This is a genomic window from Mesorhizobium sp. M0408 (assembly GCF_040321495.1).
Lineage (GTDB): Bacteria > Pseudomonadota > Alphaproteobacteria > Rhizobiales > Rhizobiaceae > Mesorhizobium.
Genome location: NZ_JAMYRO010000014.1, coordinates 113,178 through 170,848 on the forward strand (window position 1 = coordinate 113,178; position 57,671 = coordinate 170,848).

The 57,671-nt window shown below is 60.9% G+C and carries 48 protein-coding genes and 8 pseudogenes (2 of these 56 cut by a window edge); 34 read left to right on the forward strand and 22 right to left on the reverse strand.

Translation table 11 applies throughout. From position 1 onward, the window contains the following. The 11 genes in view from tssG to NKI67_RS18195 are tightly spaced (at most 39 nt apart) and all read left to right on the forward strand, a layout consistent with a single transcriptional unit that may run on beyond the window. Positions 1-200: the 3' portion of a type VI secretion system baseplate subunit TssG gene (gene tssG / locus NKI67_RS18145; RefSeq protein WP_352646287.1), read on the forward strand. The gene continues 862 nt to the left of window position 1, outside the view; 200 of the gene's 1,062 nt are visible here — the last part of the coding sequence; the start codon falls outside the window, past its left edge; its stop codon occupies positions 198-200. Beyond that, complete coding sequence (tagH, locus tag NKI67_RS18150) at positions 197-1,672, forward strand: type VI secretion system-associated FHA domain protein TagH (RefSeq protein ID WP_352646289.1); 1,476 nt, start codon at positions 197-199, stop codon at positions 1,670-1,672. Before tssG ends, tagH (NKI67_RS18150) begins: the two co-directional genes overlap by 4 nt. A 3-nt stretch (positions 1,673-1,675) precedes the next feature. Next, complete coding sequence (gene tssJ / locus NKI67_RS18155) at positions 1,676-2,131, forward strand: type VI secretion system lipoprotein TssJ (RefSeq protein ID WP_352646293.1); 456 nt, start codon at positions 1,676-1,678, stop codon at positions 2,129-2,131. 39 nt (positions 2,132-2,170) lie between these two features. Next, complete coding sequence (tssK, locus tag NKI67_RS18160) at positions 2,171-3,505, forward strand: type VI secretion system baseplate subunit TssK (protein ID WP_352646296.1); 1,335 nt, start codon at positions 2,171-2,173, stop codon at positions 3,503-3,505. Positions 3,506-3,509: 4 nt separating this feature from the next. Next, positions 3,510-4,832 (forward strand): type IVB secretion system protein IcmH/DotU, encoded by a 1,323-nt coding sequence (gene icmH, locus NKI67_RS18165; RefSeq protein WP_352646298.1) that lies wholly within the window; start codon positions 3,510-3,512, stop codon positions 4,830-4,832. A gap of 1 nt (position 4,833) precedes the next feature. Further along, a complete protein-coding gene (tssM, locus tag NKI67_RS18170) occupies positions 4,834-8,370 on the forward strand; it encodes a type VI secretion system membrane subunit TssM (protein WP_352646300.1) in 3,537 nt (1,178 codons plus the stop codon). Next, positions 8,352-8,897 carry a type VI secretion system-associated protein TagF gene (gene tagF / locus NKI67_RS18175; RefSeq protein ID WP_352646302.1) on the forward strand — a complete coding sequence of 182 codons (546 nt, stop codon included), beginning with the start codon at positions 8,352-8,354 and terminating at the stop codon, positions 8,895-8,897. Before tssM (NKI67_RS18170) ends, tagF begins: the two co-directional genes overlap by 19 nt. Next, positions 8,897-9,982, forward strand: coding sequence for a DUF2169 family type VI secretion system accessory protein (locus NKI67_RS18180; RefSeq protein ID WP_352646304.1), 1,086 nt, complete (start codon positions 8,897-8,899; stop codon positions 9,980-9,982). The genes tagF and NKI67_RS18180 overlap by 1 nt, the downstream gene beginning before the upstream one ends. Beyond that, positions 9,979-10,989 (forward strand): hypothetical protein, encoded by a 1,011-nt coding sequence (locus NKI67_RS18185; RefSeq protein WP_352646306.1) that lies wholly within the window; start codon positions 9,979-9,981, stop codon positions 10,987-10,989. Before NKI67_RS18180 ends, NKI67_RS18185 begins: the two co-directional genes overlap by 4 nt. A gap of 10 nt (positions 10,990-10,999) precedes the next feature. Beyond that, positions 11,000-12,073, forward strand: a complete 1,074-nt coding sequence (locus tag NKI67_RS18190; RefSeq protein WP_023678588.1) for a PAAR-like domain-containing protein — start codon at positions 11,000-11,002, stop codon at positions 12,071-12,073. Continuing rightward, positions 12,073-12,948 (forward strand): hypothetical protein, encoded by an 876-nt coding sequence (locus tag NKI67_RS18195; RefSeq protein ID WP_352619635.1) that lies wholly within the window; start codon positions 12,073-12,075, stop codon positions 12,946-12,948. The genes NKI67_RS18190 and NKI67_RS18195 overlap by 1 nt, the downstream gene beginning before the upstream one ends. A 7-nt stretch (positions 12,949-12,955) precedes the next feature. On the opposite strand, the gene NKI67_RS18200 is transcribed toward NKI67_RS18195, so the two are convergent. From NKI67_RS18200 to NKI67_RS18210, 3 genes are read right to left on the reverse strand one after another with little or no spacing between them, the layout of a single operon-like run. Continuing rightward, positions 12,956-14,002: a HEAT repeat domain-containing protein gene (locus NKI67_RS18200; RefSeq protein WP_352646309.1), complete on the reverse strand. Its 1,047-nt coding sequence runs from the start codon at positions 14,000-14,002 to the stop codon at positions 12,956-12,958. 56 nt (positions 14,003-14,058) lie between these two features. Continuing rightward, positions 14,059-14,484, reverse strand: coding sequence for a DUF6484 domain-containing protein (locus NKI67_RS18205; RefSeq protein ID WP_352646311.1), 426 nt, complete (start codon positions 14,482-14,484; stop codon positions 14,059-14,061). Positions 14,485-14,491: 7 nt separating this feature from the next. Next, complete coding sequence (locus tag NKI67_RS18210) at positions 14,492-16,822, reverse strand: type VI secretion system Vgr family protein (protein WP_352646381.1); 2,331 nt, start codon at positions 16,820-16,822, stop codon at positions 14,492-14,494. Between the two features lie 281 nt (positions 16,823-17,103). Here NKI67_RS18210 and tagH (NKI67_RS18215) point away from each other — a divergent pair, with 281 nt between their 5' ends. The 3 genes from tagH (NKI67_RS18215) (at position 17,104) to tssM (NKI67_RS18225) (ending at position 23,543) form a co-directional block, all read left to right on the forward strand. Beyond that, positions 17,104-18,159 (forward strand): type VI secretion system-associated FHA domain protein TagH, encoded by a 1,056-nt coding sequence (tagH, locus tag NKI67_RS18215; protein WP_352646313.1) that lies wholly within the window; start codon positions 17,104-17,106, stop codon positions 18,157-18,159. A gap of 457 nt (positions 18,160-18,616) precedes the next feature. Next, a complete protein-coding gene (tssL, locus tag NKI67_RS18220) occupies positions 18,617-19,957 on the forward strand; it encodes a type VI secretion system protein TssL, long form (protein WP_352646383.1) in 1,341 nt (446 codons plus the stop codon). A 22-nt stretch (positions 19,958-19,979) separates the two neighbouring features. Beyond that, positions 19,980-23,543 (forward strand): type VI secretion system membrane subunit TssM, encoded by a 3,564-nt coding sequence (gene tssM, locus NKI67_RS18225; protein ID WP_352646315.1) that lies wholly within the window; start codon positions 19,980-19,982, stop codon positions 23,541-23,543. Between the two features lie 395 nt (positions 23,544-23,938). On the opposite strand, the gene NKI67_RS18230 is transcribed toward tssM (NKI67_RS18225), so the two are convergent. The 3 genes and pseudogenes from NKI67_RS18230 to NKI67_RS18240 all read right to left on the reverse strand — a co-directional run. Beyond that, positions 23,939-24,181 carry a hypothetical protein gene (locus tag NKI67_RS18230; RefSeq protein ID WP_352646317.1) on the reverse strand — a complete coding sequence of 81 codons (243 nt, stop codon included), beginning with the start codon at positions 24,179-24,181 and terminating at the stop codon, positions 23,939-23,941. A gap of 56 nt (positions 24,182-24,237) precedes the next feature. Then, positions 24,238-24,601: pseudogene (locus NKI67_RS18235) on the reverse strand (IS1 family transposase); the annotation flags it as partial. Positions 24,602-24,606: 5 nt separating this feature from the next. Continuing rightward, positions 24,607-24,898 (reverse strand): annotated as a pseudogene (locus NKI67_RS18240) (RES family NAD+ phosphorylase); the annotation flags it as partial. Between the two features lie 1,149 nt (positions 24,899-26,047). On the opposite strand from NKI67_RS18240, the gene NKI67_RS18250 reads away from it, so the two are divergent. From NKI67_RS18250 to NKI67_RS18265, 4 genes are all read left to right on the forward strand, one after another. Continuing rightward, entirely contained in the window at positions 26,048-26,821 is a 774-nt protein-coding gene (locus NKI67_RS18250) for a PP2C family protein-serine/threonine phosphatase (RefSeq protein ID WP_023678600.1), read from the forward strand. 5 nt (positions 26,822-26,826) lie between these two features. Beyond that, a complete protein-coding gene (locus NKI67_RS18255) occupies positions 26,827-29,409 on the forward strand; it encodes a protein kinase domain-containing protein (protein ID WP_352646319.1) in 2,583 nt (860 codons plus the stop codon). Between the two features lie 108 nt (positions 29,410-29,517). Continuing rightward, positions 29,518-29,928 carry a DUF1036 domain-containing protein gene (locus NKI67_RS18260; RefSeq protein ID WP_352646321.1) on the forward strand — a complete coding sequence of 137 codons (411 nt, stop codon included), beginning with the start codon at positions 29,518-29,520 and terminating at the stop codon, positions 29,926-29,928. After that, entirely contained in the window at positions 29,925-32,258 is a 2,334-nt protein-coding gene (locus tag NKI67_RS18265; protein WP_352646323.1) for a M23 family metallopeptidase, read from the forward strand. The genes NKI67_RS18260 and NKI67_RS18265 overlap by 4 nt, the downstream gene beginning before the upstream one ends. A 355-nt stretch (positions 32,259-32,613) precedes the next feature. Here NKI67_RS18265 and NKI67_RS18270 read toward each other — a convergent pair whose 3' ends face one another. The 5 genes and pseudogenes from NKI67_RS18270 to NKI67_RS18290 form a co-directional block, all read right to left on the reverse strand. Then, positions 32,614-33,174 carry a nucleotidyl transferase AbiEii/AbiGii toxin family protein gene (locus NKI67_RS18270; protein ID WP_502909351.1) on the reverse strand — a complete coding sequence of 187 codons (561 nt, stop codon included), beginning with the start codon at positions 33,172-33,174 and terminating at the stop codon, positions 32,614-32,616. Positions 33,175-33,305: 131 nt separating this feature from the next. Then, positions 33,306-33,557, reverse strand: coding sequence for a hypothetical protein (locus tag NKI67_RS18275; RefSeq protein ID WP_352646327.1), 252 nt, complete (start codon positions 33,555-33,557; stop codon positions 33,306-33,308). A gap of 430 nt (positions 33,558-33,987) precedes the next feature. Continuing rightward, positions 33,988-34,425 (reverse strand): TA system VapC family ribonuclease toxin, encoded by a 438-nt coding sequence (locus NKI67_RS18280; RefSeq protein WP_352646328.1) that lies wholly within the window; start codon positions 34,423-34,425, stop codon positions 33,988-33,990. Then, a pseudogene (locus NKI67_RS18285) lies at positions 34,422-34,648 on the reverse strand (CopG family transcriptional regulator). The gene NKI67_RS18280 and the pseudogene NKI67_RS18285 overlap by 4 nt, the downstream one beginning before the upstream one ends. Before the next feature lie 60 nt (positions 34,649-34,708). Continuing rightward, on the reverse strand, positions 34,709-35,146 hold the full coding sequence (locus NKI67_RS18290; RefSeq protein ID WP_352646395.1) for a hypothetical protein: 438 nt from the start codon (positions 35,144-35,146) through the stop codon (positions 34,709-34,711). Here NKI67_RS18290 and NKI67_RS18295 point away from each other — a divergent pair. Next, a complete protein-coding gene (locus NKI67_RS18295; RefSeq protein ID WP_352646385.1) occupies positions 35,030-35,380 on the forward strand; it encodes a peptidoglycan-binding domain-containing protein in 351 nt (116 codons plus the stop codon). The two genes, NKI67_RS18290 and NKI67_RS18295, sit on opposite strands and share 117 nt — an antisense overlap. 150 nt (positions 35,381-35,530) lie before the next feature. Here the strand turns inward: NKI67_RS18295 and NKI67_RS18300 are convergent, their stop codons facing one another. Then, positions 35,531-36,067, reverse strand: coding sequence for an OmpA family protein (locus tag NKI67_RS18300; protein ID WP_031212166.1), 537 nt, complete (start codon positions 36,065-36,067; stop codon positions 35,531-35,533). Positions 36,068-36,255: 188 nt separating this feature from the next. Between NKI67_RS18300 and NKI67_RS18305 the strand changes: the two genes are divergently transcribed. Next, on the forward strand, positions 36,256-36,849 hold the full coding sequence (locus NKI67_RS18305) for a DUF6931 family protein (protein WP_031212167.1): 594 nt from the start codon (positions 36,256-36,258) through the stop codon (positions 36,847-36,849). Between the two features lie 74 nt (positions 36,850-36,923). Here the strand turns inward: NKI67_RS18305 and NKI67_RS18310 are convergent, their stop codons facing one another. From NKI67_RS18310 to NKI67_RS18325, 4 genes and pseudogenes are all read right to left on the reverse strand, one after another. Beyond that, positions 36,924-38,177, reverse strand: a complete 1,254-nt coding sequence (locus NKI67_RS18310) for a caspase family protein (protein WP_352646330.1) — start codon at positions 38,175-38,177, stop codon at positions 36,924-36,926. 10 nt (positions 38,178-38,187) lie between these two features. Then, positions 38,188-39,297 carry an OmpA family protein gene (locus tag NKI67_RS18315; RefSeq protein ID WP_352646332.1) on the reverse strand — a complete coding sequence of 370 codons (1,110 nt, stop codon included), beginning with the start codon at positions 39,295-39,297 and terminating at the stop codon, positions 38,188-38,190. A gap of 333 nt (positions 39,298-39,630) precedes the next feature. Beyond that, positions 39,631-39,837: a hypothetical protein gene (locus NKI67_RS18320; RefSeq protein ID WP_352646334.1), complete on the reverse strand. Its 207-nt coding sequence runs from the start codon at positions 39,835-39,837 to the stop codon at positions 39,631-39,633. 701 nt (positions 39,838-40,538) lie between these two features. Continuing rightward, positions 40,539-41,410: pseudogene (locus NKI67_RS18325) on the reverse strand (hypothetical protein). Between the two features lie 172 nt (positions 41,411-41,582). Between NKI67_RS18325 and NKI67_RS18330 the strand changes: the two are divergent. Further along, entirely contained in the window at positions 41,583-41,786 is a 204-nt protein-coding gene (locus NKI67_RS18330; protein ID WP_352646336.1) for a hypothetical protein, read from the forward strand. Positions 41,787-41,871: 85 nt separating this feature from the next. Then, positions 41,872-42,660: an exodeoxyribonuclease III gene (gene xth, locus NKI67_RS18335; protein ID WP_352646339.1), complete on the forward strand. Its 789-nt coding sequence runs from the start codon at positions 41,872-41,874 to the stop codon at positions 42,658-42,660. 70 nt (positions 42,661-42,730) lie between these two features. Here xth and ligD read toward each other — a convergent pair whose 3' ends face one another. Beyond that, on the reverse strand, positions 42,731-44,509 hold the full coding sequence (gene ligD / locus NKI67_RS18340; RefSeq protein WP_352646341.1) for a DNA ligase D: 1,779 nt from the start codon (positions 44,507-44,509) through the stop codon (positions 42,731-42,733). Positions 44,510-44,665: 156 nt separating this feature from the next. Between ligD and NKI67_RS18345 the strand changes: the two genes are divergently transcribed. The 3 genes from NKI67_RS18345 (at position 44,666) to NKI67_RS18355 (ending at position 45,883) form a co-directional block, all read left to right on the forward strand. Next, positions 44,666-44,908, forward strand: coding sequence for a DUF982 domain-containing protein (locus tag NKI67_RS18345; RefSeq protein WP_031212172.1), 243 nt, complete (start codon positions 44,666-44,668; stop codon positions 44,906-44,908). Positions 44,909-45,281: 373 nt separating this feature from the next. After that, positions 45,282-45,509, forward strand: a complete 228-nt coding sequence (locus NKI67_RS18350; RefSeq protein WP_352646387.1) for a type II toxin-antitoxin system Phd/YefM family antitoxin — start codon at positions 45,282-45,284, stop codon at positions 45,507-45,509. Between the two features lie 212 nt (positions 45,510-45,721). Continuing rightward, a complete protein-coding gene (locus NKI67_RS18355) occupies positions 45,722-45,883 on the forward strand; it encodes a hypothetical protein (protein ID WP_352646343.1) in 162 nt (53 codons plus the stop codon). 54 nt (positions 45,884-45,937) lie between these two features. Here NKI67_RS18355 and NKI67_RS18360 read toward each other — a convergent pair whose 3' ends face one another. Then, complete coding sequence (locus NKI67_RS18360) at positions 45,938-46,231, reverse strand: type II toxin-antitoxin system Phd/YefM family antitoxin (RefSeq protein ID WP_023678626.1); 294 nt, start codon at positions 46,229-46,231, stop codon at positions 45,938-45,940. 95 nt (positions 46,232-46,326) lie between these two features. Here NKI67_RS18360 and NKI67_RS18365 point away from each other — a divergent pair. Next, a pseudogene (locus tag NKI67_RS18365) lies at positions 46,327-46,517 on the forward strand (integrase); the annotation flags it as partial. Between the two features lie 69 nt (positions 46,518-46,586). Here the strand turns inward: NKI67_RS18365 and NKI67_RS18370 are convergent. Beyond that, a pseudogene (locus NKI67_RS18370) lies at positions 46,587-46,808 on the reverse strand (RES domain-containing protein); the annotation flags it as partial. Further along, positions 46,805-47,139, reverse strand: a pseudogene (locus NKI67_RS18375) (MbcA/ParS/Xre antitoxin family protein). The pseudogenes NKI67_RS18375 and NKI67_RS18370, both read right to left, overlap by 4 nt. A 603-nt stretch (positions 47,140-47,742) precedes the next feature. On the opposite strand from NKI67_RS18375, the gene NKI67_RS18385 reads away from it, so the two are divergent. Further along, complete coding sequence (locus tag NKI67_RS18385) at positions 47,743-48,417, forward strand: protein-L-isoaspartate(D-aspartate) O-methyltransferase (protein ID WP_031212174.1); 675 nt, start codon at positions 47,743-47,745, stop codon at positions 48,415-48,417. A 252-nt stretch (positions 48,418-48,669) separates the two neighbouring features. Here NKI67_RS18385 and NKI67_RS18390 read toward each other — a convergent pair. Then, positions 48,670-48,915 (reverse strand): annotated as a pseudogene (locus NKI67_RS18390) (group II intron maturase-specific domain-containing protein); the annotation flags it as partial. A 604-nt stretch (positions 48,916-49,519) separates the two neighbouring features. On the opposite strand from NKI67_RS18390, the gene NKI67_RS18395 reads away from it, so the two are divergent. The 7 genes from NKI67_RS18395 to NKI67_RS18425 all read left to right on the forward strand — a co-directional run bounded on the left by NKI67_RS18395 (position 49,520) and on the right by NKI67_RS18425 (position 55,711). After that, positions 49,520-50,722: an ABC transporter substrate-binding protein gene (locus NKI67_RS18395; RefSeq protein ID WP_352646348.1), complete on the forward strand. Its 1,203-nt coding sequence runs from the start codon at positions 49,520-49,522 to the stop codon at positions 50,720-50,722. A 77-nt stretch (positions 50,723-50,799) separates the two neighbouring features. After that, complete coding sequence (locus NKI67_RS18400; RefSeq protein WP_091600116.1) at positions 50,800-51,666, forward strand: branched-chain amino acid ABC transporter permease; 867 nt, start codon at positions 50,800-50,802, stop codon at positions 51,664-51,666. A 5-nt stretch (positions 51,667-51,671) separates the two neighbouring features. Then, on the forward strand, positions 51,672-52,646 hold the full coding sequence (locus NKI67_RS18405) for a branched-chain amino acid ABC transporter permease (RefSeq protein ID WP_031212176.1): 975 nt from the start codon (positions 51,672-51,674) through the stop codon (positions 52,644-52,646). A 4-nt stretch (positions 52,647-52,650) separates the two neighbouring features. Further along, positions 52,651-53,430 (forward strand): ABC transporter ATP-binding protein, encoded by a 780-nt coding sequence (locus tag NKI67_RS18410; protein WP_023678634.1) that lies wholly within the window; start codon positions 52,651-52,653, stop codon positions 53,428-53,430. Positions 53,431-53,432: 2 nt separating this feature from the next. Next, positions 53,433-54,155 (forward strand): ABC transporter ATP-binding protein, encoded by a 723-nt coding sequence (locus NKI67_RS18415; RefSeq protein WP_023678635.1) that lies wholly within the window; start codon positions 53,433-53,435, stop codon positions 54,153-54,155. 8 nt (positions 54,156-54,163) lie between these two features. Beyond that, positions 54,164-54,904 (forward strand): aspartate/glutamate racemase family protein, encoded by a 741-nt coding sequence (locus NKI67_RS18420; RefSeq protein ID WP_031212178.1) that lies wholly within the window; start codon positions 54,164-54,166, stop codon positions 54,902-54,904. A 102-nt stretch (positions 54,905-55,006) separates the two neighbouring features. Then, positions 55,007-55,711 (forward strand): GntR family transcriptional regulator, encoded by a 705-nt coding sequence (locus NKI67_RS18425; RefSeq protein ID WP_352646390.1) that lies wholly within the window; start codon positions 55,007-55,009, stop codon positions 55,709-55,711. 1,037 nt (positions 55,712-56,748) lie between these two features. On the opposite strand, the gene NKI67_RS18430 is transcribed toward NKI67_RS18425, so the two are convergent. Further along, a protein-coding gene (locus NKI67_RS18430; RefSeq protein WP_352646352.1) for a caspase family protein crosses the window boundary here: on the reverse strand, positions 56,749-57,671 show its final stretch. Its footprint extends 1,627 nt past the window's final position; 923 of the gene's 2,550 nt are visible here — the last part of the coding sequence; its start codon lies off the right edge, out of view; its stop codon occupies positions 56,749-56,751.

Below are 57,671 nucleotides of genomic sequence, written 5' to 3' on the forward strand. Positions count from 1 at the left end.
GCGACATGGTCGGCGCATCGCTCGACGTCGATCTGCGCATCGTGCTGGCGCGCGATGCCGTTCCGCCGCCGCGTATTGGAACCGTGCAACTCGCCCGGACCGCGTGGCTTGCGCGGCCCGCTGAAAGGGGCGATGCTGACGACATGCGGCTGCGGACATTAGTCGGCTGGCGGCAGGAAGGGGCGGAGGTCGCGGCATGAGTCTGCTGCTGACGCTGGAGCAAGGGCCACGCACCCAGGCGGTACGGCAGACCCGGCTTGACGAGGGGGAACTGGTGATCGGCCGCAGCGCGGACGCCGGCTGGCAGATCGACGATCCCGACATGTTCGTTTCACGCGCCCATTGCAGGATCACTGGTGGGCGCGACGGATATTTCGTCACCGATACGTCGAGCAGCGGATTGTTCATAGACGACTCCGACAGCCCGCTCGGCGCAGGCAAGTCGACGCGTCTTCGCAATGGCATGCGGCTGAGATTGGGCGATTACATCGTGCATGTCGATCTGCAGACGTCGAGTGCCCAAGCCACAACAGCAGCCGCAGCGCCGGTTCCGGAGCGCTCACCGCCGGCGTCGCGGGCGCCGGTCAGCATCGGCCGTGACGATTTCTTTTCAGCCGCCGTGGAAGAAGAGCCGCAGCGGCCACGTCCAGCCGAGCTGCCGAACCCGTTCGAGCAGCCGATCCCGGGTGCGTTCGAACGCGCCAATTCCAGACAGCGCAGCTCGCCTGCTTTCGACGACCCGTTCAGCCTCGATCCGATCGCAACACCAGTATCCAAAGGCACCGCAAACTATCCAGAACCAGCCAGCGCACCCAAACAGACAGACCCATTTGGCCTCGAGTCGGTGTCGTTCCCCAACGGCGCTACGGAGCCTGCGACGGCAAAGCTGCCGGAATTCAACGACGACTTCGGTTTTGGTCCAGCCGCAGCGCCCAACCCGGGAAGCGGCGCCAGCTCAACCGGGCAGCGCGAGCGCGACGCCCAGCCACTGCAAGCGGCCAATCCCTGGGACGTGCCCGTGCGAGGGGCAGATGCCCCTCCCCCAATACGGGCAGGCGCAGCCGCCAGCCCCGCCCGCCAGCCGCCTGCGAGGCAGCACGCCGACATGGCGCTTCGCACCGCATTCCTGCGCGGTATGGGTGTCGCGGAAGCCGATTTTCCCGGGCGCGACGCCGTCGCCGAGATGGAAAAGTTCGGCCGCGAATACCGGCTTATGATGGAAGGATTGATGCAGCTGCTGCGCAAGCGTGCCGAAGAAAAGGGAAATGCCCGCGTTGCCCAGACAATGGTCGGAGCCTCCGAGGTCAATCCACTCAAGTTTCTGCCGACGGTCGACGACGCAATCGTGACGCTCATCGCCGAACGCAGCCCCGGATTTCTCGCCGGCGAAGCGGCTATCGCGGATGCGGTTCGCGATCTGGCACAGCATCACGTGCGCGCCTGGCGCGGCGTGCAGGCTGCCTTGCGGCGGATGGTCGACCGTTTTGAGCCGGCAGCCATCGAAGAAGAGCTGAAATCGAGTTCCGCGATCGGCACGCTGTTGTCGGGCGGGCGCGGCGCCAAGCTGTGGGAGCTCTACCAGAAACGCCATCGTGAAATCGCCGAGAGCGCGGAAAAGAGCTTTCTCGGCGAAATCGGCGCCGATTTTCGGGATGCATATGAGGAGGAGTAAGACATGATCGATCGACGCGAATTTATCGTTGCCTTGGGTGCGACCGGGCTGCTTACGGCCTGTCAAAGCGCCGGGCCGCCAAAACCGTCGGTCATCACCGTGAAGCTGACAGGAGCGGCCGGCATGAACCCTGGACCAGGCGGCGGCGACCGGCCAGTGACGGTGCTTGTCACGCGGCTGCGCAGCACCGGTAAGTTCAACTCCGCCGACTACTTTGCCTTGCAGGGGGATGCCGGCTCGGCACTGGCAGGCGATCTCATCGGGTCCGACCAGATTGCCGTCGGGCCTGGAAAAACCGCGACCAAGACCATTACAGTTGAACCGGATGCGACGGCCCTGGGCTTCGTTGCACTCATCCGTGAGCCTGGCGGGCGAAACTGGCGGACGACCAAATCGGTTTCGCCCGGATCAGACTTTACGATCAATGTCACACTCGGCAGCGGCGGCATTTCCGCCTGACGGCCAAGGCAAGGGGAGCTCGATTGAGAGAGTAGCCGGATGAGCGATGCAAACAGGGTGCTGTGGTCCGAGGGCCTTTTTCTGCGGACCCAGCATTTCCAGCAGCAGGATCGTTTCTTCGAGGCGACTGTGCGCGGCGCGTTGCAGGCCGGCCAGCTGCATACGTTCGGCTTTCAGCAATTGACCCTGGATAAGGCATTGCTCGATGCCGGCCAGATCTCGATCCTGTCTGCACGAGGCATTTTCCCGGACGGAACTCCCTTCTCCATTCCGGATCTGATGGACGCGCCGCGTCCGCTGCCGGTCACCCCGGATACAGGCGCCGGCCCGGTGCTGGTCGCCTTGCCGCTCGAGCCGGCCGGCGGCGTCGGCTTCGATCCGGCGCATGCGCCGCAAAGCGGTGCGCGCTATCATGGACGGATCGTTTCGGTGCGCGATGCCGTCCAGGGCGGTTCAGACCCCGAAGAAATCGAAATCGCCCGGCCGCAATCGCTGTTGCTTGCACCCGGCAAATCGGTCGGCGGCTATACCGCCCTGCCGATAGCCGACATCAAGGGGGTTCGTGCCGATGGCGGCGTTTCGCTGGACGAGACGTTCCTGCCACCGGCATTGGTTACCGGTGCAGTGGCCTGGTACCGGCAACTGCTTCTGGAAGTCGTCACAGGCCTCGACCAGATCGCCGAGGCGCATGGCAAGATGGTCATGGGCGGGCCAGGGCGCAGCGTCGAAGACCTGTTGATGCTCAACCTCGCCAACGCGGCGCGTCCGCGACTGGCCCATATGCTGGCGCAGGATGTCTTCCATCCGGCCGAACTTTACCTGGAACTGGCCGGGCTTGCCGGCTCGATGGCGACCTACGGCTCGAGCGCGCGGCGACTGGGCGAGCTGCCGGCTTACGATCACATAGCGCCCGGCCCACCGTTTTCGGCGCTGGCGGATGCATTGCGCTCACTGATCCTGAGCCTGCGCTACATCGAGCCGAAATCGCGCGCGCTGCCCGTCATGCGCCATTCGACCAATGTTTGGAAAATCCGCATCGACAATCCGAAGCTGCTGGTGGCCAGCCGGATCGTCATCCGGGTCGGTTCGGAACTCTCGGAGGACGCGCTGCGCAAGATATTCGTCAACCAGGCGACCGTGGGCTCGGCCGATGAGTTCGAGGGCCTATGGAAGTCCCGCCTGCCCGGCATCCCGCTGAAACCGCTTCATTCGCAACCGCGCGAGATTCCTTACGACGGCGATCGGCTGTGCCTTGAGCTCGACCAGAAAAGCGAGCACTGGGCATCGCTGCTCGGTGCCCCAGGCTTCGTCATTGGCGTTTCGGGTGTGCTGCCGAGCGAACCGCAGGTGGACTGCTATTCGGTGAACAGGTGAAACCATGAGCCGGGATGATCCTTTCGGACTGTCGGAGGATCGCGAACGCACTCGCATCAGGCTGACCGGCACGCCGATGCCGCGACCCATGGCGGCATCCTTGCCGGGCGGGCCGGTAAAACGCTCGCGCACCCACCCGAACGGCCTTGTCAACGCCTTCGCGCCCCTGCTCGAGTTTGCGCCTGAGCTTGAAAGCGCGCTGCCACCGGAGAATCCGGAAGTGTTACGCACCCGGCTGCTCGAAGAACTGGTTCGGGCACGCGACACGGCAATGGCGGCGGGGTCGTCGATGGAGCGGGCCGATCAGGCAGCCTGGGTGGTGGCGGCCTTGCTCGACGATCTCGCCCTGAACACGCCCTGGGGCGGGGCCAGCGCATGGCCGCGTCAGCCGCTTGTGGTCATGTTGCGCGGCGACGTCGACGCCGGCACGCAGTTCTTCACACGGCTCGACGAACTGGAACGCCATCCGAACCGCGATCGCGAATTGCTGGAACTCCAGTATGACTGCCTGGCACTGGGTTTTCGCGGCAAGTATCGCGTGCCCGGCCGGTCGGGCGATCGCTCGCTCAATGCCGTTCGTGTGGCCGCGGCACGTTTCCTGCGCGATGCCGACGCCGAGAATGCACCGCTGTCGCCGAACTGGAAAGGCGTCATCGCATCCGACGAGCCACAGCGCTTCATCGTTCCGATCTGGGTGATGGCCCTGGCCGCGGCGGTCGTCGCCACCGCGACCTATGTCGGGCTCTCGATGGGACTAAGCAGCCAGGCGGTTGAGCTTTCAGCGCTGGTCCGCGCCTTGCCGCCGCCGACCCGTGGCGACATCAGCCGCGTGTCGCCGACGGTCGATGTCCCGCCGCCGGAGACTGTGGATTTTGCACTACTGCCCGAATTTGAGGCCGGGGCGCCGGGCAATCTCAGATCGGCTCTCAGCGGCACGGAGAGCGTTTCGCTGGCCAAGCTGGTCATCCAGGCCTCCAACCCCGAACTGTTCCAGTCGTCGCGGCCAACACTGACGGAAGGATTCGAGCCGCTGATCGACTCGATCGCCAAGGTGATCCTCGCCAATCGTGACCTGATCGGCAACATCACTGTGGTCGGACATACGGACGGGGTGCCTCTGCAAAGAACCAATCCGCTGTCGACCAACCAGCGACTGTCAGAGGCTCGCGCCCAGACCATTGCCGACATGCTGGTACAAAACGGAGTGCCGCAGGAACGCGTCCGTTCCGAGGGCCGGGCAGCCACGGATCCAGTGGCCGATGACGGCACGCGCGAGGGCCGGGCCCTGAACCGGCGCGTTGAGGTGCTGGTCGAAAAGAGGCTGTGAGATGTTCATCCTGCGCTTCCTCTGGGCCGTCCTGACATCGCGCTGGCTGTGGACACTGATTGGCATCGCGCTGCTTTGCTTTGTGATCTGGGTATTCGGGCCGATCGTCAGGGTCGGACCCTACGACCCTTTCGCCTCCGACAATGTGCGCATCGTCATCATCGCGCTGCTGGTCATCTTCTGGCTGATCTGGCTGATCGCCGCCCAGCGTCGGGCGATCCGTGCCAACCGTATGTTCGTCGCCGAAATCGCCGCGCCGGCGGTAGAGAAGCCACTCAGCCCCGGCGAAGAGAATGTCGCTGCCGTCGGAGCCAAGTTCGGCGAGGTCATGGCCGAGTTGAAGCGCCGCAAACTGGGCGGTCGCAAGTTCCTGCGCGAGATGCCCTGGTACGTGATCGTCGGACCGCCGGCCACCGGCAAGACCACGGCCTTGCGCCAGTCGGGGTTGAATTTTCCGATCGACCTGACCGACGACCTGCAAGGGGTCGGCGGCACGCGCAATTGCGACTGGTTCTTTTCGGAGAGTGCGGTTCTGATCGACACTGCAGGCCGCTATGTCCAACAGGAGAGCCAACCCGACGTCGACGCAGTGGAGTGGCTGGGCTTCCTCGACCTTTTGAAGAAGCACCGGGGCCGTCGCGCGCTCAACGGTGTGATCGTCGCGCTTTCGATCGATGTGCTTTCGGAGGGCGACGACGCCATCAAGGCGCATGGCCGCAAGATCCGCCGTCGGCTGGCCGAGCTCAACGACCGCCTCGAAATCCGCCTTCCGGTCTATCTGATGCTGACCAAAGCCGACCTGATCAAGGGGTTCGAGGCTTTCTTCGGCGGTTTGTCGACGGCTGCGCGCGAGCAGGTCTGGGGGACTACGTTCGCACTCGACGCGCATGTCGATGCAAAGACCATCGAGCGGGAAATCGCGACGTTAGCAACCGAGCTCGAGCGGCGGCTGGTGCCCCGGCTGGAGGACGAAGACAAGCTTGCTGCCCGCGCCGAAATCTTCAGGTTTCCCGCCCAACTCGCCAGCCTGTCCGAGCCGATCCAGGTACTGATCGAGGCGATGTTCGGCGAAAGCCGGTATGAGGAGGCCGCCTGGCTGCGTGGCCTTTATCTGACGTCGGCGACCCAGGAAGGGGCGCCCATCGATCGGCTGACCGCAGCGCTGTCTGCCTCCTTCGGCCTTCCGCCGCGCCGGGCGTTGGCCGCGCCGCGTGTTGAAAAACGCAGCTTCTTCCTAAAGAACCTGCTCACAGAAGTCATCTTCAAGGAAGCCGGCCTAGGCACCTTCGATCCGCTGGCGCAACGCCGCCGCGCCTGGATCTGGCGTGGCGCGGCCGCCGCATGTGCCGCAGCCGCCCTGCTGGTCAGCGGCTTATTCACCTGGTCCTATTACGACAACCGCAACGCGATCACGGCCCAGGCAAGCCAGTTCGAGGCGCTGCAAACGCCACTGACCTCGGCCGCGGCAAACCCGGCATCCGTAGAACAGCCTGCGATCGATGGCGCCCTCAGTGCGATGGATGAGGTCGCAAATGCCCGCACCCCGCCGCCTGGCGCGGCACAGGATTTGCTGGGGCCATCAGCCTCGGCGGAACTGGTGCGGGCACAGACCGACACTTACGACCATGCTTTGCGCAACGTTCTCGAGCCGCACATGGTGGCGCTGCTCGAGGCGACGATGTGGCGGCAGATCCGCGATCCGGACTTCATGCTTGGCGCGCTGAAGACGTATCGCATGATGACCGGCCTTTCTCAGATGGATCCAGACTTCGCCCAGAGCTGGTGGGTCAACAGTCTGCCTGAATTCGCCGCGGCTGCCCCCTTTCCGACAGCTGACGCCGAAGAGCACCAGCTTGCCGCGATCCGTCGCATGGCGGTTGACGCCAGTTATATCGCTCCGGACCAGGCGCTGGTTGCGGAGGCACTGAAAACCGTCTGCACGATTTCCTTGCCGGCGCGTGCTTATAAGCAGTTGCTGGCGGACCCGGCTGTGACCGCGCTAAAGGAATGGGTTCCCGCGAACTTCGCCGGCCCCAACGGCGCCAAGGTCTTTGCGCGTCGCTCCGACAAGACGCTTAGGGTCGGCATTTCGGGAGCGTTTACCTATGCCGGCTTCCATGACGCCATCCTTGACCGGGTCGAGGATGTGGCTGCCCAGGCCGCACTCGACCGGGCGGTGTTCGCCGGCGGTTGCTCGGAAAATTCCGAAACCTCGGTGTCAGCGCTGTCAGAAGATATTCTGAAGCTTTATTACGACGACTACATCGCGCAATGGGACAGCTTCCTGCGCGACATGAGGCTTGCGCCATTGACCGATCTCAACGTCGCCAGTGAGAACCTCAAGGATCTTTCAAGCGCCGACTCCGCGCTGAAGCGCCTGGTTACCGCGGTGGTCCAGGAGACCGAGCTTACGCGATCCGATGAAGCGCCGGCAAACGACAAGGCCGCGGCGGCAGGTGGCTCGAAACTGCTCGGCAAGCTGGGCAAGCTTGGCAAGATCGTAAAAACCGGAGCAAAGCTTTTGCCGCGTGCCGGCTCCGCCGACGAGGTGGATCTTACCGGCAGTCTGGTGGCCGAGCACTTCAAGCCGCTCAAGGGTGCCATCGCCGAGGTCGACGGCCAGCCGCCGGCGCTCGACGCCGCGATTGTCGCGCTCACCGCACTGTCCAACGTGCTGCAGACGGTGACGGCCAATCCCGATCCTCAGGACGCCATCAAGAAGCAGGGCGGCCTCGCCGAACTGACTGGAGCGGTTGCCAGACAGGCGCAGATCCTGCCCGACCCGATCGACGATTGGTTGGGCGGCATTGCCGGCGATACCAGCGGCCTGACGCAGAAGGCGGTCACCTCGGAGCTCAACGCCATCTGGCGCGCCGACATCCTGCCGTTCTGCCAGGCAGCACTCAACAACCGCTATCCTTTCAGCCCGGACAGCGCCGTCGACGTCAATGTCCGCGACTTCGCCCGTCTGTTCGGACCGGCAGGGCTGATCGACACCTTCATCAACGACCATCTGATCAGCTATGTCGACACGTCGGCGCAGCCATGGAAATGGCGCGCCGATTTCGGCCTCGACCCGTCGGCACTGGCCGCGTTCGAACAGGCAAGGCGGATCCGCGATGATCTCTTTCCCGGCGGTACAGGCCCGCTGATGAGCTTCACGCTCGAACCGAAGGACCTGTCGCCCAATGTTGCGCGCGTGACGCTCAACCTCGATGGCCAGAACCTCGTCTATTATAACAATGCAACGAGGCCGCAGCCGATGACATGGCCCGGCAAGGACGGCACAGGGGTCATCTCGCTTGCCTTCCAGCCGATCGATGGCTCGCCCGAAATCTTGCTCAACGAGACCGGCAGCTGGGCGTGGCTGAGAATGTTGCGCAGCGGTCGCTTCACCGGCACCTCGCTGTCGGACGTCTACAGCCTGCGCCTGGGCACCAAAGCCATGTACGCCGATTTCCAACTCAAGGCCGCCAGCGTCGAAAACCCTTACAACCTGCAAATGTTCAAGAAATTCTCATGTCCGCCGCAGATATGATCCTGCCCGGCTTTTACGGCAAAATGCCCGCCACCGGCGATTTCGTGACGCGGCGGCTGCCGGGAGATTTTGTTCGCGCCTGGGACCGCTGGCTGGCGCAGCATGTCGTCCCGCTTATTGGCTCGGAATCCTGGCCGCGCGGCACGGCGCTGCGGTTCCTGAGCGGTCCGGAATTTCTTGGCGCATCGGCAGGCGTCATCGTGCAGAGCGCCGACAGAGTTGGCAGGCAGTTCCCGTTGAGTGTCGTCGCGCAGCTTTCCAAGGCTCCCGTCGAGCTTGCCTATGCCGATGCATGGTTTGGTGAGATCGAAATCGTGGCCATCGCCGCCCAAGGCGGCGACCTGACGCCGGATGAATTGGAGGGCGCGCTGGCTGCGTTGCCAGTACCGCAGGTTGAACCGGGCGAAGAGCTCATCGGCGGTGTGGTCATGTGGACGGCTGGTTCCGACATTTTCGACATTGATCCGTTGTCGCCGCAAGCCGCGCTGGAGCAAATCTTTGCCGCCAGTTGGGAGAGGCAAGTCTGATGTTCGTCAGCCAGAACACGACACCGTTTCTCGCCGAGACCTTTCCTTACCAGGATAAGGATTGCGTGAAACATTGTGTGGCTGTCATTCGTGCCACGTTCGATGTCGATCCCGACGGAAACTGCACGCCCAGCAAGGAGCAGTCGCCTTTCGTCTATGCTGATACTCACTATGGCGATCCGGAGGTCACCTCCATTCGCGTCGAGACCGACTTTGCGCCCGTCAAGCCGAAATGCGAGGTTCTGCTCGATGCGATGGCCGTCGCCCCGCAGGGGAGGCAGGTGGAAGCTATCGACGTGCGCCTGGTTGGGCCGGGACTGGACAAGCGCGCGATAGTCACCGGACAGAGACGCTGGTTCCGAGGCGGGCTCGGTATCCAAGCTTCGCGGCCGACGCCGTTCGTTTCAATACCGCTTGCGTGGCACCTTGCCTTCGGCGGCACCGACCGCACCGATCCCGATCCAGCGAAGCACTGCAGCGACGCGGTCAACCCGATCGGCAGCGGCTACCTTGTCGGCCAGAGTAATGTCGATGGCACGCTGCTGCCCAGCGTCGAGCACCCGCAATCGCGAATGCGCATCTGGAACGACCGACCGCGCGCCATCGGCTTCGGGCCGGTGCCGCGCTTTGCCAAGGAGCGCGCGCGCTATGCCGGCACCTATGACAAGCACTGGATGGAGAACGTCCTGCCCTTCCTGCCCCAAGATTTTGACGACCGGTACTTTCAGGCGGCGCCCCAGGACCAATGGTTGGACAAGCTTGGCGAAGGCATGATCTTCGGCTGCCTCGGCATGAACGAAAGCGGCAAGTTCAAGGTGAAGCTGCCAGCGATGTCAGTTGCGGTACGGTTCATGTTCCATGACAGGACCGAGCACAAGGTGGTGGCGCCGGATACGCTGACCATGCTGCCGCATGAGGGGAGGATAGTGCTGGTCGGACGAGCAAGCACAAAGCTGCCTCGGAAGTTTGTGAAACTGCTCCAGGTCCAGGTGGGAAAGGAGCGGGAGCCGATCTTTCTCAAGCCTCATTACGCTGGGCTGAAGGAGGCTGTGGCGGCCTTGGCCGGGATGCGGAAAAAAAGATGACGGCGATTTCCTGTGTCAGTCTTGTCTGCCCTGTCGGCTATACGCCCGAAAGTGCTGCCGCCGCCATGCGGGCGAGTATCTCGGTATTCCAGGAGTTGTTGTATCGGGACATCAATGGGCAGCCGCTTCGCGGAGCCAGGGTCGAGGCTGTTCCGGCTGAAACGCGGGGCCGGAGCCGTCTCACGGCTCTGGCCCGACTCGCTGTCGAGCATATCGATGAAAAGATTGCGGCCTTGCTTCCCTGGGGCGAGATGCCGTTCCTCCTGTGTACGCGCGACGCCGGCATGCCCGGCGCCCGCATAAATGGCATTCTGTCCGGGCTTGAGGTGCGCGGAGGGGAGCCATTAGTGGGATCGCGCACATTCCAGATCACCCATGGCCAAATCTCGGCTTTTGTTGCGATAGAACAGGCGCGCAAGCTGTTGAACGAGCGCAATGCGGAAGCCTGCCTCATCATGGCGATCGACAGCCTGATCGACGCTCGCTCGCTCAGCTGGCTCGACAGCCGCATGCGATTGAAGACGAGCCAAGTGACGGACGGCCTCATCCCCGGTGAGGCGGCCTGCATTCTGGTCGTCAGCAAACGTCCGATCCTTGAGGGGGCCTTGCGATTGCGAGGGCTGGGCCTGGCCATCGAAACGGCAACCGCCGGCAACGAGGAGCCGTTCCGAGCGGATGGTCTCAGCGCCGCGCTGAAAGCCGCACTTCGCGAGGCGGGCGTCCATCTGCACGAAGTTGCTTTCCGCATCAGCGATGTCGGGGGCGAGTCTTACGCATTCGAGGAATTGGTGCTGGCGCAAATGCGCAACATGCGTAAGACGCGTCCGGAACAACCGCTGTGGCACGCGGCGGACTGTATGGGCGATTGCGGATCGGCGGCTGGCCTGATCCAGTTCGCCTGGGCCGAGCAGGCCTTCAGGCGCGCCTATGCGCCTGGCGACCTCGCCGCACTGCACGGCAGTTCGATGTCCTTCGGCGGTCGTGCCGCCGCTGTGGTCTCAGCATGAGGACCGTCAGATGACAAAGAATGTCTTTGCCGGAAAGTGGGAAATTGCAGCCGAGAACGGGATGAACAAATCAATCGCACGCTTCCCCGACGTGTGCATGTCGCCACCGTCGCCACCAGCCGGGCCGATTCCGATCCCGTACCCAAACACCTCGTTTTCGAACACACTCAAATCAGGCTCATCAACGGTAAAGATCGGCGGCAAAGGCGCGGCATTGGCACAGAGGTCGTATTACAAGGAATCCGTTCTGGGAAATGAAGCCGCGACACGGACTTTCGGGGCAGCCGTGATCACCCATCAGATCACAGGCAAGACCTACTTCCAATCGTGGTGCATGGACGTCAAATATGAGGGCAAGAACGTTTGTCGCCACTTGGACATTACCACCAGCAATCATGCATCCGACCCTCCCTCGACGCCTCCAGCCCCAGCGCCGGAGACGCAGACTTTCGCCGAGTCCGAAGCCCTCTGGGACGAAGACAAATGTCCATGTTGCCACGAGCCTCTGCACGAATGGCAAAAGGACGAGAACGACAAAAAGTTTCCATTGATGAAGGAAAGCGACTTCTGGGCAAAGAGACACAGCGAGCTTCCTGCTACTAACGACAAACAGATCAAGGTGCGCGAGCGCTTCAAGAAGAAGATGGATGACATGCTGGCCGCCAAGGCGAAGGCGCGGGCAGAAAGCGCGGCAGGCGGTGATGGCTGTCCGAATGTCCACAAGACGGAAGACGGACCATGCGCCCTCTATTTTGACGTGCCACGCGGTGCTAAATCCAGATACACCAGCCCGCGAACCCCAGGAACGCGTGTGGAAAGACAGGCGAGGAGTGGTCGAAACCATTTCGACGACAACGGACTGAAGGATGCCGCTGTGAAGAAATGGACAGAAGCGAACACGAAGCCAGGTCAACCTCCGCCTGATTTTAAAGGAAAGACGATGCACCACAAAACGCCGATGATGGGAGGCGGATGTGCAACCGCAAACAACGTGTTGCCAGACCAATATTTGAAGGCTTCCTCTGGGGACTGTCAGGACATCGAAGCTTGGCAAAAAGACCTCGAACATCTGACGACGAATTGATGCCTGAGACACACATCAATCCCCACATCTATGATGGATTTCATGTGGATGCATCCCTGGGCGATGAGTTTGATCCAATTTCTGCAATTCATAGCGAAGATCCATGGACGGCCTACTTAGGTATCCTGAGGGCATGCAAGTCAGGGAATTTTCGCGAGATTGGTCGACTACCTCCTCTGATGACAAAGACGGAGGGATATTTTTTCTGGCGAGCTAGCACTGAAATCATCGGCTATGCCGGCAGCTGGAAAACAATCTCGGGCGCTTTCTCGTACTTCACGCCGCGAATGTCGAATTCTGATTTCCAGTACTTCTTTGCCTCGGCATTGGGCGCATCCTGCAGCCTCAAGGCGGTAACACCGCTACTGCAACTGCATCAGGAGGCGGAAGACGAAGAGGCACGGCACCAGATCGAAAACCACCTCGCCTATTTGCTGGAAGAGGAGGACGGCCCCGTCTGGGACGGCGCCTCGCAGACCCTTGATGTTCCAGACGATGATAATGAGCCACTGCGATTTGTCGTCGACCGGGTGTCATACTTTGACGTGGTCCAAAAAGCTTTCCGAGATGTTGCCGCTACTCAATCGTCAGATACTACCCCAATCTATGAAGGCAAGACGTACGATGTGATTCAGCTTTCCCACAGATTGCTGGACAGGTTGCGATCAGACGACCGCCAATTTGGCCGCATCAATCGTGAACGGGTCGCCTTCGAGGCCGCTACTGGCCTCGATACTCGCTCATTCTACACCGAAAATGGCACTCTCTTGCGCTTGCCGGCCGCGGCAATCATTGAAGACTTTCTCGACAGCGGCGACGTCAACCGTTTCCGTGCGGGACAGCGCTATTTCTTTGGCCACCCAATTCCTGAATGATACTTCCCTACCGACGGGCAATCGGCCTGGTTTCGGCTGTGGCAGGGACGTTCATACCTGCCCATTCCGACACCTTGTCGGCCAGTGACAAAGTAACGGTGCGGTCCGCGAAAAATGTCGCGAACGGTTTGCCGAGTTCGACCGGATCCCCTGTGAACAGCTTGCTTTCTTCCCGAGCTTCAGGAAAGAGTTCCAGGAACGAGGCTTTGGCCATCAGCGCCAGGGCCGGCTCCTTCATCCGCTCGACCAGCCAGCCCAGCGCCGACTTGTCTCCCAGCATGCCAATTCCACGCACGGCCATGGCAGCGGTGGAGGGCGATTTCATCAGACCACCCATCCAGGTGCGAACGTCGTTTTCGGGTCCGGCTTTGACCAGCGCACGCATGGCGACCACCGCGTCAGTGCCGCCAGCGGTTGCGATTCTCGCGAGTTCCTGCCGCGCGAGATCGCCAGCCCCCAATTCGACGAGCGCCCATGAGGCCCATAGCCGGACGGGCCCGTCTTCGTGATCAAGCGCAGCTTGGATCTCCCGTTCCAAATCGAAGCACCGGAGCTGGCCCGCAAGACGCAAGGCAGCGGCACGCACTTTTGAATCGTGGTCTTTGATCAGCCGGGCCAAAGTTTGGCCCGGGTTAACGTTGTGTGCGAGACATGACGAAATGGCGAGGAACCGGATCAAGGCATCCTGGCCCCCGATCCAATTGCGCACATACGGGCCAATGGTCGCAGGTTTGTGCGATGCCAGCGCGCCGACCAGACCCTTGGCATCATCGGCCGCCAATCGTGCGAACTCGACCGCCTGTTCCACCCTTTTGCCATCATCCAGTTCCAGTGCCATCCATGCGAAGGCGAAGAGCTCTCCCTTCTCCGGAAAATTCTCGTACTGCTCGCTCAACAGCGGCCACGCGGCGGCGCCCGCGATTCGGAGTCCGTCGAGATTTATCTCCAAGCGTTCGTCGATCTCAGCGACGACCTTGGCATCGGGGGGATCCTCGGCGGACCAGCTGTCACGCTGCGCCCAAAGAAAGGCGACGAGTTCCGCGTGCTGGCGCACGACCTCCCTCGCAATGCGAAGCGGGCGTGCCCCTTCTGTATTCGACGAGGTCCGCATCAGTTCAGGTTGATCGAGCCGCCGCGAATGCGCTGCGCACCACTGGCATGGCTGGTGATCTGAGCACCACGAATGGTGATGCGGCCGTCTGCTTCCATCAGGATCGTCGCCTTGCCACATCGCAGTTCAAGGCGGTCCGCGGCGGTGACCTGCACGCGCTGTTCATCCCGGATCACCGGCAGAGCCATTTTGGCGCGGTCAGGCTCAACAATGCGGCCAACGATCAGAGGTTTGCGCGGGTCGCCTTCCTGAAACAGCAGGGCCACCTCACAGCCAATCATGTCCGACGACAATTCGCACAGGCTGCGAGCAGGCAATGCCGTCTTCTCCGGATTGCCAGGAAAAACGACTAAGGGGGACTCCTCTCCGAAACCCAGGAAGGCGCCGATCACCACGCCCTCGATCTTGTGCCTGACATTGCTCATCGTGCCCTCAATTCTCGTTGATCTTCGAGCCCTTGATGATCACATCACTCGACGCCTTGATGTTGATCGTGCCCGAGCCCTTCACGGTAATATCCTTGCCCTCGATGATGATCGTGCCGTCTTTCTTCATCACGATCTGCGCGCTACCCGACTTCAGCGTGATGCTGTCCTTGGCGTCGAGCGTGAAGTTCTTGCCGACGTCGATAACGCCGCTCTCGCCGATGTCGATCTTACTCCCTTTGGCGATCTTGAGCAGATGCCCGCCACCAACGTCGGTGCTGTCGTTCGACTTGATATTGGCGACGCGGGAGGCGCCGATATCCGTGGCCTGCGAGGCTGCGATCGCCACAGTCTGTCCCGCACCGATGCTGATGCCCTGATCGGCGCCGATGGTCCAGGTATCACTCGTGCCTATGCTGTGCGTCTGGCTAATGCCCACGCTGACCGACCTTGTCGCGCCGATCGTGTTTGTTTGCGCCGCGCCTACGGTTCGCACCTCCGCGGCGCCGACCGTATCGATACGGGCGGCCCCCACCGTGATCGTCTGGACAATTCCCACCGTCTGCGAATGGTTGGCGTCGATGTTTTCCGTCGAATTCGCCACAACGTGGATGGTCTCGTTGGATCCGACTGTCAGTGACCGGTTCGCACCCACCGTCTCGGTGTCGTTCGAGCCGATGTTTGTTGTCTGGTCTACGCCGACCTTCACTGTTTTGTTATTGCCGACGTCCTCGTCTAGGTTGTGACCAACCGAGTGCTTAGCGTCGTGGTCGATACGGTCCGACTGGTCGTGCTGGACCAGCTTGTTGCGGTTGTGCTTGATCAGAAGGTGATGGTCCTTCTGCGCCTGGAAATTGACCAGCTCGGAGCCGGCCTTGTCCTCGAACATCAGTTCGTTGTAGCCGCCGCCACCTTTCGATGAATCGGATTTCCATCCGGATTGTGTGGCGTTGCCGGGAAGTCCGTAGGGCGGCATCTGCGCGGCGTTGTAGACCCTGCCGGTAATGATCGGAAGGTCGGGATCGCCTTCGATGAAGTCGACGATGACCTCCTGCCCGATGCGCGGTATCTGGATAAAACCCCAGCCGCTTCCGGCCCAGGTCTGCGAAACCCGCACGAAGCAGGAACTGTTCTGGTCCTTTTTGCCCAGCCGGTCCCAATGAAACTGGACCTTCACCCGCGCATATTTGTCGGTGAATATCTCCTCGCCGGACGGACCGACCACCGTGGCCGTCTGGGGACCGCGCATGATTGGCCATGTCGTGACTCGCGGCGGACGATAGGGCAAGGCCGTGGGTGCCACGCCAAGGACCACCTTGAAGTTCTCGCTCTCGACATCCGCATGGGCTCTGTAGCCCGGGTCGAACAGTCTGTATTCGGCGCTCACCACCAGATACTCTCGGTTCTGGTCTTCGCGCGGGAAGCCGTCCAGCTTGAAAGTGCAGCCTGAATACAGGCCGCGCACGGTTCCAACAGCGGCGATGCGCTGGTGCACCGCCTGGATTTCCTCGCGCCGGATCGCCGCTAGGGTGTCGCCGCGGCCCACTTCCAGATGCGCGCCGGGCTGCCGGTAATTCTCCCCCGCGGCCAGCTTGTGACTGAACGGCTGGGCCGATTTGGCCATCAGGTCGGCGCCCGGTTTCCTGAAATCATAATCGGTATGGACATAGGAGCCCGGCCGCACCGAGCTGCCCGGGATCCATTCGGTGATATATTCGACATCACGCCGGGAGCCCTGCCCCTCAAAGTGGTAAGGCACTTTTTCATAGCCCGGCGCTGGCTTCAGCTTGCCCATCGCATCGGCCAGCACAAGAGTGTGCTTGCCCTCGCCATGCTCGAAGAAATACAAGATGCCTTCATGCTCGAGCAGCCGCTGCACGAAGTCGAGATCGCTCTCGTCGTACTGGACGCAGTACTCGCGCGGCGGATAGGACCCTTGCAGGCGCTTCTCGAATCTTGCCGTGCTGTATTTCGAAAATACCTCTTCGACGATTTCGATGACGCTCATGTTCTGGAAAATGCGGCAGTCGGTCGTATTGCCGAGAAACCAGAGCCATGGCCGGACGACTGCTTCGTAATAGGCCAGCCGATCCTCGATCCGGGTGAGGCGAAAGTCCGACACGATGCCGCTGAACCAGCGCTGGGGGTCGGCTTCACCTTCGATGGAGACGGGGCCACCCAGCATTTTCAGCGGATCAATATCGGGGCTGGGGCTTACGAACCCGACCGTATAGGCCAGACAACGACTGATCTCATCTCGCCCGACGAGATGTGTGAAGGTCAACAGCTCAGCGCCAACTGGCGTTTGCACCACCGTGGCACGTTGTTCAATCGGCATGGGTCGTGCCCCTCCTCGGCCTGGCCGCCAGCGTGGTGGATTCGAAATCCAAATCAGGAACTCGAAATCACATCTAACCTCGATGAGTGCCAGTCCATGTCGAGCGTAACACATGTTGTTGTGCTGGCCAAAGAGGACCATGAAGCGCCGCCCGGCCCTGCGCTACCAAGAATTCGCTCGCTGCGTTGCGCCAAACGTTATGCGAATTTGGGGTTAGCCACGCTAAAAACATGGAGTATCGTGTCGGCAAGGCCGCCAGCGATCACACAGGCGATTTTCGCATGTTAATCAGTCTGCAGATCAGCAATGTCGATGCCCTGCCCACTGGCGTGGCGCCTGGCTACCGATCGCGTAATCGCAGCTTCAAGATCGGCCGCGAACATTGCGACTGGATCTTGCCTGATCCTGACAAGTTCATCTCAGGCCGGCATTGCCAAATCCGATACGAGGCAGGCGCGTTTTGGCTGCACGACATTTCGCGCAATGGCACTTTCATCAATGGATCGAGCCAACGCATCACCGGTCCGCACCGGCTGGACCACGGCGACAGGCTCCTGGTCGGCCGCTACGTCATCTTTGTATCGATTGACGACGAGCATGCAACGCCAAGTCATCCGGAGGCCGACCGAGGTTCGACGCAACGACACATGCCGGTCGCGGCCGATCGGCTGCTTGATTCCGGAGGCGAGCCTCTCTTCAGTTCGGCAGAGCGATGGCTCGGGCAAGCACCGCCATCGACATCGTCGCTGCCTAGGGCCGTCCCCTCGACGACAGACGAGGTGCTGCGGGAAATTGCAATTGGCGCAGGCATCTCGCCGGAATTGTTCCAATTGCGTGATCCGCATGAAGTCGCTGCCGAAATCGGCGCAGTGCTTCGCACGGTGGTCGACCAACTCGCCATGCTGCTGAAGGCACGTGCGGCTGCAAAGACATTGGCCAAGAGCCCACACCGAACGATGATAAGCTCCGCTGAAAACAATCCCCTTAAATTTGTCCCGGGGACCGACGACATACTCGAAATCATGTTCGCGCGGCGCAGGGCTGGCTATCTCGATGCCAGGCGCAGCGTCGAGGACGCGTTCCGCGATCTCAAGGCGCACGAATTTGCCACCTATGCCGCCATGCAAGCTGCACTCTCGCGACTGCTTGACGACCTGTCGCCGGAAGCAATCGGCAAAAAACTCCCGCCGACATCGTTTACCTCGAAGAAGGCCCAAGCGTGGGACGCTTTTGTCGGCACATGGCGGAGCATGGAGGAAGCCCACGAAAACGGCATGCTGGATATATTCTTGGCCTATTTCAGCGAGGCGTATGCCAAAGCCGACAAGCACAAATAGACCTGCGCAACATACTGCACCGCTGTAGCTGACGAAGAAAAGAGCGTCGGCGCACCGCATCATGTTCCAATCGACAACATCTGGGACTACGATCACATACGACAGTTCGCCAAGCGGGTAAGCCTGATTGACCTGGGGGTCTGCGGCAAATGTCACATTGCGGCACCATACTTTCTTGTAGCTCCGGACCGCCTTGCCGGAAGGACCATTGCCTGCCCTATCCAGCCAGGAAAGATCTGGCGCCTCTCGCACGCGAGCGCGGACACTGCACGGCAGCGGCATATCGGCGATGAGCTCGAAGGACGATCCTTTCGGCCCGGTCGGCAAGACCGTCATCCGCACCAATCCACGACGCGGGCAGAATGCGAAACCAGCCGCAAACGAACCGATTGCGAAGACCGTCGCGCCCCCGCATGTCAAGGAATCGACAGTTTTCGATCCTGACATAGGTCGGCATATGCCGCCGGACTGGACATCCGGAACCATTCTTTATCAGGGAGCATCGTCCAGTACAGCGGCCAGAGCCGAGGCCGCCGGGTCAAGGCCGAGCATTCAGCAGGAGGTGCTGCTCGGCGCCGCAGACACGGTAAAATATTCGACGGCAAATCCGATCCTCGCTGGGTCAGCACCGTTGCTCGTCCTGTTCGGGCATCTCAGGCTCGTGCCAGTCGAAAGACAGGCGGCGCCATTGGCCGAACATATCGCCGATGCGATCGAGAGGTTCGACTGGACGCTGGAGAAGTCAGGGGTTCCCGAAGAGGATGCGCGGATCGCGAAGTTTGCCCTTTGCGAAACGGCCGACGATCTTGTGGGCAACCTGCCTTGGGCCGGCGAGGACACTTGGGCACAGCACAGTATGCTGTCGCGGTTCTTTCACATCGAGCCCACCGGCGCCGGCTTTTACGAAGCACTGAACAAGGTGCTGGCCAATCCTGAGCCACACTTAGACCTGCTCGAGCTGATGCATGTCTGCCTATCCCTGGGATTTGAGGGCCAGTATCGTGGCCTGGCGCGCGACGATACCAGTCTCGAACGTGTGCGGCGCGACGTCTACGAGACGCTTCGCTACTTCAGGGCCCGCGCCGGAGAGGACATCTCCCCCCGCTGGCAAGGCATGGCCGCTATGATGGTGCCGTCTTCGACCCGCCTGCCGCTCTGGGGTGTGGCTGCAGCGGCGTCAGCCCTGGTGACGGCCGCGTTCTTCACGTTGCGGGCGTTCATGACCGATGAAGGCGATGCTGCAGCCAGACAATTGCTGGCGCTCAATCCCTCGACGCCTGTGACGATCGAGCGCGCCAGTGTGGAACCCCCACTTGCCAAACCGTTGACAGCCGCCTCGCCTGCCGTGACCGGCCAGATCGACCGCATCCGCTCAGCACTGTCCACGCAAGTCGAGCGCGGCGGGATGACCATCGGCACAAAAGGCGACTTCATCGTAGTGGAGATCAACAATCAATTGTTGTTTCAGTCAGGCAAGACCGAAGTGAAGCCCGAGTTTCTGCCACTGGCCACACAGATTGCCGCAGCCCTTGAGCACGAGCCAGGGCCAATCACGATCGTTGGCCACACGGATAATGTGAAACCACGGAAATCAAGCACGTTCAAATCGAATTTTGACCTTTCGGTCGCCCGCGCGAAGGCTGTTGAGACAATGATCGCCGCGAAGCTTAGCGATCCCTCGCGAGTAACCGCCGAGGGCAAGGGCGAAGATGAGCCAATTGCCGACAATGCGACGTCCGAGGGCCGCGCCAAGAACCGCCGTGTCGACGTGATGATCCCCAAGGAGGAAACGCTGTGAACACCGCCGGTGGGAAACGCCAATGATGCGTTGGCTGCCGCGGATATTCAGCACGGCCGCGTTGGCCGGTTTTGCGGCGGCGATCTGGTTTGCTGGACCTTTGATCCGCTTCGCCGATATCCGGCCGCTGGGACCTGTCTGGTTGCGTGCGACAATCATCGGCACGATCGTGGCGACCGCGGCCCTCGTTTACGCAGTGCGCTTCTGGCATGTGAGAAGGGCGCAAAAAGCGCTCGAGACGGTCATTGCCCGCAACGACGGGCGCAATGACGATTCACCGGTGCTTGAGGCGCGCATGAGTGAGGCCATCGCAGCACTCAAGCGCTCGAGCGGCAAGCGCAATTTCCTTTACGATATTCCCTGGTACATCGTCATTGGCCCGCCGGGCGCCGGCAAGACGACGGCACTGGTCAATTCGGGTCTGAATTTTCCGCTTGCCGGTTCAGGAGACGCCCAGCCGGTGGCCGGTGTTGGCGGCACCCGCTCCTGCGACTGGTGGTTTACCGAAAAGGCTGTGCTGATCGACACGGCGGGACGCTACACCACGCAGGATTCCAATGCTGGAAGCGACAGCAAGAGCTGGCTTGCGTTTTTGTCACTGCTCAAGAAACACCGCACCAGACAACCGATCAACGGGGTTATCTTGGCCATCAGCCTTGCCGATCTCATCAGCCTCGATGACCAGCAGCTTGACGCCCATGTCGTCGAAATACGCAGTCGCCTGAGGGAGATCCACGAGACCCTGAAAATCCAGTTTCCGGTGTACCTGCTTTTCACCAAGGCCGATCTTGTTGCCGGCTTCATGGATTATTTCGGCAGTTTCGAGGAGCCGCGCAGGCGCAAGGTCTGGGGCGCGACATTCCAGACCACAGACCGCAACAAGAACATGGCCGGTGAGGCTCCGGCTGAATTCGATGCACTGGCGAACCGCTTGGCGGACGAGATGCCTGATCGCCTGCAGGAAGAGCCTGATCCGGTCTCGCGCATAGCGATCTTTGGCTTTCCGGCCCAGTTTTACGCGCTCAAGGGCCGAATTGCCAATTTCGTGACCAGCCTGTTCGATCCGGTCCGTAGCCAAGTGAACATCAGCTTGCGTGGGCTCTACTTCTCGTCGGGGACCCAAGAGGGAACGCCGATTGATCAGGTATTGGGCGCAATCGGCCGCAGTTTCGGGAACAATTCCCGCCCCCACCTGTCCGGGACCGGCAAGAGCTTCTTTTTGCACGATCTCCTGACTGATGTCATTTTCGCCGAATCCGGATGGGTTTCGTTTGACCGAGCGAGCGAAAGGCGGGCAGCGGCCCTCAGATATGGCGGCTTTGGCATCCTAGCCTTGATCACTGCAGCGGCCCTTGGCGCGCTCGGGATGAGCTTCATGGCCAACCGCTCGCTGATTGCCTCCACGACGCAGGCGACGAGCCAATATCGCGAGACAGCCGACGCTCTGCTCAAAAGCACGACGGTCACCGATGTCGACCTTGAAAACGTCATCGGGCCGCTCGACCAGTTGCGCAATATGCCGGCCGGTTTTGAAACCAGTGACTTACCGACCCCGATCGAGGAAACGGTCGGCCTTAGCCAGCGGGAAAGGCTTCTTTCGGCATCGACAACGGCCTACCGGCAAGCACTGGAACGAATGTTGCGGTCGCGTCTGCTTGTTCAGGCGGAGCGGACCGTCCAGGCGACGATGGCTGAGCCCGCCGCGCTCTACGAACCGCTCAAGATCTACCTGATGCTCGGCGGCAAGGCACCCAAGGTCGATGACGCATTGATCATCTCCTGGATGAAGCAGGATTGGGAACAGAACCGGTATCCAGGCGAGAGCAACCGCGAAGGACGCGCGCAGCTCGAAAAGCACCTGCGCGCCATGCTTGCGTTGGACGATGCCTATGATCCGGTTTTCGAACTCAACCAGCCGCTTGTGGAAGCCGCCCAACGTTCACTCGGGCGCATGAGCCTTACCGATCGTGCGTCCGCATTGATCAAGTCGGCGGTGTACGCGGCTGCGCTGGACGATTTTTCTGTTTCGCAAAAAGGCGGGCCGGAAGCGCAGCTTGTGTTCGAGCGCGTCGATGGCGGCGATCTGTCGAAGCTCCGTATTCCCGGTCTCTACACCCATGCCGGATTCAACAACTTCTATCTCGGACAGCTTTCGCGCATTGCGCAGACACTCGTCGACGACCAGTGGGTCCTGGGCGGTGGCGGCGAGCAAGGCGGGATCGATCAGGAGTTGCTCCAGCTCGGCCCCGAACTTCTCGATCGCTACGGCAAGGAGTTCGCAGCCGCGTGGAACAGCGTTCTCGATGGTTTGAAATTCAAAGCCATGCTGAACGACAAGCCGAACTATGTCGCGCTTTCCGCCGTTGCCTCACCAAGCTCGCCGATCGAACAGCTTTTTACCGCGATTGCCGAGGAAACAGCCCTGGCGCGCGACCCTGTCTCCGGCGAAGACTCGGGCACTGGGGTGAAAGCCGGCACCCTCATGCGCCAGTACCAGGATGTCGCGGACATGGCCAAGGGCCTGGCTCGCATCGGCATTCAAATTAGCTCCGCAAAGTCGCAAAGCCGTGCCGGTACGGGGTCCGCGAAATTTCAAAGCCAGAGCCCTGGGGCAAACATCGAAGCGCAGTTCAGGTCCCTCCAGGCTCTGGTAAGCGGTCCTTTTGGACACCGACCCATCGATGCGCTGACCCAGAATTTTCGCGACATCCACCAGAGTCTGCAACTGGCAAGCGAGGTCCCCTCGCAGACGGAACGTGTCAACGCCAACCTGCAGCTGCAGATAGCCACCCTTCGCGCCAATGCATCGCGTCTGCCCAAGCAACTCGGCAGAATGGTCAACGCAACTGCAGACGAATTTGAGGGCAACGCGGCTGAAATTTCCTTGACGAATTTGAACGAGATGCTCGACCAGGCCGTCACGCAGCCCTGCGAGAAGGCGGTCAACGGCCGCTACCCCTTCGCCGGCGATGGTACCGAGGATATTCCGATGGCTGACTTCGCCAAGTTGTTCTCTCCAGGCGGCCTGATGGACAGGTTCTTCGCACAAAACCTTGCTTCCTTGATCGACATGAGCGGCCAGGACTGGAGCTGGAACCGGGATGCGCGCTTTGGGCGCGACTTGTCGAAGTCGACGCTGAAAAACTTTCAGCTGGCTGCTGAAATCCGCGGCGCATTTTTCCCGTCGGGTGGGTCAATGCCGTCGGTCAACCTGACCTTTACCCCGTTCTCGCTGAACGGTGATGCAGATACTGCGGTGCTCGACGTCGATGGCCAGATCGTCCAGAGCAACCAGGCTGGCAACACCCCAAGCACTGTGTCCTGGCCGACCGATGCAGCCTCGAGATCCGCCAGTCTGAGGGTGATGCCGGAAATGCCGGGCCGCGAATCCGCAATCAGGTTCGAAGGGCCGTGGTCGCTCAAGAGGTTGCTGGACAAGGCGACGATCACCAGCAAAGACGACACTGTGGAGGCGCGCTTCGTAATCGGCGGACGCGACGTCAGCTATACGATCCAGACCGGTTCCGGAGCCAGCCCCTTCTTCCTTCCCGCACTTTCTGCATTCAGCTGTCCGAAGGCGTTTTGAGAGGATTTGAACCTCATCTGGTGCAACTAGGGCGCCAAAAGCTGCTGCGATCACGGATTGTCCTTCCCTCGGTGAAGTCGCATCGGAGTGAACTCTGGGATAAAGCGCATTTGCCGGTAGTGGGTCAGTTTGAAATCAACCGCCGCGCTTTTTGCCGGGTCAGTTCTTCGGCATTTGGGGTGGCACAAGTTGAATGTAGGGCGTCGTCGGTTCCTTATCAGAGCGAATGCGGCTGGGGGCCGGCTTCCCGTGTTTGCCGAGCGACCTAATGTATTGATAGAGCGATTGCATATCGCTCTCCTCCATCGCTCGAAGATTGTACCAAGGCATCGGTGGAGACGTTCTAATGCGCTTCAGCATCCCTACAAATCCACGTTCGGTCATTACCGAAGCATCTATCCGAAGATTGGTCGCATAGGTCGTGCCCAGGGGCCGCGCCAACCGACCGAGTTGCCCATTAAAGCCTTTTCAGGATCAATCTTGCCTTCTGTTTCGCTGTAGCCTTCGGTATGGCAATCGTGACACCCGCCGATGATTGATACCTGCAACCCTCGTTCGACCGATACTTCGCCTTGAGCGAAGGCTGCAATTGGGGTCGTGAGACCGGCTAACAGGAAAAACAGGCTTGTGACGCGCATCCTTCCCTCCCATGCGTTCCGCTAAGCATATATGAGCCAACGTCCGAAGGCGACGGCTAGCTTGAAAGGCTCTTTTTGTAAGGGCCGCAAACAGCCGGTTTCTCGCCTTCCTTCGCTTCGATTAGCGCAACGATGTCACTGATCTCCCAAAGCTTGCCAGTCCGCCAGCGGCCATCGCCGAGGTTATGCGAAGCGCAGCATGGATGCGGACGAAGTTGTAATACGTGAAGTGCAGAGCCACGGCGTTGGCGTGAGCCTCCACTTTTTTGAGAAGCCGTTGGTCAGGCGCGTGAAGCGGCGCATATGCATCCGCATGGTGAGGTACTGACGCTCGGCAAATGACGTGCTGACGTGTTTGATGTCTGGGTTGACTTCGATCCGTTGTTTCTGTGCATCAGCGCATTCGGCGGGGCTGTAACGGCCCTTTCCGCCATGCCGACCATGAGGCGTTGAGGATTGCGTAGTAGTGTTTCGGCCAGCGCGCCGCGAAGCGTCAGCCCGGCATAGAGGACTCCGAACCGTCCACCCGCGCTGTCAAAACGGGTCGTTGGTGCCACGCCTCGTCCCGGGCCAAAAAATGGGGTCGAGCCAAGATCGGTGAATACGGTGCAACACCTGACCGGCTTCTATGTCGTCAATAGGAAGCGAGATATCGTCAAGCCAATCAGGAGGAGGAGGCGCCTGACCGGGTGGACCGCGGCGCGCGGCTCGATCCACGGAGATCACGCAAAGCCATCCACAGCCTCACTGCGTAGAATGCGCAGAACTGAATCCGCCTCGCCCGCCCTTAACGCCTCCAGTGGCGTGCGCTCTCCGAGCACGGAGTCGGGGCGAGCAAGAAGTCCAGCGCCATCCACGGTCCGGCTGAAGTGTAGGCCCGCACAACGTTCGCGATGCCGGGGACCACATCCGTTTCGTCAAATTGGCAAGCAGGATATCGCCAGTCGCTCCCCTGCCGAACGGCAAGCAATGACCCGGCTCGCCGGCGCTTGTCCACTGCCTGCCGCGAGATGCCGAGCGGCCGCCCGGCGTCCTCGGCCGACAAGATGCCGCCCGCAGCTCGATCAGAATCTTGCGATGTTCGACGTTTCTTGCCAGGGCGGGGACCAGTCGGTCGAGCTCTATGACGGCTGACTCGACGACGTCCGACTGGTTGAGAGGCCGGGCGAGCGAACCGGCATCGGTCGGGGCCGACAATGCGTCAGAGAGAACCTTTGGCGAGGCAGTGGCTGCATGCGCTCAAGCGCCGATGTGCGCGTCGAAGAAACACTGCCTGCAGACTATCAGACCCGATAATACGTTTGTTTAGCGCTGGCCGAGCCATGGTGATCTCGCTGGGTGACATCAGGAATATATAGAAACGACGTTGCCTCCATCAACCAGCCGGATGTCACGGGTGAGGATCGATACTTTGGCATATACCGTGCCTCCTGTTTCTATGCCGGCGTCGGCCATGTGCGCTGGGTTGCACGCCGCTCGCTCGGATCCTGAAAGAAGTCGGGTCCACGGCAGTGGCATCCAGGTGGTCTTCTCTGGCGCCAATGATGGGGAGATCACATGACGTCATTCCGCACAATTCTCGGGTACTGACAGCTGCCTGCTTGGTTGTGAGATGAGCGGGAACGCTTAGGCACCGGCAAGCTGTGACAGACGGGGAGATCGCAGTATGCGCAGTTGAGCAGGCAACGGAGCGCAGTTGCGCCCTCAAATCATCTCTTGAGCTCTTTCTCGTGGTGACCCGCCACAACGGCCACGCGCTCAACGCTAGATTTCGATATTTTAATATTCGAGCCTGTGGCAAAGTGGCGCCAGCGAGCGCCTGAGAGTGCGCTGCAGAGGACGCTTCGAGAAGCGCTTGGTGGCAAGTTGAGCGATGTCGCTCTTTCCTTTGAAAGTTTCGGCGTGAGCCACAATGGCTGTGTCCGTGAGCACAATGAAGACAACTATCTGGTCGAGCCGCGAACCGGCCTGTGGGTGGTGGCCGACGGAATGGGTGGGCATGAAGCCGGAGAGGTTGCTTCAGCCAGCATCGTCGATCATCTGGCCACGATCGGCATTGCCAGTTCCGCCCCGGATCTTCGTGCACGCTTCGAGGACAGGCTGAGCCGTGCCAACGCCGAGATCCGCAGGATCTCCGAGTCCCGCGGCATAACCATCGGCTCCACCGTTGCCGCCCTGTTGGCGAGGGATGGGCGATTTGCCTGCCTATGGGCGGGCGACAGCCGGGTTTATCTGATCCGCAACGGCTCGATCTCACAGATCTCGAAGGACCACACCGAAGTTCAGGAACTTCTCGACCGCGGCATGATCAGCGCAGCCGAGGCGCTCACCTGGCCGCGCCGCAATGTCATCACGCATGCGGTAGGCGTCAGCGACGAAATCGTCATCGATTTCCAGCAAGGCGAAATCATGCCGGGAGACATCTTTGTGTTGTGCACCGATGGGCTGACGGCGCATCTGACCGATGCCGAGATCGGCGCCGCGGTTGTGACTGCGACACCTCAGGCGGCCTGTGAGGCTCTGCTGAAAACGGTGCTGGAGCGAGGCGGGACAGACAATGTCACGATTGTGCTGGTAAAATTCGCAAACAGAAGCAATGGACACCCCCCCTACCCTGATCTGTCCAGAGCAGAGGGTTGAGGCCGATGAGCGCCGACGACAAGACGCGAATATCGCCGCAGCTGGCCAACACCGCCGTCGGCACGCAGCTCAGCGGCATCTACGAACTTGACGAGCGGATCGCATTCGGCGGCATGGGTGAGGTCTACCGCGGACACAACATCCAGACTGGCGACCATGTCGCGATCAAGATCGTCCTGCCCGAATTTGCCCGCGACCCGACGATCTTGTCCTTGTTCCGCAAGGAAGCGTCGATCCTCAATCACCTCTCGCATGATGCGGTCGTGAGATATCACGTCTTCACCATCGACCCCGGGATCGGTCGTCCTTACCTTGCGATGGAATTTGTCGATGGCGAGTCGCTTTACGACATCATCCGACGTGGCCCGATGCCGACTGAAGAGGTACGCAAGCTCTGCCATCGCCTCACGTCGGGTCTGAGCGCCGTGCATGAAGCGGGAGCAATTCACCGCGATCTCTCCCCGGACAACATCATCTTGCCGGGAGGTCGGGTCGATCGCGCCAAGATCATCGATTTCGGAATCGCGCGATCGGCGACCGTCGGCGGTGAGACCCTGATCGGCGGAAAATTCGCGGGAAAGTACAACTACGTTTCCCCCGAACAGCTTGGGCTATACAGCGGCGATGTCAGCGAGCAGTCCGACATCTACAGCCTGGGGCTGGTGCTGGTTGCCGCCCTGCGCGGCAAGCCGATCGACATGAGCGGGTCGCAATTCGAGATCATCGAAAAGCGCCGGACCGTGCCCGACCTGTCCGACATCGACGACGATTTTCGCGGCATTGTTGAAGCCATGCTGCAGCCGGATCCGCGAGACCGCCCAGTGAGCATGGCGGAAATCGCCAGGATGACGCGTGACGAGGACGAAGGGACAACGCCGCCGACGTTCATCCCAAACCGCGACAGGCCGGGTCTGCCACGAGCGGGGCAAACGCTTGCGCCCGATCTGAAGGCCTCGTCCCCGCCGTCCAATGTCTTGGGCCACGACGCGCCTTTGGCAGGCTCGGGCGGGCAGCGCTTTGTCCCGCATGTCCGGCCAGCGCTTTTGTCCGAACCGCGGGCCTCACCGATCGCCGCGCCGCCACGTGCGGTCGTGGGCGCTGTTCCTGGAAGGTCCTCAAAGACGCGAACCATCGCAATCTCTGCCTTCGCGGCATTGGCTCTCGCCTCGGTTGCCGGCCTTTATTTCAGCGGCTTTACAACGCCCACCGCGCCGAGCGCCAGCAAGACCTCGCTTTTCGCGCCAGAGCCACCACAGCCTGCACCCCAAGCAACAATGCCTGTCCCCGAAGCATCGATTCCTGAGGCAGAGGCGTCAAAGCCGCTGGCGACGGACAATGATGCGGACTCCCCTGAGCCGCCACAGGAAGTTCCAGCCCCAAAGCCGCAAACGGAGGCTACATTAGCGCCAGCTGAGAATCAGGCGGAGGCCGCAGTTCGAATGCCGCCGCCGGCAGCGTCGCCCAAGATGCTCCCGAAACCCGAGGAAACGTCGAAGCCGTCGGCAAGTGCGGCGCAACCGCCGGCCGAAAACGCAACGCCATCAGTTCAGCCCGATACGCCCCCGCCACCTGCCAAAATTGCTCCCGCCCTCCCGCCGGTCGAAAAAGCTCCGACGGCGCCCGCGACCCAGTCAGGTGCCGCGGCGAGCCAGAAGCCTGAACATCAGGCAAGCCACCAGGCGGAGGCGAAACCGGCCACGCCCGCCCCCAAACCGGCTGCAGACCAGGCAGATGCGACGAACGCACAGGAGCAGCAGGCCGACCTCCCGCCGGCCATACACCAGGCAAGCCGGCCGGCGAAGGCGATACCAGCAGCGCCCGTTCCAGAGCCGGCTGCACGCCAGGCGGATGCGACGAGGGCAAAGGAGCAGCAGGCCGACCTGCCGGCGGCCAGAGAACCAGACCAGGCCATTGTCGCCCTGAACCTGCCTAAGCCAGAAGTTGCCCCGGTAATCGACGATATAGCGCAACGTGTCTCGTGGGTTCGCGACTTCAGCGGCGGCGACTGTTTCTACGCCGCCGTGACTTCGATAACCGACAAGACCGCTGCCATCGAAGGATTTGGAACCGCGGTCCAGCCCTTCGAGCAGATGCTGGCTGATTTCCAGGCAAAGTTCCACGTTGAGCCGGACATCAACGTGCGCCTCATTGAGCCGAGCCAGTGCGAAGTCACCAATTTCCTGCGCTTTCTGGGGCAGACTGCTGGCGAAAAGCCGCAGCTTGTTCTCGATCGAACATCGGTGCCGAACGGTACGCCGATCAGCGGTACGCTGGTGACGCGTGGCGGGCTCATTTCCAGCGTGCTGCTGATCGACCACAAAGGCATGATGTTCAACCTCGACGACCGCATGGTCGTACAATCGGACAAGGCTACCTTCAGCATCCCGATCAGTCTCGGCGCCGCCGACAGGGCTGCAGGCAAGGCCGTGCCGCAGATCATCATGGTGATTACCGGGCCCCAGGATATCCAGGCGGCTGCGTTCTCCACGCCAGTGCCAGCCTCGCGGCTGTTGCCCAAAATCCTCGAGGAAATCGAGACCAACGCTCAGTTCTCGGCCAGTGCCAAATATTTCCGGCTCGGCGGGTAGTATGGGCGTGCAATGGAACTCTGCCGCTCGCGTTTGCCCCGCTCGTCTGACGGCCTGCCCGTAAAGCAGCGCCATCGGTTTCGAGCCTTGCTTGTCTTGACAGGCCGCATGAGGCTTGCGGTCGTTTCGGGCGCGGCACTCCTAGCCGTGCTCTCATGCAACGAAGCGCGCGCCGAATTCACGGTGTGCAATCAGACGCTCGACGTCGTCAACCTCGCCGTGGGCCAGGAGGTCGACAATGCCGACCAGACCGATGGCTGGTGGACCATCGGCGCAAATCAGTGCGTGAACGTCATCCGCGAGGAACTGGCGAACCGCTACATCTACCTCTACGCCACTGACGTTTTCGGCCACGCCATCCTGACCGGATCGACCGAAATGTGCATTGAGCGGCGACGTTTCTCGATACGTGGCATCGACGAATGCTGGCAGCGCGGCCATATTGCCGCGCGATTTGTTGAAGTCGATACGCTTGAACAGGTGCGGTGGACATTTTTCCTGACCGGAAGCAGTCCGTGACGCACGCTATCGACACCAGCTTCAAGGAAAAGAAGCAAGCACGCGCTGCCCTTCGCCGGCGCACGTTTTGGCGCAGGCTTCTTGCCGGCTTCGCCACGGTTTTCCTGTGTTCGATTGCCGCCGGCTTCTATCTCACCGCAGACTATTGGTCGTTTGGCGACGAAGACGAGGAGCTGCATGCGGTCGAAGGAGCCGACGATGTGCCCGCTGATGCCTCTGTTTATGTGCCTGCCATTATCGGCCTGGCGGGGGACCCGATGTGGATCACGCTCGCACCCGATTCCGGCGCCGCAACGAAAGGCCGCGTTGTTCCGCGCCCGGCCGAACTCGAGCAGGCCGGGGTTTCGCCACAGCTCGAGATTTTGTCCGACGTCATGCTTAGCGCCAGCGAGAAATTCATGACCACCATACCGTCGACGCAGGAGGATTTTGCATTCTTCCAGGCGCAGCGAAAGACGGCTCCAGCAGCCTCCAGCGATCTGCAGAACAATCTTCAGCCATTTCCTGCCCCGGATGAACCCGCGCCTGCTGCCGATCAACTGGCCGAAGCCGACGACCCGGAGGCCGGCTGGGGTGAAACAATCGATGCAGGCGATGCAGCTCTTCCGGCGTTCCACAAGACCCAGATCGAAAACAACACCAGCGTCGCAACTGTGACGAACGAATATCAGCGGTTTGAGGCGACGGAAGACACGTTCGTGAAGATCCTCAACGATCGCAGTCTGGATAGCGTTGCGCTCGATGCACATTTCTCCGCCGACGACGCCAAGCAGGCAGGCGAGGCGCTGAAGGCCCTCTTCGGCCGGGACGGCCTGGAACCGGGCTATGTCGTGGCCATGCGTGGATACCGGCCCAACCGCGAGACGACAACGATGTCCCTCATGCAGGTGTCGATCTACGCCAAGAACGTCTTTGTCGGTACGCTGACGCGTAATGCCGCGGGCGTGTTGGTATCGGGCGTTGACCCTTGGGTACGCGAAGATCTGTTCAACTACTCGGGCGCGCCGGCGGAAGGCGGCCACAAAAGGCAGTATCGTCTGCTCGACGCGATCTACTCGACTGCGGCACGCAACAGCGTTCCAACCGGCGTGATCGGCGAAGCCATCATGTATCTGTCGAGAGGACAGGATCTGGATGCCTTTGCAAGCGAGGACCAGCGTCTTGTGCTGATCTATTCTCAGACGCCGCGCGGCAAGGACGAAGGCGCCGGCCGCGTGCTGTATGTTGGTGTCCAGGGCACGACAAAAAGTCTCGACTGTTTCGTCTTCCAGCAGGGTGATGGCCAGTTTGCATGCGTGACAGGCGACGATCAGGTCCGTTCGCTGACGGTCACCAATGGCATGGTCACACCGGTCAACGGGGTCTTGACCTCGACCTTCGGGCCGCGCAAGCATCCAATTCTAGGCACCGTTCGCATCCACAAGGGCGTCGACTGGGCGGCGCCGGTCGGCACGCCGATCGCAGCCGCCTTCGATGGCGAAATCAGCTTCCAGGGCGATGGGGGCGGCTACGGCAATCTAGTCAAGATTTCGCACGGAAGCGGGCGCGAGACGCGCTATGCGCATATGCAGAAATTCGCAATCGAGGGCGGCGTCGGCACCAAGGTGAAGGCTGGCGACATCATTGGCTATATCGGCACCACCGGCCTTTCGACCGGACCGCATTTGCATTTCGAACTCTACCAGAATGGCGCGGCGATCGACCCACTGGGCACGGTTACCGCGGTCGCTTCGGATCTTTCCGCCGTGGAAACGCTCACCGACCGTATCGTCCATGTCGAAAGTGGCGGCAGCGCCCGTGCCAAGAACCCAAATTCTTCAGCGACAGGCGCCGGCCAATTCATCACAAAGACCTGGATCCGGATGATGAACACTTACCGCCCCGAACTTGCACGCACACTCTCGACCGCCGACCTGCTCGCCCTTCGATACGACGCCACCATCTCGCGCGAGATGGTTCGCAATCTGGCGCGAGAAGGCGAAGCCTATCTTCGGGCGCGCGGCCACCAGATTACAGCCGGCCGGCTCTATCTCTGCCATTTTCTCGGCATGGAGGGCGCGCATCAGGTGCTGTCGGCATCGGGTTCGGCGCAATTGAGCGCCGTGCTCGGGTCAGCCGTCATTCAGGCCAATCCTTTTCTGACCGGCAAGACCGCCAGCTATGTCGCGGACTGGGCCGAAAGGAAGATGGGTCGCAAGCTGAGCCCAGCCACAACCGCGGCGGGCCAGCAGACGACGACCACCACGGAGGTCCGGCAGACATCGCCTGAGTTCGCAAAGTACAAACAGGTGATCACGGCGATGCTGAGCTCTGTTCAGAATGCGCTTTGAGCCTGTGCATGGCCCCGGCAAATCGTAACCCCTTGGGTGCACGCAGACGACCGGTTTTCGGTCCAACGAGTGCTATACTTCAACCTCTGCGCACTTTCGAACCGTGGCCAAGTTCACATACGCCACGGCCATTTTCGGATTGAAGCGACCTGTCGCTGACAAGACCTAAATGTGCAAAATAGACTTCGCTGCGACGGCGGAAGGAAAAGCTGGACCCGCCTCCGTGAGCTACAGGGCCTCCTTCGAGGCGGCAAGTTGGAGACGCTCTGGCACACGGTCGGTGGCAAAACCCTGACGGCCTTAAAAGCAGGAGCGCCCGCAAAGCGGGCGCTTGAAACCGGCTGCCGGCGTTTGGTCAGGATGATGTCGCTGGCGACAGCACCTCTTCGAGCAGGGCTGTTGCAATGGCAAGGCTATCAGCAGCCATCTCCTCGTAGTCTGGCATGATCATGAGCTGTGCGATCGTCCGTCTGACGAACTCCGGATTCAGCTCTGCAAGCCGCTCCCTTGTTCGAGCGACACGATCCGGAAATGCCCGGAGGGCGCCGACAACGCCGGCTCGATGCGATCGCGCGGCTGCTGCGATATCGAAGATGTCCCGCGGTCTGGCCTCCGCGCCTCGGTAATAAACCTTCTTGGCAATGATCTCGGGAATGCTCTCAAGCCATACCGAACGACCTTCTACCTCTCGCTTTTCGAAAGGTGTCCTGGTCAAGGCCCCGGCGACGATGAAGTCAATCTCGCCCAGGCCCTCGAACGCGAATTTCTGGAACCTCGTCCCGTCGCCGTCATACGCGGCAGGACCCGTGCTGAAGCTCAGTTGGCTCTTGGATGGATCAATGAAGCCGAGTAGCTGAGGGTCGTCGAGGAAGATATCGACGTCGTGGCTTTCGCGATGGTTGATCTGGATCATCATCGCCGTGCCGCCGCCAAACGACCATTCGAATTCAAAACCTCCGGCCTTCTCCCGGAGTTGGTCGATCAGATCGGCAGCAATGGCGAAAAGCCGTCGCCATTCGGACGGACGACGGCTGTGGACCTCGATCATCAGGCAGCGAGTTGATAGGTTTCGCCGGACCAGGCAGCGAAATGGGCAGCGAAAGCCTTCAGATCATCGACCGCTATCTGGTGCGCGGCGGCGAACTCCATCTGCTGCTCGACCGGCACTTCTCCAAGGAACGCACTGACCTGCCCAGGATACTGCTTCGCCAGATCTAGATCCGAAAGACAATGAGCCAGCGCCACGCCGTCGAGCTGTTCGCTGTAGGGCGCGTTCACTGTCGTCAGAACCAAGGCCAAATGCTCACTCATAGTCATGCAAAATAGTCAATTCGTGGATGGGGCACAAGCTGCGCAAATGGGTCGCGAGGCTCACAATCGTCCTTCCGTCGACCACAGTGACGCCTGAGCGGCCATGCGCGCGTAGACCCGAGCTACAGACGCGCGGGGGATCGAACAGCATTCGGCCGGCTGCGAACTGATCGTTCGGAAGCATGACTCCGGCACGTCCCGCCCTTAGCTAGGAAGCTGCAGCGCGAGCTCGGCGGTCGCGCGATCGGTTCCGCGTCGACCTCACCAAAGGGCTCTGAAGGTCCCCTCCCCGCGCTTGAAGCCGTAAGGTGTATACGGCGGTTCTGAAATAGAACCGACACCGGCCAAGGCCATCAAGGACGCACTCAACGGCTGATCCTTTGCCGGTACATACCCCTGACAAAAAGAGCCCCGCGGTCTACCTTGTGGGGATCAGGTGCAGTGTAGTCTTCCCGGCCTTCACCGCCGCCCCCGATAGCTTGCGGTCAAAGCTCGCAAGTTGGCCGCCATGCGCCTTGGCGAGCGCAAGAAGATAGGTATCGGTGACCTGTGCCGAGGTCAGGATTTTCGCTGCATCGATGTCGCCGGAGCCAACCAGGCTCACGTCGTCGGACCAGAAGCTGTGCCCATGCAGGGCTCGCAACTTGGTGACGATTTGCGCAACGACGGCAGGGGAGCCGGGAGAATTAGGATATTTTTGGTTTCCGACGATGCGCAGGACGCCGTTTTCGGTAATGGGGCAGGTAGCCCATGCGGCATGACCGGTCACTTCGAACCAGCCATGGGCGTCGTCATGGGCGACATGGCCAGGATCGATCAGCGCGATCAGTACATTGACGTCGAGCAGGAAGATCACAGCAACTCGTCACGCAAGGCATTGACCGTCTCAAGCGTGACAGGAGGTGCATCCGGCCGAGGCGACAGCAGAGGTATCCGTTGCGCTCGCCGCCGGCTTGCGGGCGGCGCAGCGAGCGCCGGGCGAGATCGGTGATGATCTCGCCCACGCTGCGGTCCTGCTGCCGGGCCATGGCCTTGGCCGCGATCAGGACATCGTCATCGATCGCCAGTGTGGTTCTCATGTCGCCCTCCTTGGTGGGCATCAAACATCACGCATCATATAGAGTAGCGACAACGGATACTCAAGCGATACGATCGCGCACGAAATAGAGGCTCGGTCCCGCCGCCGACAAGCGGGCCGCCGTTGGTCTCGAACAGTTTCCGAACGGTCGCTTCGCCACTGTGGCGCGGCTGAGCATCGATAAGTTGAACACGCCCAAAGCCCAAAACCAACAGATCGCGGCGCGCGATGAGGACCAGGCGAATGCCAACTCGGATTCTGCGGTGCGCACATCGGTCGGCGTTTCGGACCAGGTAAGCAAACAGCGGGCACCGAATTGACAGAAAGTGCGATCGGTCTTGACCGCCAAAGCCGCATCGACCTGCAACTGCGCATCGAGGGGTTGGGCAACGAACTTGGCCGCATCGACGGAAACATACGTCCGCAGACCCGCCGGGCGATCGGCATCTGGCAAGCCAAGAACGATCTTCCGCCGACCACCTATCTGACGCGCGAGCAACTTGCATTCCTCGTGGTTCAGACAAATCCGATGATGGAGCCGTGCGTGCCGGATATGCCGCCGATCAAGCCCGTACGACGCAGCCGAAAAAGCAGGTTGCGCAGAAGGTCCGCACCCAGCGGCCGGTGGCGCAGAAACCCCGCAAACAACAGCAGGTCGTTCAGAAACGGCGCTTCCGCAAGACCGTGGTGCGGCGGGACGATCCTCCGCCGCCCCAGGATAACGACTTCCTGACCAAGGCGTTGCTCTTCGGCTCCGGTGTGGTGGTGGGCGGCGTGCTCAAGAACTGACCGGGGTCGTTCCAAGCCTATTCGCCTGACTGCCGCTGCGCTTGCCACTCAGTTCCTGACGCACTGCTGCACAGTTTCAGGCGGCATCCGTACGCTACTCGGCCTTTATACGCATTTCCACGCGGCGGTTGACGGCGTCGTATGGATTGGGGCTACGCGGATGCGCTTCGCCCAACCCGATCGCGTTGATGCGGTCAGCCTCGATGCCACTGGATGTGAGGAAGGACGTCACCGATTGCGCTCGTCGCTGCGACAGCCGCTCATTGTAGTGCGCCGGACCGGAAGCGTCGGTGTAGCCTTCGACGACGAAGTGGAAAGTACTGATCCGGCTGTCCTTCAGGGCCTTGGCATACTCCTCGAGTTCAGCGCGTGCGGTCGCGTCGAGTTCGGCCGAATCCAGCCCGAAATTGATCAGCATGTCGAGACTGGATTTGTCGGCCGGCCCCTCTTTTGCCTTGGTCTTGCTCTTGCACTGCTCCTCCGTGCCGACACAAATCCCCCGAGACTTGCCGAGGTCGGCCGCGCCAGCAAAAAACTTGACGATGTCTTCTGATTTCTGGACAGGGTCGGCGGAAACATGGGTCGAGAAAGCCACGACCGCCAACACCAAGGGTGAACTAGCCCACCGCATAGCGGTTACTCCTGTTGAGCATCCGATATTACCAAGCGTGAATATACCAAATTCCCACGCATTTGTCTGTCAATAAACGCCGAGCCCGTGGCTGTGTCGGCCGATCTCCCGTCACCGCGAGTTGAGACTTGACCGGCGCCACGCCGGGGGCTTGAGTACCGACTGGTCCTCGATGAAGGCGTGGCGTCATGGCCAATGGGCTCCGATTCAAAACGGCACGGGATCTTTTTGTGGCTTGTCCCGCTGTCGCCAGAGACATGAGAGCCCTTCCAACCGAGCAGCGTTCGATCGAGTTTTGCCGCGATCTCCTCGCCGGGCCCATTCCCGAAGAGGCGATCACGTTTTGTGCCTACCTGCTTCCTGATCGGGCTGCGGTCTGGTGGGCCCACGAATGCCTGGGGCATCTGAGTGAGCTGCTCGATAAGACAGATCAAGAGCTGCTCGCGCTTGTTCGCGACTGGGTCAGCGAACCGGACAGTCCCCGCCATCGCGCCGCAGTAAGCGAGGCTGCGGCAACCCCGCCGGCAACGCCGGGCGCCTGGATTGCCTTGGCTGCGGAATGGCGTGACAATGGTTTTGGCGTTGCCGGATCTGTCGTCGGCGCAGCCGCGCCAACGGCCTTGCAGCGACATCCTGCCGCCCATGCAGTCAATGCCGGTGTGCTAGCAGGGCTGGCGCGCGTCGCACTGGCGGACCGCTTTGCCGTTCTCTCCGCCTTTGTCGAAATGGGCCTCCAGTTGGCCGAGATCGAGGCGCAGCGCCAATCGGCTGATGCGTATTAGACCCGAACCATTCCAATAGACGCAGCTCCATGGTCTTGTTTGACCAGGGGTTTTCGAACCGAAGGGCCCAGATCTCACTTGCAGCCGCCTTGCGCCCATTTGGCCAGCGCCACCTTGAAGCGTGTCCCAAGCGGATGTTGCAGGCGGAGAACGGAGACATCGTTGGCGGCGAAATTTTTCGCCTGTTCGCATAGCCGATCCTCACTCCACTCATGACAGCCGTTGCAGTGCTTGCCCTCCCACACCGCCTTGTCGAGCCCTTCCACGGGAGTGAAGAGTGGTTTGCCTGTGATCAGCTCGGCGATACTCTTGCCGTCGATCTTTGGATCCCCAAAATCGACAGGTTGGTCGAAAAAGATCGGCTCGTCCGAAGCCAGTCTCGGGATTTTCTGACGGAGCACATTGAGCGCAAGCTGGGCATCGTCAGCGCCAGACGGATTTGCGGCGGCGTTGCGCCCGCCCGAGCCGCCTTGCGGTTGTTGCGGAGCGGTCGCCTCACCGACGATCAGTGGCGCGTTCAGATCCACCTTGTGCAGCATGACCTCGGTGGTTAGCGAGACATTGATCCACGGGCGCTGTTTGCCGGCCGTTGCCTTGAACACGTCGGCGGTAACCCTGTTCATTGCGTCGGTGATGGAGACGTTCGAGGCCCCGATATGGGCAAGCAGCGCCGACGTGAACGGCGAGTGTTCGCTCGATCCGTCATAGGCGACCTGATTGGGACTGGTGGAAAAGGCGACCAGCGTGCCGGCGCCGCCATTCTCGATCGGGATTTCGGCAAGGCCACTTCTCGCTCCTTTGACGCCTGCGGCCTTTGCCAACACCTCGGCCAAGGGATTGTCGCGACAGGCGTCGAGGAAAATCAGCCTTATGCTGGTCTCGCGCGACATTTGCCGCAAAACGAAATCCACCGGCACCGCTTCGAAGTCGAGCGAGGTCTCGTCTTCCAGTGCGGCATCGACCGGAAGCAGGTAGTTGCTGCCTGAAACCTGCAAGCCGTGGCCGGCGTAAAAGAAAAGGGCAATGTCGGCGCCGCGAACCTGCTTTGCGAACTTCGCAATGGTCGTCTGGGTCTGCAATTTGGTCAGATCGAACCCGGAGACGACTTCAAAATCCAGGCTTTTGAGACGTTCGGCAACAGCCTGCGCGTCGTGTACCGGATTGGTCAGCGCCGGCGCATGCTGATACTGGGAGTTGCCAAGGACCAGAGCAACACGGCGTTCGGCGTTGGCCGCCGTCAAGGTCAACAACAGCGAGAGCATCACCAGCCCGATCGCGCCTAGGACACCAATAAACCAAGCAATCAGATCGAAGCCCCGCCGGAACAAAGGCCCTTCCTCAGTTGACGAGCTTGGTGGCGGAAAACTCTATCCGCCGATTGAGCGCCTTGTTCTTCGGCGTGTCGTTGCCAGTAACCGGCCGCTCCTCGCCATAACCGATCGCCGTGATCTGCGTGTGAGCAATACCTGCGGCAACAATGGCGTCAGCTACTGCCTGGGCCCTCCGCTCCGACAGGAGCTTGTTGGCGGCGGACGACCCGTCGGAGTCGGTGTGGCCGGAAACCTCGACCTTCAAGCCCGGGCACTTGCCGACGACGCCAACGACCTCGTCCAGTAGCGGGCGGCTTTGGGTGTCGAGCCGTGCGCTCGCCGGCCGAAAATAGATGGCTCCGGTGCGCGAGAGGACCGCGAACCGGTTGAGGCACTCCTCGTCGCTGAAGTTCGCCTTCGCAGCATCGGTGGCAACGGGCCCGACGTCGGCGGTGCTTGCCGCGACGGTCTGGACGGCCGCGGGCTTGGCGCCAGCGGCGTTGAACACGAAATCGAACGATACCGAAGCGGTCGGAACAATGTTGGTCACATTGGCGGCCTGCTGCAGCTTGTCGACATTCGGCAGCAGTCCGAAGTCCTCGACATGCACGGCGACGGGCGCTTCCGAAGCGACGGATACCACGCTGTCGCTGATCATGGTCACCACGACGTTGGCCTCGAGATCCTTGTCGACGCCATGCAGGTTGAGTCGGAATGGAAGCATTGCCTTGACCCTTCGCATCGTCGCAAGGTCGGCAAACGCCGCAGGGTCCACTTTTGCGGTCAGTTCGGCGGACGGATACTTGAATGTCTCGAAGAAAAGGAACCGCATCCGGACATTGCGAAGATCGACACCGGTATCGACTGAATTGAGGTCGAACGTGATTTTGGCCTCACCCGTCGAAGAAAGAGTGCCGGCGATGTTCCTGATCTTGTTGGTTTCAACGATCGTGTTCTTCTTGACCGACTGGTAGGTGAGCACCGAGGCGGCCGGATCGAGTGTCCAGTTCGTCTGTGCATTCGCGCTTTCCAGTCCGGGTAAAAACAGCACCGACAGCGCGACCATGAAGCCGAGGATATTTGCGGCGAGCCAGCTTCCTGGCCCCGCTTTCCTGCAGGATGCAACGACTTCGAACATGGCCCCCTCCCCTGCCTAAGCGACAGACTGAGCATCGATACCTTGCACTACCCGATGCTGCCAGAGACCATAGAACACTTGCCCCCGCTTGGCGAGTATCTGTCCAATTGACCGCAAAGTGTAAATTCCGCTCAGGCCCGAGCTGCGGAAGTCCAGCAAAATGGTGATGCACGAACACTGCCTCCGCAGCAGCCGTACTCCTGCCACTCGCGCAGCATGATCGTAATGAGACGCGATCCGCCGATTTCATTTCGGCCGCTATGAACCGCAAAGCGCCGCCCCGGCAAGGGCGCGCTTGACGATAGCAGGAGGAAGTGGCTGGCGCCCGATTCACTAGCCGCGCGGTTTGATCTTCGGTTCTGGCGAGCTTTCCGACGGGTTTGCAGCCAAATTTGCAGTTCGCCGATCTTTTACCCACAGCGATTTTCTTCTTGCCAGTAAATCGTGGCGATCGCCTTCAGCGGTCGCTCGGCTATGTGTCGCAGCAATGGCATAGTCAGCTCTGTTGGTTCGATAGTCTTCTTCTTTTTGCACAGTCATCGTTTGCTCCCAGTTCGTGGCCCCTCTTTTGCCCTGCCGGGAAGATTAACTGCCGCGGCATTCCTCGAGTCAATCGATTAAATGATGCACTCTGCAGTCGCGCCTATATCTCATTGTTTTGATGATGCCGGCTTAGCCGTCGGGCAGGTTGGGGGCGGGCGAAGGGATGTCTTGAGCCCCACGCAGGCCCCACCTCCGTTCTCCGGGACGAACACCACCCCAAGGCGTTCCAGGCCAGACCATGGCGGTCAAATTGTTAGGCACCGGGATGGATCGCAGAGCCTCCAAGTTTCGAACCGTCGCGCAGGTCGCCTAACGATACATCCAGCCTGCGTGTGCTCCTGTCGCTTGGCAATTAATTGTGAGAATGGCTTGTTAGTGATTCAGCAGGTTAGCCATACACCTGATTTGGGGATCTACACTTAATTTGTTAATCGAGCCCGGCCATAGGCACTTAATATGAGAATCACCGCCAGCAACTTGCCGGCATTGCATTTGCCGAAGGCGCTGTGAAATTCAAAGGAACCACGGCCTTCACGATAATGCGATGGCATTTAATTTGATAATCCGAACTTCCAGGTTCTCAAGTAAATGCCAATCCTGACAGAAACGGATGCATTCTTACGGTGAACTGTCAAGCGACACACGACCGACGAGTCGGTGTGTTGCGGCCGCCCTAACGCGGGATGTGAGCGCCGCATCTACCGCTCGCGACTTCGCCCAACATTACGGGCGTTTCGACGGGCAACTCTAAGTTCGGCAAGCGTTGGTCTCCACCAGCCCCTGAAGCGTTCGGTCGGCTCGGCGGGTAACCGAGCGGGCCATGTGCTCACAAGTTCGGCCATCGTAGCCGAACGCCACCTGCCCCAAACGAAGTCGCCGTTCGCTGGCATTACGTGGGGATAGAAGGCGGCTGCGTCCAATAGCTCAACCAGTTCACCGGAAATTTCATCGAAGACGACAATCCCGTACTGTTCCGTTGCGACTGCGCGGCCCAGGGTAGGTAGATCTTGAACTGGCAACGGGTAGCGATGGCGCCGGCGTTCAGCAGCCGCTTTTGTGCGGCCCGATAGGATTCGGTGTTCCTGGCGGCCGCACGTCGCAGTTTCCTTTCCTCCGGTTCGGCAAGCTGCGCAGCCTTTTCGATGTTTGGCCATCGGCGCCGGAGCTCTTCATATGAGCGGAATGGAACTCTCCAGGCCCGCAACTCATCGTCCCAACTCGCCCACGGAACCGCACGCAATTCTTCAAGCACCGTCCTCGAATACGGCGTGCGAATACGGAGGTCGTCCGCAATTTCCAGATACCGGCTCGAAATTGGGTCGAAGGCGAAGGCATCGCGTCCCTTGCTATCGTCATGGGGCGCCCGTAACGCTACGTCTTTCGCCAGCCAGCGGTCGATCCGCCGGGCTGCTGTGTTGCCGGGGACAAACCAGCTCCTGCGCTCGTCGCTCCATCTGGCACGCGGAAAAGCTTGCTGAAACCGCTCCACCGCCATTCGATCGAACGAAAAGCGGGCTTCGGCACCAGGTGCCTCGCGTTTCTGCGGCGCGGGACGAGCGTCGGATTCCATCGTAGTGCATCAGTCGAGTTCGCTGCACGGAACGCGGCGTCGGCCCTAAAGGTTCACCAGCCAGACAAGCCCCGCGGGAATATGGCGCCTGAACCCTGATGCTAATGCTCAGGACGCGCGCAGTGAAACTTTCCCTACGCTCGTCGGTTAAGGAGAGCGGAGAGGATGAACGATGTCTAAATCAGATGAGAGAGCGGCTGCGGCCGTGCGGCCGAAAAAGGCTCGTTCGCATCCCATAAAAGAGGAGGACGCAGAGGCGAAACATGCCCTCGAGACACACGATCTGTCGCCAACTCAGGCGCGGGAATTGGGTGCGTCGTACGGCAACGACTGGCGAAAGATCGGCGAGGCCGCCAAATCCTACAAAGACGACTGACAACTCCTCCCTTGCCGGCATGATCCAAGAATCAACATCTGAGTCTTCCATGTCCAAAATCGCCAAGGGTTGTTGAGAACTTCCGATGACCCGCATCGCAACCTTCAACTTGAACGGCGTGAACGGTCGCCTGCCCGTGCTCATCAAGTGGCTGGGTCAGACCGACTATGACATCGTATGCCTTCAGGAGTTGAAGACCTCGGATGAGAAATTTCCCGCCGAAGCCGTCAGGAACGCCGGTTACGGCGCGATCTGGCACGGGCAAAAATCCTACAATGGTGTAGCTGTACTCGCCAGGGGAAAGGAGCCGCTGGAGCGTCGACGCGGCCTGCCGGGTGATCCCGACGATACTCACAGCCGGTATATCGAGGCAGAGGTGGATGGGATCGTCGTGGGGTGCATCTACCTGCCCAACGGCAATCCAGCGCCCGGCCCGAAATTCGACTATAAGCTCCGCTGGTTCGACCGTCTGATCAGCTACGGCCAGTTGCTGCTCAGGGAAGGGATCACAAGCGTTCTGTGCGGCGACTATAATGTCGTCCCAACGCCGATCGATGCCGTGGTGCCGAGACGTTGGCTAGGCGACGCAGTCTACTTTCCGGAGAGCCGGCAGGCCTACGCCGAAATGCTTGGTAACGGCTGGATTGATGCCGTCCGTACCATCCATCCGGAAAAAGGCATCTACACGTACTGGAACTTCTCCTACCGGGGCGGCTATGATCGGAGTTCCGGCCTGCGAATGGATCATCTCCTCGTCAGCCCATCACTTTCGAACAGGTTACGTGATGCCGGCGTGGACGCTGACTTGCGAGGCTGGGAAAAGCCGAGTGATCATGCGCCAGCCTGGATAGAGCTCGACGCGTCCGGCAAGTAGTTGACATGATCGTTCGGCGGAATCGCTGGGCGTCTTCGCCCACTGCTAATAGAATGCTCTGCGCGATTGCTCACGCTGCCTTTCTGGCTGCTGCCCTGAACGGACGGTCAATGGTGAAGGCATCTGGACGGATAGCTGCCTCAACCTGGCTCCAGGTCACGGGATGCGCGATTGGGAAGCCGGGCCGCGCTCGGGGAGAGAAGGCCCCGACCGCCGTGTTGCCGCGCCCATTGCGGAGGTAATCAATGAAGATGCGGCCCTTGCGGGCTGCCGGCGCGGCGGAGAGCAGATAGCGATCAGGATGAGCTTCAGCGAGGCGCTTGGCGAACGACCGGGCAAGGAGCCGGGCATTGTCGTGCGTGATCTTTGTCTTAAGTGGGGCCATCAGGTGAATTCCCTTGCCCCCGGTCACCTTCGGCCAGCTCTCCAGCCCCTCCGCTTCCATGATGTCGCGGAGCGTTAGCGCGGTCTCGATCAGTTCATCCCACTCGACCCCCTCGCCCGGATCAAGGTCCAGAACAACGCGGTCGGCATGTTCGATATCGTCAACAGTAGCGTTCCAGGGATGCAACTCTACCGCATCCATCTCGACCAGCCCCAGCAAGCCGGCAAGGTCGTCCACCCACACGCGCACACCTTCGCCACCCTCGCGCTTCTGGACCCGCAACTGATGCACTGCCGCCGGGATCTTGGGCAGCGTTCCCTTGTGGTAGAAGGTCGCGCCGTGAGCATGGCGGACCAGCTTCAGCGGTCGGTGGCCGAGATGGACAAGCGCGTGATCGGCAACTCTGTGCCAGTAGCGCGCGAGCTCTTCCTTGGAGGGCGGGACTGCGTCGGGCAGCAGTTGCAGGATGTTCTCGCTCGGAACGCCATGCGCCCGGGCTGGCCCACGTCGCTTTGATGGCGCAGGAGGCTTGGCCGGGATGGCCACGAGGTCTTCGCGAAGGCCCTTGAACACGGCTTCACGCAGCACGCCGCGATCAGTTACGCCACTGAATTGCACCTCGGCCTGCACGTCTGGTCTGACCCAGGTTGCCTTAGGTTTCACAATGGGCTCTGACAGGGGCGACGTGCTGATGATCAGCGGGTCGAGCCGCTCTCGGACCGATTGCGCAGCGCTCAAGGTATAGCCGCTGCGAGCCTTCCCGGCATAGAGCAGTCGGTCGCCCTCGCGGCGCCCGATGTAGAGCGATGCAATGCAACGCGGATGAGCGCCGAGTTTCTCGACGAAAGCGACAATGGGAAAAGTGTCGCTCTTGATGCACTTCACTTTGAGCCAACTGGTCTGGATACCCGAGCGATACGTGGCATCTGTGCGCTTGGAGACGATGCCCTCCAATCCCATCCGGCAGGCATGTTGAAACACGTCTTTGCCACTCACCTCCAGATGCTCGGCATAGGTCAGTGTCGGCGCTGAGCCCTTCAGCAGCTTCTCCAGCGCTGCCTTGCGCTTGACCAGCGGCTGCTGTCGTAGATCGCGGCCGTTCAGGTGCAGCAGGTCGAAAGCGTAAAAGATGAGCCTCGCCGAGTCTGGATTGCCCAACTCCCGTTCCAACGCTTGGTAATCCGGCAGGCCGGTATCGCCGAGAACGACAGCCTCTCCGTCGATGATCGCCGCCTTCACCGGCAAGCCCGCAGCTGCTTGAACAATTCGTCGGTATCGATCAGACCAGTCGTAGCCACGGCGCGTGAAGGCCCGCGCTTTGCCGCCCTCAATGATCAGCTCGGTGCGGTAGCCGTCGTACTTGATCTCGTGAAGCCATTCGCTGCCCTCGGGCGCGTTCGCGACCAGCGTGGGCGACTGAAACTCAATGAAAGATAGCTGGCCATCCCCAGCTTTGGAACTCATGGCACACTCCTGACTTCCCACCCAACTTTGGTGCCGCTGAATAGGTTCCGCAACAGGGCTGGCCGGAGGAGTAGGGCCCCGAGCCGGTTTACCCGATCCTTGCTCGAACCGGGCGTGGTTGAGAGAACTCTTAGTTAAGCCGTCTCTTATGTACGAATGTCGCTCCATTGGTTCTCCCCGCCAGTGTCCGTAAGGACCAGCCACCCTGGCATTGCCTATCAGTGCAACAACGTCGAGGGGGCCGCCGAGCAACTGTTGCAGTGGACCAAGCGTGGCCCCAAGTGGCACAGCGCAGTGCAGCTCTGCATGGACGCAATGATCGATCAGGTGAAACCCGAAGTGGTCCGCAGGGCGTTTCTCGAAGCGGCCAAAGAAGAGGGAAACCTACTGCCTCCTTAGCATCTGCGACCGAAAGCCCTACTCTTGGTCGGGCACGAACCTGACAAAGAGCATCATCGGCTCTGCAGCGAGGCGGCGGTCGTAGAACTGGCAAGCGAGGACCATTGGCTTGCCCGACTACCGCTGCGCCTTCAGCGATAGTCAAGCTATCCGGCATTTAAGTTGACTTGCAGGGGATTTTCTCTGGCGGCCTTTTCACTATCGATAATTCCCGCTTATCGATAGTGACTTGACCAAGGCTTGACCATCCGGCGAAATCGGCGCTGTCGTGGCGCAGAATTGCAATTGCTGGGCAAAGCAGCGCTCGTATCGACGACAGCGCACGGCGCGCCGCAGCACAGGAAGCTCGTACGAGGACAAAACAACCGTCACGGTGAAGGTCGGCGAGGCCAAGACACACCTTTCGGAGCTGCTGGCCAGGGTCGAAGCTGGCGAGGACATTGTCATCGCACGCGGCAACGATCTGATCGCCAAACTGACGCGGATTCAGCGCCGCAGCGACGTCGAGGCGGCAATCGAGGAGACCAGGGTTGCGCGCGCCCGCGCAAAGCCCGTGACGCAGGAGGAGGTCAGGGCCTGGCGCGACGAAGGACGTCATTAGCGATCCTCATCTAACGTCGTTCGTCGTCGACGTCTCGGTTGCTGCCGCCTGGGTGCTTCCCGACGAGAATGACGCGGCGGCCGAAGCCCTTCTGCGCCAGCTTCCAGGCGCTACCGCTCTTGTCCCTTCTCTGTTCTGGCATGAAGCGCGCAGCGTCGTCTTGAGGGCCGCTCGAGGACGCCGGAGCGGGCCAGGACGGCAAGATTTTAGCGTTGGCGGCACGCCACCAGCTCATCGCCTATGACCCCAGCTATCTGGCGCTCACCATCGAGAGCGAGCTTGCGCTTGCCATGCTTGACCGGAGGCTCGCCGCAGCCGCGCTCGCCGAAGGCGTCGCGATCCCCGCTCCGTGCGGCGAAACGAAAGACCCCTGACATGACCACAAAACCGCCCGCCTGAGAGGAATAATCAAAGAGCCGATCTTGCTTTCAGCCGGCGGCATTTCTTGCCATCAAGCGTCTTGCGCCGGGGAGCTCGTCGTCAAGATGGTCAAGACCCGGCTCCATTTCGGAGGCTTCGACCGGAGCGATTTCGTCCGCGCTGAGCTCCGCTGTCATCTCGACCCGCCGGTCGCGCTTCGACAGCCGGACAAAATCCTCGTAGGCCAGCAGCACGGTGCGCGGGCGGCGGTTCTTGGTGATGATGACCGGATCGCAGACCGCGGCATCCTGATAGGCGCCGAAGTTTTTCGAGACGGCGGCCGCGGTGACGGTCTCGGTCATCTGCGGGACTCCTTTGTTCCGGACGGGCTTTCCGGCTTTCCAAAAGAATCGGCGAACCGGACAAGAACGAGCCAGTGACGGGGCAGAATGCCAAGATCCAGAATGCTGAGATCATCGCGAGGCGGGCCGAAGCCCTCGACGCGCTCGATTCCGTGCTGCCCTTCGACCGCCGCGATTTTCTGGCCGATCTCCTGACCGAGACGACGTCGCAACGCTGCGCCATCTGGCCAGGGAAGGCATTGGCGCAAACTCTCTGCGGGCGCTCGCCTCCGACCTCGGCTATCTCGGCACAAGCTATATCTTCGAACCGGATCTCGGCGTCGGCCTGGCCTTGCGCCGTCCTCAGATCGACAACGTCATCGCAATCGATCTCGTACGAGCAGAGCACGCAAGGATCAATGCGATATACAAACCCTGATTTGCCTCCTTCACGACCGTCATTGTCGAGCGCCAGATAAAGCGTAGGCACACCTTTCGCGTTGCATCTGGCACCCCGAATAGCCGCTCCGTCCCCTGAGATCGGCTGGAAAAACCAACGCGGATCATGGGCGCGGTAGCAAATTCCGGCAAACCTCAAGCAAAGCCACCAACGGCGACATGATCCAGGTAGTCGCGAACCGCGCTGGCCTTGCCTTCCTTAACCAGAGCTTCCGCCGTCCGCCCGCCGAATGCCGGTATCGGCTGCGCCCGGTACCAGGCCATCGCCTGCTCTTTGCCTCCAGCCCAGTCGGTCACCCTGCTGATGATCTCAAGCATTTCACGAAGGCGACCTTGCGTCTTTGCAGCACGGCTACGCTCAACCCTATAGCGGGTTTCCCGTGCAAGACCCGCCGTTTCGGCAAGCTGACCTTTGGACATACCGAATCCATCCGCAACCTGGGCGATAGCGATCTTCCAGCCCGATCCATATAGGACAGCACCAACGGTTCGTTCTGAACTGGAACTTTCAACGCTTGGGTCAACCCTGTCTCCCTTGCCATATTCAGAAACACATTTCTTGTGCACCAGATATGGCATTGTGCGACGGACTACGAGCCTCGGTCGGGTGATGGGACGTCTTGAGGCCTCACCAGACGCATTCATACGTTCGTTTTCTGGCACATTCCTTATGTGTATAAACACCCCAAAAAAGCCCTGTCAAAAACGACCGAATGCGCGCACAATCGCGAGTGCCCCCGGCTGCGGCCTCATTGGTGATGCCCGCGTCTCGACCGAGGATCAGGCGAGCGCCCAAGTCGACGAACTCAAGGTGGCCGGCGGCCGCTTGGTCCATCAGGAGCACGGCTCCGGCGCCTCGCGCTCCCGGCCCGGTGCTGGCGAAGCTGATGCGCGCCATAGCCGCGGGACACACTGCTATGGCGATATGGCGCCCAGAATCTCCAGGGTCGCCGCCGGCGATAGCCTGCCAAGACTGTCACCTACGCTTGCCCTGGAAACGACGGCGGGCGCTACCGTGACGAACAGGATATAAGGCTCTCCGGCAGCAAGCTGGTTGAGGAAGCCCCACCGTCATGAAGCCAATGAACGAAGAGCACCTGGCGGTCCTACGCAGGCACATGGTCGAGATGATTGCAATCCATACCGACCTTGCAAGCGAAGAACTCGGCAAGGCGGCGCTCGATGAGCGGGTGATGGCAGCGATGCGGCGAGTGCCGCGGCATCTCTTCGTGCCAGCCTCGGTTGCACCTTATGCCTATCAGGACATGCCGCTGCCGATCGGCTTCGATAAAACCGTCTCGCAGCCTTTCATCGTCGCTCTCATGACCGATCTCATTGCGCCGCAACCGCACGAGGCGGTGCTCGAGATCGGCACCGGCCTGGGCTATCAAACCGCAATCCTCGCGGAACTCGCCGGGCAAGTTTGGAGCGTCGAAATCATCGAGGAATTCGCAAGCCATGCCGAGACTCTGCTGCAGGGCCTCGGCTTATCCAATGTCGGCATTCGTGTCGGAGACGGGTCGCGCGGCTGGCCTGAGCACGCCCCATACGACAAGATCCTGGTCACCGTCGCGGCCGGGCGGGCGCCGCCGGCCTTGCTTGAGCAGCTCAAGCCGGGGGGACGCCTGGTTCTGCCTGTGGGACCTGAAGATGTGCAGTTGCTGACGGTCATCGACAAGGATTCGGCAGGGCAACTGAAGACTCGTAAACTCATCCCGGTTCGGTTCAGCCGGCTCGAAACGGTCTAATGAGGTGCGACAACTGGCGCGACCGCGCTTTTCCGACCGTCAATCAGATGCCAGCCTTCCGCGTTTCTTCGCCCTTGGTGAACGCGAACAAACGGTAGAGTCGAGGTGTGGCGCAGTGGCGGTAGGTTGAACATATCTGTTTGCCGCCCCTTCGTCTGCCCTGCCTTATTGGTTCAACCTTGGCTCCGTTTCCACACCCCGCTCATCGAACCGGACCTGCAGATCTCCCGCATCCGGCTCTCGGACAAGTACTCACGCCTTCACCCACGACACGCCACGTCCAAGTTGGGTCAGACGTACGAGCCCGAAGTGCTCGTAAAGATGCGAGTCTGGATAGACCCCGCCCTTGCATAGTCTGGTCTTGTGTTTGGAACGCAGCCACCGGCGCAACCGCACTGCAGTGTAACTGTCGAGTGCCCGGTATGCCTTGCTGGTGGTTCCTAGCGAGAAATAGTTCGCCCATCCGCGCAGCATCCGGTTTACCTTCGCTACCAAACAATGTGGTCTCTTGCCATGTACCCTTTCGGTCGGTCAGCGCGTGGATGTTCTCCACAGCGCGCCTGATGCTCTTCTTCGATGGCCGTTGCGCCAAGCGGGCCGCTGACGATCCTTTCCGGTCGATCTTCCAGAGAATAGGTGGAAGGGGATCTCGCCGTGTGATGGCGCTCGGGGTGCGGGCACTATAGCTCGGGCCAGAGTGACGCAAGCAAAAGCAGCACAATTCGAACGAATGCGAGATTCCAGACGAGCGAACGAACCAGGGGAACCCAGCTGCGTAGGGCGGGAGATAAACCAGCCTGGCTGAGAGCCCGCTCCCGCCCCTATCTTCCCGCCGACGTTCCCGGCATCGGCATGTTCATTGTGCTTCCCAGCCGTAGGGGGAAATGGCAGCCGAATGAATACGCCCCAACAAATGCCAGCGCTACCCGAATTCGAGGCCGATTCGAATCCTTACGTGCTTCATCTACGACTGCTCACAAGATTGTTAACAATCTGAAAAAGTTTTGTTGACAGACAATTGATTTGAGCCTTCACTTACAAGAGTCCGCGTATCGGTCGAGTTCTGTCGCAACAATGCGCGGCCTCCAAAGGGGAAAGAACAATGATCAACAGGCGTTCAATAATCACATCCGCGGCGCGCGGCGCCGTCTCCGCGCTGGCAATCATGGCCGGCGGCACAATCACGGTGCACGCCGCCAACAAGGAACTCAAGATCGGCTTTGTCGGCGTGACGAGTGGCGCGGCCGCTGCGTGGGGCACATCCAACGTCCGCTCGATGCAGACGCGCGCCGCCTGGATCAACGAAACCGGCGGTGTGAAGATTGGTGACGAGACCTACGATATCAAAATCGTCACCTTCGACGACCAGAAGGACCCGAAGCGGGCGATCGCCGGCATGGAGAAGATGGCCCAGGAGGGCATCCACTATGTCGTCGGTCCGAATGTCGACGACGGCGCGGCGGCGGCGCGCCCCGTGGCGGAATCCAAGGGCATCATCTATTTTCCCTACGCGTTCCCGAAGGAACTCTACACCCCGCCGGCGTCCAATGCCGTGCTCGGCATGATCGCCAACTACCAGTCAGCTCCGGCGATCTACAAATATCTCATGGAAAACAGGGGCGTGAAGAAAGTTGCCTTTGTCGCCGCCAACGAATCCGATCCGCTGAGCCAGCGGGATGGCGGTGTTGCCGCGGCAAAGGCGCTCGGGCTTGAGGTTGTGGCTGCCACGGACGTCTACCAAAACGATACCCGCGATTTCACGCCGGTACTGACGCCGATCGTTTTGCAAAAACCGGACCTGCTGGTGCTTTCGGGTGTCGCGCCCGGCAATGCGCCGCTGCTGATCCGCGCCGCGCGCGAGCTCGGCTACGAAGGCCTGATCTCCACCGAAACGGCGCAGGATGCCAAGGTGCTGGAAGAGGGCGCGGGCGAGTTGGCCAACGGCTTCATCTCGGTCGGCGGCGCATCGACGCCCGAAATCGCGTCCGACACGATGAAGGAATTCGTCGACCGCTATACGAAAATGTTCGGCGAATACAATGACGAGTCCAACACCAAGGTCTACGCGCTTGAATACATCATCGAGACGCTGAAGGCGAACCCGGCCGCCATCGACAATGTCGAGGAGTTCAAGAAGACGATCGACACTTTCTCGGCGCCCAATCCCTATCTGAAGGGCGATGCCAAGCTGACCTATGTCGGAATGACGTCGTTTGGCCAGAAGCGCCAGCTTTCGGTCCCGATGGTGGTCACGGAATACCGCGACGGCAAGTTCGAGACGCTCTTCGTCGCTCAAGTCGATTGACGCAACTGCACTGAAGCGGATTGCCGCAGAGGCTCGTGCATTCGCCTTGAGCCTCTGAATGGCCGGGAACCATCCTGATGGAACAAGTCATCGCCAACGGGCTTTATCTTGGCGCGCAATACGCCTTGATCGCGCTCGGTCTGACCCTGATCTTCGCTCTGATGAACGTGCTTAACTTTGCCCATGGGCAGATGTACGTTCTCGGTGGCTTCGTCACCTACACCGTCTATGGCCAACTCGGCATGCCTTTCGTCGTCGCGCTCGTCGCGTCCGGGATCACGCTGCTGGTCATTGGAGCGCTGGTCGAGAAATTCCTTTTCAGAACGGTGATTAGGCGAAGCGTGCGGGAGGAAAGTACGATGCTTCTCGCGGCGGCGGTCGCATTCTTCCTCGACGCCGTGATCCTCCTCCTGTTCGGTGAAAAGCAGCGCGGCGTGCCGAAGATCGTCAACGGCGTCTTCGTCTCCGACAGCCTCATAATGCCTTACGACCGGCTGCTGGTCGGCGCTCTCGCCATACTGTTCATCGCATCCTTCGTGCTTTTCATGCAGTATAGCAAGCCGGGACGCGCCATGCGGGCGCTGGCGCAGGACCGGGTCGCGGCGCAGCTTATGGGCGTCGAGGTCGACCGCTATTCGATGATCGGCTTTGCGCTCGGCGCCATGCTTGCCGGCATAGTCGGCGGGCTGCTGGTCGCCATCACCGGCGTCAATTCGGGCATCGGCGGGCCGATCTCGATCAAGGCGTTCTTGATGGTGATGATCGGCGGGGCCGGCGTCGTCAGCGGAGCGATCGCCGGCGGCTTCATCCTCGGCATGATGGAATCGGTCGGCCTGACGGTGCTACGCCAATATGGCGACGTCACTTATCTCGTCATCTTCGCGGCGCTGATGGTGTTCCTGAGCATCCGCCCGAACGGGCTCATGGGCAAGCCGTGGGGGTGATCGACATGAAGCGTACACGCAACATCCTCGGCGTCGCTGTCTTCCTGCTGGTCGTACTCATCGGCGTGCCCTGGCTGATCGAGGCGACCGGTCGGCTCGACCTCTACTACACGCTGACTTCGGTCGCGTTGCTCAGCATCGCCAGCGCCGGGGTGTGGGTGACTTTCTACATCGGCCGCATCAATATCGGCCAGGGCGCCTTCGCGCTTATGGGCGGCTATGTTTCGGCCATCCTTGTCGTCCAGTATGGTGTGTCGTTCTGGCTGACACTGCCGGTGGCCGGGCTGTTCTGCGCCGCTGCAAGCGTGCTGATCGGACTGCCCATCCTCAGGCTCCGCGGCGTTTATTTCGCCATGGTCACGCTGGTTTTGACCGAAGTGGCGCGGCTGCTCGCGCTGGCACTGCCGATCACCAACGGCGCCAAGGGCATGGTCAGCATTCCGCTCCCCGGCGGCATCTCGATCTTCGGGCTGACCATCCTTCCGGATTTCGCGACGCTCGCCAATCCGCGTCCCGCCTTCTATCTGGTGTCGGTTGCGCTGATGGTGCTGTGCTTTGCAGCGCTCTACCGCCTAGTCCATTCGCGCATCGGCAAACTCTGCCAGTCGTTGCAGCAAAACGAGGAACTGGCCTCCTCGATCGGCGTCAACATCGCCTATCTGCGCGTCATCGCCTATGCCATCTCCTCGTTCCTCGGCGGTCTCGGCGGTGCGATGTTCGTCGCCATCTCGCAATCGATCTATCCGTCGAGCTTCACCGTCACCGACTCGGTGAACTTCATGCTGAACTGCTTCCTCGGCGGGCTCGGCCACGTCTTCGGGCCGATGATCGGCACCTTCGTGCTCTATTTCGGCTGGGATTTCCTGTTCGAGACCGGCGAGTTCCAGTTGCTGATCTTCTCTTCGGTGCTGATCGCGCTGATGCTGTTCCTTCCCAACGGCCTGCTCAGCCTCAGGCTGTTCGGCAAGAAGCAGGGCTAGGACCATGACTGAGCTTCTCCAGATCAAGGCAGTGACCAAACGCTTCGGCGGGCTGGTCGCGGTCAACAATGTTTCCTTCGCCGTCCGCGAACGCGAAATCCTCTCCGTGATCGGTCCCAACGGCGCCGGCAAATCAACGCTGTTCAAGCTGATTTCCTCTTTCCTCAGTCCGACCTCGGGCGAGGTGCTGTTTGGCGGACAGCGGATTTCAGGCCTGGCGCCGCATATCGTCGCCCGGAAAGGCGTCGTCCGCACATTCCAGGAGACGACGATCTTCAAGGGCATGACCGTGCGCGACAATGTCATAATCGCACATCACCTGCGTTCCAATGCCACCCTTGCCGGCTTCTATCTCGGCACGACTACAGCGCGGCGCGACGAGGCCGAATTCGGCCGATCCGCCGACGAGATCATCGACTTCCTCGATCTCGGCGCGCAACGGCATGAGATCGCGAGCACGCTGCCGCACGGGCATCTGCGCGCGCTGGGGATTGCCATCGGCCTCGCCACCAACCCGACCGTGCTCCTGCTCGACGAACCCTTTGCCGGCATGAACCACGACGAAACCGTGCGTGCGGTGAAAATGGTGCGCGGCGTCCGCAAACGCGGCGTGACCGTGCTACTCGTCGAGCACGACATGCCCGCCGTGATGAACATTTCCGACCGTATCGTCGTCCTGAACTTCGGCGTCAAAATCGCCGAGGGAACGCCGAAAGAAATCCAAGAGAACGAAAAGGTCATCGAAGCCTATCTCGGCGCCGAAGACGAGACGATCGGATTTTAGCCATGAGCGAACTGCTGAGCGTCTCCAATGTCGAACTCTACTACGACCACGTCTATGCGCTGAAGGGCGTGTCACTGAGCGTCAACGAGGGCGAGACGGTAGCGCTGATCGGCGCGAACGGTGCGGGCAAATCGTCAATCCTGCGCGCCATCACCGGCCTGAAAAAAGTCCGCAGCGGCGAGATCCATTTCCAGGGCCGCCGCATCGACAAAACGCGGCCGGACGAACTAGTCAGGATGGGCATCGCTATGGTGCCGGAGGGCCGGCGCGTCTTTTCCTACATGACCGTGCGCGACAATCTGATGATGGGCGCATTCACCCGCACCGACAAGGCCGACATCGCCAGGACGCTGGACATGGTGCTCGGGCGTTTTCCGCGCCTGAAGGAACGCTATTCGCAGACGGCGGGCACGATGAGCGGCGGCGAACAGCAGATGCTGGTGATCGGGCGGGCGCTGATGGCCAAGCCGAAGCTGCTCTTGCTCGACGAACCCTCGCTCGGCGTCGCGCCGAAGCTCGTGCAGGACATCGCCCGCTCGATCGTCGCGATCAACCGCGACGAAAAGGTCAGCGTGCTGCTGGTCGAGCAGAATTCGCGCATGGCGCTGCGCATCTCGCAGCGCGCCTACGCACTGACGACCGGAACGATCGCGCTGGCCGGATATTCGGCTGAGCTGCTTGCCGACGATCGGGTCAAGAAACTCTATCTCGGCGGCGAAATATGAAGGCGCAAATGGACATACTCGTCGTCAATCCCAACACCACCGCGTCCATGACCGAGAAGATCGGCAAGGCAGCACGCGCCGCGGCTTCGGCCGGCACCAGGATCATCGCGGCCAATCCGAAGGATGGGCCGCCGAGCATAGAAGGCTATTTCGACGAGGTCTTCGCCATCCCGGGAATGATCGGCGAGATCCAGAAACATCCGGCGGCGAGCGCCTGCGTCATCGCCTGCTTCGACGACACCGGCCTAGACGCGGCGCGCTGCGTCGGGGAGATGCCGGTGGTCGGCATCGGCGAAGCGGCGTTTCACATGGCGAGCCTGATTGCCGGCAGGTTCAGCGTCGTGACGACGCTGTCGCGTTCGGTGCCGGCGATTGAGCACAATCTGGTGCGCTACGGCCTCGCCAGCCGCTGCGCCAGGGTGCGAGCAAGCGACGTTCCCGTTCTGGAGCTCGAAGTGCTCGGCTCCAACGCCCGCCATCGAATTTCTGAGGAGATCGAGTGCGCCATCCGCGACGACGGGGCCGAAGCGATTGTGCTGGGATGCGCCGGCATGGCCGATCTCGCCGCTGCGCTCAGCCGCGAACACGGCGTTCCCGTGCTCGACGGCGTCGCCTGCGCGGTAAAACTGTGCGAGAGCCTCGTCGGCCTTGGCCTGTCGACTTCGAAGCGCGGCGGCTATCAGGTTCCACTCGAAAAATCCTTCGCCGGAATCTTTGCGTCCTTTTCGCCCTCCGGCCGTGTATCCTGATGCGTGCAAATTTGTTGACATTCCCGCACAGGATGTTCGATGTCCGGCCTGAAACGCGGTGTTCGCGCCGCTATGCGATCGGGCCGCCAGGACAATGAGACGATGGACCTGCTTGGACCAAAGACACGGGATGACGACAAACCGGCGATGCGCTGGTTTCCGGTCTATGCCGGCCTGCGCGACGCCATCGTCAGCCACCGCCTCGCACCGGGTACAAAACTGCCCGAGGACGAACTCGCCTCGATCTATTCGGTGAGCCGCGCGGTGATACGCGCGGCGCTGCAGGCGCTGTCGCATGACCGCTTGGCCCGGCTCGAGCCGAACCGCGGTGCGTTCGTCGCCCAGCCGACCAAGCAGGAAGCGCGCGAGGTGTTCGAAGCGCGGGCGCTGATCGAGCCCAAGGTCGCGGCGCTTGCCGCCGACGTGGCAAAGCCTGCCGAGATCGCGCAACTGCGGCTTCATCTCGAAAGAGAGCACGAGGCCCTGCATGCCGGCCGCGACAGCGACGCCATTATGCTGTCGGCAAAATTCCATGTCGGCATCGCCGAAATCGCCGGCCATTCGATCCTAACCGGCTTCGTCAAAGACCTGCTGTCGCGGTCGTCGCTGATCATCGCGCTTTACTGGCGCCGCCGCGACACCACCTGCGAAAGCCAGGCCCATCACGCCCTTGTCGATGCCATCGAAAAACACGACGCAAAAGACGCGTCCGACCTGATGCGAAGCCATCTCGTCGACCTGCTGTCGGGCCTTGATCTGTCGCTTGGCAAGAAGAAGCCCGACAGCCTGTCGGACATCTTGCGCTGATCTCCGCTGTCAAGCCTTTCGCGGGAGTTCGCCTATGTCCGCGTCATGCTGGGCGTGATTGAAGGCATAGCTTCGGTCCATGACTACTACTGCTTCTTCGTTCCTGCCGTCATAATGGTAGCGCTCGTAGAGTCCCGCGGCGCTGCCCTCCCGGCTGCCACTGCTCCTGCTGGGCCATAGAGTCAAATCGGTCCCTCCCGTACAACGAGCCGATCGGGCGCGCCCGATCAGAGCTTGAAGCAACATAAAGCGCGTGTTGGTCGCTCAAGCCGACCCGGTGAAACGCGATGCGCTCGAGCGGGCACATCTGCGCAATGGCAGCAGTTCGTGGTGGACGGCTCCATGTCGCTTCAGGTGGGTATGATAACGGCGACAGCGCGGAAATAGACATGTGAGGTGAAAGAAGCGCTTTGGCAACGTGCGAGTCGAGGTCAGCTGGGCAAGCATCCAGCGGGACGACATTGCGAATGACAATAATGTGTGCCGATCCGGACTTTGTCTCTCTTTCTTAGGCGTCAGGAAATGGCGCAACCTCCTGGTTCAGGAACCGGAACATCTGGTACAGTCGAGGTGTGGCGCGGTGGCGGTAGGTTGAACATATCTGTTTGCCGCCCCTTTCGTCCGGCGGTGCCTTACTGGTCCTCCTGAATCGATCAAAGGCCACGGAACGCTACGGTCGTGCGATCCTTCTTTGGCCCTCACAACCTGACCTGATCAACCCCCCCAGCCGCCTCCCCCGCCTCCGCTTCCGCTCCCGCCGCTCCCGCCCGAAGGAGGAATGATGACAGGCGCAGGAACAGGCTCCTCTTCAACCGGTATAATCACTTTCTTGGCGGCCACCGGTTTGGGAGTGGGCTTGACCGACTTTGGCCGAGGCATCGTGCGAACGACCTTCGGCGGGGGCGTGCTGACCAGCGCCGTCGGTTCAAATTTTGGTGTCAGAGAATTGCAGCCCATGAGGCCCGCCAGGACGCCGGATAGCGTTGTTCCGATGATTGCTCGCTTCAATGCCCTTTCCACCATTGCCTCCTCCTTGATCAAAACAAGTCCCGACGCGGATTGGCTTCTTCCCAGACTCGTCTGGCCGCGCGAACCAGTTGAGTGTCGAGTGAACCGGACCCGGGGATCTTCGATTTCAGTTCCTGGCGCAGCTGCTTCAGCGCCGCCGTTTTCGGCTTCGGTCCGAATTTTGCCAGCGTCCTTTGGGCATCCGGCAGTTCCTTGCGCAGGTCGAGCGCAGCCGCAAACGCAAGGAAACGCACTGCAGTGGCCTGATCGGCCTTGTCGCCCTTTTGCAATTCGAGGGCCGCGCGATCGTAAGCTGCGAACTGATCGCCCCGCGCGATCCCAATTTCGAACAATCTTTGCGCTTCCGCTAGGTTCCGTTCCACGTCGACACCGTCCCGATACATGCGTGCGAGGCTGCCCGGAGCATAGGGCTGGCCGAGATCGATTGCCTTCTGAAAAAGCGCCAGCGCCTCTTTCGGGTCCTTCTGAACGCCCTGCCCAGACAAGTAATTGCGGCCGAGCAGGTTCATCGAATACATGTCCTGCCGCTGGACGCCGGCCTCCAGGAAGGCAACGGCGCGGGCCGGATCGGCGGTCACGCCGTTGCGGCCCTCGGTGAAAATTGCGGCAAGATCGTTCATTGCATAGGTGTGCCCCATCGCCGCTGCCTTGAGCAGCAGGTCCAAACCCTTGCTGGTATCAGGTTTGACGCCATACCCATTGAACAAGGCGCGACCCCACGACGTCATGCCATAGGGATCCCCCTTGTCGGACGCCGCCGCGTAAAGCGCGTTGGCCTGTGCGCGGTCGACGGCCATTCCGGTTCCGGTCGCATACATGTAGCCGAGCTCGAACACGGCACGGACGTGTCCCTTCTTGGCGGCTTCCTCGATGGCTGTCCTGCCCTCCTGGACCTTGCCTGCCGCAAGGAGCGCGCGTCCCAGTTCATAGC

Excerpts from the sequence above, each read along its gene's own strand:
- NKI67_RS18180 (WP_352646304.1), top strand. The coding sequence starts at position 8,897 with ATGTTCGTCAGCCAGAACACGACACCGTTTCTCGCCGAGACCTTTCCT.
- NKI67_RS18330 (WP_352646336.1), top strand. The coding sequence starts at position 41,583 with ATGTCTAAATCAGATGAGAGAGCGGCTGCGGCCGTGCGGCCGAAAAAG.
- NKI67_RS18360 (WP_023678626.1), bottom strand. The coding sequence starts at position 46,231 with ATGACCGAGACCGTCACCGCGGCCGCCGTCTCGAAAAACTTCGGCGCC.
- NKI67_RS18230 (WP_352646317.1), bottom strand. The coding sequence starts at position 24,181 with ATGCGCGTCACAAGCCTGTTTTTCCTGTTAGCCGGTCTCACGACCCCA.
- ligD (WP_352646341.1), bottom strand. The coding sequence starts at position 44,509 with ATGAGTTCCAAAGCTGGGGATGGCCAGCTATCTTTCATTGAGTTTCAG.
- tssJ (WP_352646293.1), top strand. The coding sequence starts at position 1,676 with ATGATCGATCGACGCGAATTTATCGTTGCCTTGGGTGCGACCGGGCTG.
- icmH (WP_352646298.1), top strand. The coding sequence starts at position 3,510 with ATGAGCCGGGATGATCCTTTCGGACTGTCGGAGGATCGCGAACGCACT.
- NKI67_RS18420 (WP_031212178.1), top strand. The coding sequence starts at position 54,164 with ATGGACATACTCGTCGTCAATCCCAACACCACCGCGTCCATGACCGAG.
- NKI67_RS18305 (WP_031212167.1), top strand. The coding sequence starts at position 36,256 with ATGGCCAATGGGCTCCGATTCAAAACGGCACGGGATCTTTTTGTGGCT.
- NKI67_RS18270 (WP_502909351.1), bottom strand. The coding sequence starts at position 33,174 with ATGATGATCCAGATCAACCATCGCGAAAGCCACGACGTCGATATCTTC.
- NKI67_RS18255 (WP_352646319.1), top strand. The coding sequence starts at position 26,827 with ATGAGCGCCGACGACAAGACGCGAATATCGCCGCAGCTGGCCAACACC.
- NKI67_RS18300 (WP_031212166.1), bottom strand. The coding sequence starts at position 36,067 with ATGCGGTGGGCTAGTTCACCCTTGGTGTTGGCGGTCGTGGCTTTCTCG.
- NKI67_RS18395 (WP_352646348.1), top strand. The coding sequence starts at position 49,520 with ATGATCAACAGGCGTTCAATAATCACATCCGCGGCGCGCGGCGCCGTC.
- NKI67_RS18190 (WP_023678588.1), top strand. The coding sequence starts at position 11,000 with ATGACAAAGAATGTCTTTGCCGGAAAGTGGGAAATTGCAGCCGAGAAC.
- tagH (WP_352646289.1), top strand. The coding sequence starts at position 197 with ATGAGTCTGCTGCTGACGCTGGAGCAAGGGCCACGCACCCAGGCGGTA.
- NKI67_RS18210 (WP_352646381.1), bottom strand. The coding sequence starts at position 16,822 with ATGCCGATTGAACAACGTGCCACGGTGGTGCAAACGCCAGTTGGCGCT.
- NKI67_RS18315 (WP_352646332.1), bottom strand. The coding sequence starts at position 39,297 with ATGTTCGAAGTCGTTGCATCCTGCAGGAAAGCGGGGCCAGGAAGCTGG.
- NKI67_RS18205 (WP_352646311.1), bottom strand. The coding sequence starts at position 14,484 with ATGAGCAATGTCAGGCACAAGATCGAGGGCGTGGTGATCGGCGCCTTC.
- NKI67_RS18195 (WP_352619635.1), top strand. The coding sequence starts at position 12,073 with ATGCCTGAGACACACATCAATCCCCACATCTATGATGGATTTCATGTG.
- NKI67_RS18410 (WP_023678634.1), top strand. The coding sequence starts at position 52,651 with ATGACTGAGCTTCTCCAGATCAAGGCAGTGACCAAACGCTTCGGCGGG.
- tagH (WP_352646313.1), top strand. The coding sequence starts at position 17,104 with ATGTTAATCAGTCTGCAGATCAGCAATGTCGATGCCCTGCCCACTGGC.
- tagF (WP_352646302.1), top strand. The coding sequence starts at position 8,352 with ATGTCCGCCGCAGATATGATCCTGCCCGGCTTTTACGGCAAAATGCCC.
- tssM (WP_352646300.1), top strand. The coding sequence starts at position 4,834 with ATGTTCATCCTGCGCTTCCTCTGGGCCGTCCTGACATCGCGCTGGCTG.
- NKI67_RS18425 (WP_352646390.1), top strand. The coding sequence starts at position 55,007 with ATGGACCTGCTTGGACCAAAGACACGGGATGACGACAAACCGGCGATG.
- NKI67_RS18345 (WP_031212172.1), top strand. The coding sequence starts at position 44,666 with ATGTCGCTCCATTGGTTCTCCCCGCCAGTGTCCGTAAGGACCAGCCAC.
- NKI67_RS18400 (WP_091600116.1), top strand. The coding sequence starts at position 50,800 with ATGGAACAAGTCATCGCCAACGGGCTTTATCTTGGCGCGCAATACGCC.
- tssM (WP_352646315.1), top strand. The coding sequence starts at position 19,980 with ATGATGCGTTGGCTGCCGCGGATATTCAGCACGGCCGCGTTGGCCGGT.
- NKI67_RS18260 (WP_352646321.1), top strand. The coding sequence starts at position 29,518 with ATGAGGCTTGCGGTCGTTTCGGGCGCGGCACTCCTAGCCGTGCTCTCA.
- tssK (WP_352646296.1), top strand. The coding sequence starts at position 2,171 with ATGAGCGATGCAAACAGGGTGCTGTGGTCCGAGGGCCTTTTTCTGCGG.
- NKI67_RS18385 (WP_031212174.1), top strand. The coding sequence starts at position 47,743 with ATGAAGCCAATGAACGAAGAGCACCTGGCGGTCCTACGCAGGCACATG.
- tssL (WP_352646383.1), top strand. The coding sequence starts at position 18,617 with ATGCCGCCGGACTGGACATCCGGAACCATTCTTTATCAGGGAGCATCG.
- NKI67_RS18185 (WP_352646306.1), top strand. The coding sequence starts at position 9,979 with ATGACGGCGATTTCCTGTGTCAGTCTTGTCTGCCCTGTCGGCTATACG.
- NKI67_RS18415 (WP_023678635.1), top strand. The coding sequence starts at position 53,433 with ATGAGCGAACTGCTGAGCGTCTCCAATGTCGAACTCTACTACGACCAC.
- NKI67_RS18405 (WP_031212176.1), top strand. The coding sequence starts at position 51,672 with ATGAAGCGTACACGCAACATCCTCGGCGTCGCTGTCTTCCTGCTGGTC.
- xth (WP_352646339.1), top strand. The coding sequence starts at position 41,872 with ATGACCCGCATCGCAACCTTCAACTTGAACGGCGTGAACGGTCGCCTG.
- NKI67_RS18320 (WP_352646334.1), bottom strand. The coding sequence starts at position 39,837 with ATGACTGTGCAAAAAGAAGAAGACTATCGAACCAACAGAGCTGACTAT.